The following is a 56,899-nucleotide window of genomic DNA, read 5'->3' on the forward strand; positions in this document are numbered from 1 at the left end:
GCCGCGGTTTGCTGCAAATACGGACACCATCAGGCCGATTGCGCCGGCAACCAGAGATGGGAATTCTTCATTGACCATCGCCAATGCAACATAAGGAAGGGTACAGGAGAATACGGCGATACCGATAAAGCCCAAGTTTTTGCGGATTTCAGCCCAAGGTACGATGAAGCTCAAGCCGATAACAGGGATGATGAAACCAGCAAAGAAGTGCATTACGCCGGTTTGCATACCGATTTCCATAATGCTCTTTTGATCCAGGCCCAAAGGTGCGAAGCCGAACCAAGTCGGGGTACCTACTGCACCGAAGGAAACAGGCACGGAGTTCATCACCAAAGCGAAGATGGCTACTTTTAATGGGTTGAAGCCCAAGCTCATCAGGATTGGCGCGGCAATGGCGGCAGGCGTACCGAAACCGGATGCGCCTTCAATCATAAAGGCGAAAGACCAGCCGATAATCATCAACTGGGCAATCGGATTCGGGCTGATGGTGGCCAGCCATTTGCGGATGACGTCGATACAGCCGGTGGTTTCCATCATGCGGTTGAACATAATGGCACCGAAAATCACGGTAATCGGGGTCAGGGTAGAGACGAGGCCGGATGCGGCTGTTGCATTGAGCAACATGGCGTTGTCGCCGAAATAAAACAGTTTGATGACGTAAATCAGCGCGGCGGTAATCGGCAGCGCAATGTAAGACGGCATACTGTTTTTCTTAACCATCAGCCAAATCAGCAGGATGATTGGGAAAATGCTGAGAAAGAGAGCCATAGGAATATCCTCGGGGCAACGGGCACCATAACCGTCAATCAATGGCGGTTTGATGCGATGTGTTGAGTAATAGATGTTTTTCGAATAAGGATTGCCACTTTTTAGATGCAACCAGTTATCAGGTAAATTGGTTTTACCAATTTATGAAAACTGTTGCACACTTTACGTAATCTTATGTAATCGGTCAAGAGGTTTGTAACAAAAAAGGCCGTCTGAAATAGGGTTTCAGACGGCCTGAGCGCTTTGCCAGTAGTGCATTTGGTCGAATATCGAATGGTATTTACATTCAATATTTTGTAAAGGTTTTGTTTTTAATTGATTTCAAACGAATTATTCTATTCCTGCCCATTTATGCGTTTGTACGCTCAGTTGCCAATGGACGGGGGCATCGGATCGGCTGTTTAATACGCCGATTTGGCGGATGGTGTCGTAGATATTCATCACACCGTCTTGTTCGCAAGGCGAGAGGTAGTAATGTTGGGCGCGGATTTTGCGTTCCATCTCTTGGCAAAACGTAATGACATCGCCGTCGGCAACAATACGCACTTCGTCTGCTTTCTCGATGCAGCTTTTTTCGTATTTGGCGGCGTAGCAGGCTTTAGGGCTGGTGGCAACGTAGTCGATTTGCGGCGGCGCGGGGTTGAGGCCGTTGGTTTCGATACACAGAAAATAGCCTTCGGCTTTGAGTGCATTGAGCAGGGTATCCAAATGCGGTTGGATGGTGGGCTCGCCACCGGTAATGATGATGTTGCGCGCCGTATAGGTTTTCAGACGGCCTAAAATATCGGACAGGCTCATCATGCCGAATTTGAGGTAGTCGGTATCGCACCAGCTGCACGCGAGATTACATTTGCCCAAACGGATGAAAACGGCGGGCATGCCTGTATTCCAGCCTTCGCCTTGCAGGCTTTCAAAGATTTCGACAATGCGGTATTGGGGATTGTTCGGAGTGATTTGAATGGTCATGAATATTGGGTGTGCGGGATTTAATTATTGTGGTGAAGTATTTTGAGAAATCGGTTGAGGCAGCCATTCTTTCTGTTAGTTCGAGGGGAAAGAATGGCTGGTGTGTGCTTAAGCGGCAATGACGGCTGCGGCGGCCAAAAATGCCGGCAAGCCTTGTTTGAACAAAATGCCTTTGTTGCCGGATGAAAATGCGCCCCATGCGGCGGCGATGAGGACGAAGCCGAGGAACAGGATAGTCGCGCCGTAAACCGCGTTGTCGGGTGCGGCAAAGCGCGCCCATACTAAGCCGATGGCGAGGAAGCCGTTGTACAGGCCTTGGTTGGAAAACAGGGTTTGTACGCGTTTTTGTTCCATAAATTCGTAAGGCATGTTGAACAGCTCTGACGCTTTTTCGCTTGGGATTTGCGTCATTTCGAGCCAGGCGATGTAGAAGTGTTCGACAGCGACGAAGAGGACGAGGAGGGTGGAGATGATTTTCATGAAGATTCCTTTTGATGTTTAGCGGATGGGTGTGTTTGGGGAACAGGCCGTCTGAAAAATACAAAATGCCGGTTTATTCCCCTTCATATTCCGCACACGAAGTCGGCGTTTCCCATAGTTTCACGCTGCACACTTTGACACCGGCGTTTTTCAGACGGCCATACATTTCTACACTCATGTTTTCGGCGGTGGTGCGGCAGGGCAGACGCAGGGTTTTCATGTTCCAGCCTTCCAAAAGCGCGGCGATTTGGCTTTCGCGTTCGTTGTTGCCGTGATAGATGAAGGCATGGTCGAATGGGTCGGTAATGTGTTGTTTGACGATGGCTTTCAGGTCGGTAAAGTCCATCACCATGCCGTCTTTTGCGCCGCCTTGGATAACGGGTGCGGAGACGGTGATTTCGAGTTTGTAGGTGTGGCCGTGCAGGTTTTGGCATTTGCCGTCATGCCCGTCGAGCATGTGCGAGGAATCGAAGGTAAAGATTTTGGTGATTTTCATGAGATGAGGGAAGCCGATCAGGCCGTCTGAACGGTGTAAAACCTGTTTCAGACGGCCTTAAGATTATTGTTCGGAAGGGAGTTTGAGGAAATGCTCGCGATAATGGCGCATTTCTTCGATACTTTCGAGGATGTCGTCCAATGCCTTGTGCGAACCGCGTTTGACCACGCTTTTGGCGACGGCCGGATTCCAGCGTTTGGCCAATTCTTTCAGCGTGGATACGTCTAAGTTGCGGTAGTGGAAATAGGCTTCCAAGCGCGGCATGTATTTGACCATGAAGCGGCGGTCTTGATGGATGGAGTTGCCGCACATGGGCGTGGATTTCTCGGGTATCCATGCGGACATGAAGTCCAACAGGTTTTGCTCGACTTCGGCTTCGGTCAGTTTGGACTCGCGCACGCGTTGGGTCAGGCCGGTACGGCCGTGGGTGGCGGTGTTCCACTCGTCCATGCCGTCGAGCAACTCGTCGCTTTGATGGATGACGTAAACGTCTGATTGCGCCAGTACGTTCAAATCGGAGTCGGTAATGATCATGGCGACTTCGATAATGCGGTCGTGTTCCGGATTGAGGCCGGTCATTTCCATATCGAGCCAGCAGAGATTGTTTGCGTTTTGGGTCATTTCAGACGGCCTTGTGTTTTCAGTTGGCAGTATTATAAAGGATAAAGGTTCGGGCCGTCTGAAAGCATTTGTAACAAGTTGTGCAATCTCTTGATATAATCGTCCGTTACACAAAAAATCACCGCCAAAAATCATGAACCCAAGCCCTTTGCTCGATATTATCGATACGCCTCAGGATTTGCGCCGTCTGGAGAAAAAACAGCTGCCGCAAGTCGCCGCCGAATTGCGCGAATTTCTGTTGGATTCCGTCGGTAAGACGGGCGGCCATTTCGCCAGTAACTTGGGCGCGGTTGAGCTGACGGTGGCGCTGCATTATGTGTACGATACGCCCGAAGACCATCTGGTCTGGGATGTCGGCCATCAAAGCTATCCGCACAAAATCCTGACCGGCCGCAAAAATCAAATGCACACCATGCGCCAATACGGCGGTTTGGCGGGTTTTCCGAAACGCAGCGAGTCGGAATACGACGCGTTCGGCGTGGGGCATTCTTCCACATCCATCGGCGCGGCCTTGGGCATGGCCGTTGCGGACAAACAGTTGGGCAACAACCGCCGCAGCGTCGCCATCATCGGCGACGGCGCCATGACGGCGGGTCAGGCATTTGAAGCCCTGAACTGTGCAGGCGATATGGATGTCGATTTGCTGGTTATCCTCAACGACAACGAAATGTCGATTTCCCCCAATGTCGGCGCGCTGCCGAAATACCTTGCCAGCAACGTCGTGCGCGATATGCACGGCCTGTTGAGCACCATCAAAGCCCAATCGAGCAAAGTATTGGATAAATTGCCCGGTGCGATGGAGCTTGCCCAAAAAGTCGAAAACAAAATCAAAACCTTGGCAGGCGAAGCGGAGCACGCCAAACAGTCGCTGTCTTTGTTTGAAAACTTTGGTTTCCGTTACACCGGCCCTGTGGACGGCCACAACGTTGAAAATCTGGTGGACGTATTAAAAGACTTGCGCGGCCGCAAAGGCCCTCAGTTGTTGCACGTCATCACCAAAAAAGGCAACGGCTACAAATTCGCCGAAAACGATCCTGTCAAATACCACGCTGTCGCCAAGCTGCCGAGTGAAGTGCCTGCGCCGGAAGTCAAACCTGCCGCGGCCAAACCGACTTATACGCAAGTGTTCGGCCAATGGCTGTGCGACCAAGCGGCGGCTGACGAGCGTTTGGTTGCCATTACGCCTGCCATGCGCGAGGGCAGCGGCTTGGTTGAGTTTGAACAGCAATTCCCCGACCGCTATTTCGACGTCGGCATCGCCGAGCAACACGCCGTTACCTTTGCAGGCGGTTTGGCATGCGAAGGCATCAAGCCTGTCGTAGCGATTTACTCCACTTTCCTACAACGCGCTTACGACCAGTTGGTACATGACGTTGCCCTGCAAAACCTGCCTGTTTTGTTCGCCATCGACCGTGCAGGTATTGTTGGTGCAGACGGCCCGACCCATGCCGGTTTGTACGACTTGAGCTTTTTGCGTTGCGTGCCGAACATGATTATTGCCGCACCAAGCGACGAAAACGAATGCCGCCTGCTGCTCTCAACCTGCTATCAGGCAAATTTGCCGTCCGCCGTCCGTTATCCGCGCGGTACAGGCACGGGCGCAACCATTTCAGACGGCCTGGAAACCGTTGAAATCGGCAAAGGCATCATCCGTCGAGAAGGCGAGAAAATTGCCGTTATCGCCTTTGGCAGCATGGTTGCCCCATCATTGACCGCGGCTGAGAATCTGAACGCGACCGTTGCCGATATGCGCTTTGTCAAACCGATAGATGAAGAGCTGATCGTCCGTCTCGCCCGAAGCCATGACTACATCGTTACCGCTGAAGAGAATGCCGAACAAGGCGGCGCAGGCAGTGCGGTGTTGGAAGTGTTGGCGAAACACGGCATTTGCAAACCGGTACTGCTGCTGGGTGTAGAAGACAAAGTTACCGAACACGGCGACCAGAAAAAACTCTTAGCCGATTTGGGACTGAATGCCGAAGCCGTCGAAAAACGCATTGCCGGTTGGATAGAGACTGTTTAAGTTTCACAAACAACAGGCCGTCTGAAATATTCAGACGGCCTTTTCAGACTATAAGGGAAAAACCCATGATCAGTATTTTCGATATTTTCAAAATCGGCATCGGCCCGTCCAGCTCGCACACCGTCGGCCCGATGAAGGCCGCGGCCGCTTTTGCCGATTTGCTGCATGCCGAAAACTTAGATACACAAGTGGCACGTATTGTCATTGAAGTGTACGGCTCGCTTGCTTTGACCGGTATCGGACACGGTACATTCGATGCATTATTGCTTGGTTTGGAAGGCAGCCTGCCGCACGATATTCCGCTTGCAGACATCCCCCAACGCTTGGAACGCATCCGCACGCAGCACGTTTTAAAATTCAACGGCCGTGAAATGACCTTCAATCCCGAAAAAGATTTGGATATCCGCGGCGACAAAGTGTTGCCCAAACATCCGAACGGTTTGAACTTTATCGCCTACAATTCAGACGGACAGAAGCTGAAAGAGCAGATTTATTATTCGGTCGGTGGCGGTTTTATCGTAACAGACGAAGGGTTTGCACAAGAAGCGCAGGAAAATTCAGACGTGCCATACCCTTACGAAAACTGCGACGAGTTGTTGGCACAATGCCGTCTGAACCAGTTGAATATTTCCGAAGTCGTGTTGGCCAATGAAGCGGCGTTGGCAGGTTGCGATGAGGAGGAAGTCCGCCGTCGTGTGGCCGCTGTGGCCGATGTGATGGAAAACTGCATCAAGCGCGGCTTGGGTGCGGAAGGGCAATTGCCGGGCGGCTTGAACGTCCGCCGCCGCGCGCCGCAGTTGGCGGCCAAACTCAAAGTCCTGCGCGAGAGCGAAATCGTCAATACCCAACTTTGGCCGATGGTGTACGCCATGGCGGTCAATGAAGAGAATGCCGCCGGCGGCCGTGTCGTAACCGCACCCACCAACGGCGCGGCAGGCATTATTCCTGCTGTCTTGCACTATTTCCGCAAATTTAATCCGCACGCCAACCAATCGCGTGTCGAAGATTTCCTGCTGACTGCCGGCGCCATCGGTATTTTGTACAAAACCAATGCGTCGATTTCTGGCGCGGACGTCGGCTGCCAAGGCGAAGTCGGCGTCGCCTGCTCCATGGCGGCGGGCGCATACGCCGAAGTCATCGGCGGCACGCCCAAACAAGTGGAAAACGCCGCCGAAATGGCGATGGAACACCATTTGGGCCTGACCTGCGACCCCGTCGGCGGTTTGGTGCAAATCCCCTGTATTGAACGCAACGGCATCGCCGCCGAAAAAGCCCTTAAACTCGCCACCCTCGCGCTTTTGGAAGACGGCACAGACAAAAAAGTCTCCCTTGATGAAGTGATTCAAACCATGTTGCAAACCGGCCGCGATATGAAGGCAACCTACAAAGAAACCTCACTCGCAGGCCTGGCCATTACCTTGCAGAAAAAAGCCATACCTGTATCCGTGCGCGTGGTGGAATGTTAGCAATAGGGTAGGGGATCTGCCCGATAAAAAAGGCCGTCTGAAAAACTTTCAGACGGCCTTTTTTTGTATGGATCGAATAACTAACCGTTTTTTTGATAAGGGTTTTCCAGCCCGGCCATTAAGTCGCGGAAGTATTCGCGCAACTGTTTTTCGGAGCAACCCATCAGCAGCGCGTCTTCAAATGCGTCCTGCGCTATTTGGTACAGTTCGTTCAAGTTTTCGGTCATGACTTTGACTTTTTCAGTGCAGGAAACGATCTGACCGTCGTCGTCATACCATTTGGGCATTTGCGGCATTGCCATAGCTCACCTCAGTTTAAGAAACGGGAAGGATCGTTTTTCTTCACGCGGCGGCCAAAGGCATATTTTGCGCTCCAATATTTGTGGCCGAGGCTGGTAATTTCGATACGTTTGCCCGTTCTCGGCGCGTGAATGAAATTGTTGTTGCCGATGTAAAGGCCGACGTGGGAAATACGGCCGCGACCCATGGTGCGGAAAAAGACCATGTCGCCCGGCTGCAATTCCGAACGGTTCACGGCAACGCCCATTTGCGCTTGTTCGGCAGAGGTGCGCGGCAGGTTTACGCCCATGGCGCGTTTAAAGATGTGTTGCATGAAGCCGCTGCAGTCAAAGCCGGTAGAGGCTGATGTGCCGCCGTAGCGGTAGGCCACGCCGAGCAGGCCCATGGCGCTGCCGATTAACTCATCTGCATTGCCCGAAGGTGCGCGCGTATTGTTGCTTGCGGCAGGATAGGTATTGGTGGGATGGACAGGGGTTGCCTGACGCGTATTGCCGTAAACGTTGGCGTTGTCGTTGAATTGGTTTAAAACACGCTGACGGGTGGTAATCAGGTTTTCCAAATCATCGGCGTAAGAAAAATTGACGCTCGCGAGCATGGCGACCGAAGTCCAAACTGCTGCGAGCCGGAGTAAAAAATTCATTATAAAAACTTCCGTTTCAGAAGGCATTCCCTGCCGATTGCAGGCACATTGCCGGTTTCTGAGATGTTATCCCGTATCATTCTCTTGTTATCTGCTTGATTGTATTCAAAAACTGTCTTTTTGGCAAAAAAACTGCTGTTATTTTGCGTTAAACCCTTGTTTCCAAAAGAACTAGAAAAACATCAGGCGCGGTTTCGCTTGATTTATCCGCCGCTGCAACCATATAAGCGGCATTCATTGATTTATTTTCAGAGACTGACATGACACAAAATCACAGCGATATCCGTACACGCTTTATCTTTGACGATATGCCTATCCGCGGTATGCACATCCGCCTCGAAAAGGTTTGGCACCACATCGTCAACCAAAAACATTATCCTGTCGCCATCCGCCGCGCTTTGGGCGAGTTGCTGGCCGCCGGCTCTTTATTGTCTGCCAACCTTAAAAACGAAGGCACGCTGATTGTTCAGGTTCAAGGTCAGGGCCGTCTGAAAATGTTGGTGGTGGAAGCTACTTCTGAAAATACTGTCCGTGCTACCGCGCGTTGGGACGAAACCGCTGAAATCCGTGATGACGAAAGCCTGACTGCGCTGTTGGGCGAAAACAGCGTGTTTGTGTTGACCCATCAGCCTAAAGATGCCGACCCATGGCAAGGCGTTGTCCCGCTGGAAGGCGACAGCATTGCGCAAATGCTGGTCAACTATATGAAACGTTCCGAGCAGCTCGATACCTATATTACGCTTGCCGCTGACGACCAAGCCGCAGGTGCATTATTGCTGCAACGTCTGCCGGAAGAAGAATTGGATGATGCCGCTTGGGAGCATGTGACCACGCTTGCGCAAACGCTTACTCCGCAAGAATTGACCGGTTTGGATGCGCATCACGCCCTTTACCGCCTTTACCATGAAACCCCGCCCCGCGTTTTTGAACCGGAAGCCATCGAGTTTGCCTGCACCTGTTCCCGTGGCAAAGTCAGCGATATGCTGTTGATGCTTGGTGGTCAGGAAGTCGGCGGCGTGGTGGCGGAACAAGGCAGCATTCAAATCGATTGCGATTTCTGCCATAGCAAATATGTGTTTGATGAAACCGATGTCAACGCTTTGTTTGGCGCGGACGTGGTGAATGCCGTCCGTCAAGAGAATGAGCGTTTGCAGTAATCCGAAATAAGCAAGTTTCTTAAAGCAGTTTGACTCTTGAGAAAAAAGGACGAGCGTAAGTTCTGTCCTTTCTTTTTGCACAGTTTCATTGCTGTGATGCATCCATATAAAAGGCCGTCTGAAAACAACTTGGTTTTCAGACGGCATGATTGTTTTAAACGATGCGTTTAATGTTTCAAGATTATTTCCAAACCAACAAAGCATGGTTGCGTTTGCCGCGGCGGACGATGGTGTATTTGCCGAAACGTTTGTGTTCGTCGGTCAGCATGTAGGCATCGTCAGGTTTTTCAGCGGCATGGTTCGGATTGTTGGCTTCAGCAGGTTTGCCGTTGAGCAAAACCGCTTTGCTGTTTACAAAACCGCGCGCTTCTTTGTTGGAAGATGCCAAACCGGTTTTTACCAAAGTCTCAACCACGTTGAGGCTCTCGGAAACTTCAAAAGTCGGCAGGCCGTCGAGAGCGAGCTGTTCAAAGTCGCTTTCGGTCAGGCTGCTTTGGTCTTCAGCAAACAGGCTTTCAGAAATGCGTTGGGCGGCGGCAAGGGCCTCTTCGCCGTGAATCAGACGGGTCATTTCCTCGGCGAGAATGCGTTGCGCTTCAGGTTTGGTGCCGCTGGCTTTGTCTTTCGCTTCGATGGCATCGATTTCTTCGATGGACAGGAAGGTAAAGTATTTCAGGAATTTATACACATCGGCATCGGCCACTTTCAGCCAGAATTGGTAGAACTGATACGGAGAAGTTTTCTTCGCGTTCAACCATACCGCGCCGCCTTCGGTTTTGCCGAATTTGGTGCCGTCTGATTTGGTTACCAAAGGTAGGGTCAGGCCGAATACTTGTTTTTGGTGCAGACGGCGGGTCAAGTCGATACCGGCAGTGATGTTGCCCCATTGGTCGGAACCGCCGATTTCCAAAACCGCGCCGTGGCGTTTGTTCAATTCGGCAAAGTCGTAGCCTTGCAGCAGGGAGTAGGCGAACTCGGTGAAGGAAATGCCCACATCGTCGCGCTCGATACGCTGTTTGACGGATTCTTTGTTCAGCATGGCATTGACGGAGAAATGCTTGCCGATGTCGCGCAGGAAGTCGAGGCAGTTCATGCTGCCGAACCAGTCGGCATTGTTGGCCATAATGGCCGCGTTGTCGCCGTCAAAGCTTAAGAAAGGGGTCAGTTGGTTGCGGATGCTTTCAACCCAACCGGCAACGGTTTCGGCAGAATTCAAGCTGCGTTCGGCGGCTTTAAAGCTTGGGTCGCCGATCATGCCGGTCGCACCGCCCACCAAAGCAATCGGCGTATGGCCGGCTTGTTGGAAACGGCGCAATGCCAATACAGGCAGCAAGTGGCCGATGTGCAGGCTGTCGGCTGTCGGGTCAAAACCGCAATAGAGGGAAATTTTTTGTTCGTTTAGCAAAGCGTCTAAGGCTTCGATGTCGGTAGTTTGCGCGATTAAGCCACGCGATTGTAGGTCTTTGATGACGCTCATTGATATCTTCCAAAAAAATTAGCAGTTTTACAAACTGCCAATTGTAACAAATTTCATCGGATGAATGGCTATGGCTTACTGAAGAAGCGTGTGTTTTTCAGAAAAACGCTTGGCCAGTTCTCTGCCGCCGTAAGGGTTGATGTGGTCTCTATCGGAATAAACCGGCAATCCGTTGATTTTGAAGTTCTCCGGAATATAGGCAGCGGCATCGATAATGTGCACATTGGCATATTTTTCCGCCAATTCTTTGATGCGTTCATTTCCTTTTGAAGTGACTGTTTCATCAATGGCAAGATTTTGACTAAATCCCGGTATGCGGTAAGACAGAATATAGGCACGTAAGCCGTTGTATGACAGATTAGGGTTGTCTATCATCAGGTAAACCGCTTGTTTTTCCGAAGAAAGTTTTTGCAACATGAGGTCGAATTTTTTGAAAAAATCGGCATCGTAAGCAAGGGAGTGGCTGTTTTCAGGCATTTGGCTGCCCCAGCGCATGGACAAAAGCACTTTTGAGTATTGGGGCAGATGCTCTTTGGCGTATTCATAAACGGCACGGCAGGAGGCGTTTTGCTTGAATACGGGTGCAGCATAATCTTCTACATAGGCACAACTGTCCGCAGAAACCATCGCTGCCGACCATTTTTCTTTTTTGCCGACGGTATCAAAAAACGTTTTATATTGGTCGGCATGGGAATCGCCTAGAATCAGTAATTCCGGCTGTTTGTCGGTATCGCCCCAAATACATTGTTTGTCGGTGTTGTTGTGACAAGAAGTGTAGGAACGCGCCAATCCCATACGGTCGTATTGCTCCATAAACGGAAGCTTTATGGCAAGAAAAGGCGTAATGGCCAAAACAAGCATGGGGGCGGTATAAACCCATGTAACAGATTGGGCAAAAGAGCCTTTCCAGTTTTTAAACGGCTTCTCGACAAAATAATAAGAAAGCAGGGAGAGTACGAACATTAGGGCAATTGCGGCCGCAGTCGAATAAGAAGGCAGATTATTTAAACCGATGTATCTCATAAAAGCCAATACAGGCCAATGCCACAGATACAGTGAATAGGAAATCAAGCCTATGCCGACAGTAATCTTCCATTGGAAAAATTTTTTCAGCCGGTGTTCAAATTGATTGAAATAAATGAATGCGGTGGCGGCCAAACAAGGAATGATGGCGGCAGGCCCCGGAAAATAGGCAGTTTTTTCCGTATAGGTAAACAGGCAGGTAAACAGTACGCATACGGAAAGTAATGCGCCTGCCGCTGCATATTGTTTGCCGGTATCCAGCCCTTGTTGTTGCCGATATTGCATCCACACTGCCGTCAACGAGCCGATCAGCATTTCGCAGGCGCGCAGATGGGGTAGGTAATATTTATCCAGTGCAGTCGGTATAAAAGAAGCTAAAATGCTGAATACGCATAGCGTGATGAGGAAGGCAAACTGAGTGCGCCAGCTTTTGCGGACTACCAGTAACAGCAATATCGGGAAGACGAAATAATATTGTTCTTCGACCGATAAAGACCAAATGTGAAGCAAAGGTTTTTCTTCTTGTATGGGGTCGAAATAACCCTGACCCTTTGCAAAAAAGATATTGGAGATGAACCCCAAGGTGGACAGGGCTGTTCTCCATAAAAGGGAAAAATCATCTTTGGTGAATAAAAGAAAGCCGCATATCAGCGTTACCGTCAATACGGTAAAAAATGCGGGCAATATCCGCTTGATACGGCGGATGTAAAACTTTTTGAACGAAAAAATCCCACTGCTCATTTCACGATGGATAATCATCGTGATCAGAAAGCCGGAAATGACAAAAAAGATATCAACACCAAGAAAGCCGCCAGGCAGCCAGTTTTTTTCAATATGGAAAACGACAACGGATAGAACAGCAACGGCACGCAATGTATCAATATCTGGGCGGTAAGATAAAACTTTGCTCATAATATTTTGATTTTAATTAGTTTATTTTAATGGCGTCGTCTGAAAAGTGATTCCTGCCGAGAATGGCAGCATTTCGGAGATCAGCCATCGTTTGTCAGTACTGGGCAGTTTGTTTGCCTTCTTAGAATGATTGCTGATGATATGCGTTTGAATAGTAATAGATTAGAGTAGGGATACAGTTGATAGTTTCAACATAATATTTAATATGTTGTTTTTATAATGAATCAATACGATGTGGTATTGTTTAATTTTTTATTGTCATATCAATGATATTGTTATTGATGATGTAACCTTGCGCTATTTTTAGGTAAGGCATCGGTAAGAAACGAGAGATTTTAAGAGAGAAAAATTACGGGCCATGCCCGCATTTATTATGGAGATAATGTCTTGTTTTGTTGATATTTCAAGACATGAGGCCGTCTGAAAATAAATTCAGACGGCCTTAATCTTAGAAAAGGCCGTCTGAAAAAAAGCGGTACGCTGGGTTTATACGTTAAACAGGAAGTGCATTACATCGCCGTCTTGTACGACGTATTCTTTGCCTTCTACACGCATTTTGCCAGCTTCTTTGGCTTTTGCTTCGCCGCCTAAAGCGATGAAGTCTTCGTAGGAGATAACTTGGGCACGGATGAAGCCGCGTTCAAAGTCGGTGTGAATCACGCCGGCGGCTTGTGGCGCGGTGTCGCCTTTGTGTATGGTCCAAGCGCGTACTTCTTTGACACCGGCGGTGAAGTAGGTTTGCAGGCCCAAGAGGTCGTAGCCGGCACGAATCAGGCGGTTCAGGCCCGGTTCTTCCAAGCCCATTTCAGCGAGGAATTCGGCTTTTTCGTCGTCTTCCAATTCGGCGATTTCGCTTTCCATTGCGGCGCAAACGGCCACAACCGGCGCGTTTTCTTTTGCAGCCAATTCTTTCAGGCGGTCGAGGTGCGGGTTGTTTTCAAAACCGTCTTCGGAAACGTTGCCGACGTACATGGCGGGTTTGGCAGTCAGCAGGAACAGCGGTTTGAGCATGGCGAGTTCTTCTGCGTCCAAACCGAAGGAGCGTACAGGCTTGCCTTCGTCCAGATGAGGCAGCAGTTTTTTGCACAGATCGACCAGTTTTTGCGCGTCTTTGTCACCTGAGCGTGCGCGTTTTTCTTCGCGGACGATGGCTTTTTCGACGCTGGCCAAGTCAGCCAGTGCCAACTCGGTGCCGATGGTTTCGATGTCGGCAATCGGATCGACTTTGCCTGCAACGTGGACGATGTTGTCGTCGTCAAAGCAACGTACGACGTTAACAATTGCGTCAGTTTCGCGGATGTTGGCGAGGAACTGGTTGCCCAAACCTTCACCTTTGCTCGCGCCTGCAACCAAACCGGCGATATCGACAAATTCGACGATGGCAGGCTGCATTTTTTGCGGATTGACGATTTTTGCCAATTCAGCCATACGCGGATCGGGGACTTCAACGATGCCGACGTTGGGTTCGATGGTACAGAAAGGATAGTTTGCCGCTTCGATACCCGATTGGGTCAGCGCGTTAAAGAGGGTGGATTTGCCGACGTTGGGCAAACCGACGATGCCGCATTTCAAGCTCATGGTTTTTCCTGAAAAGATAAAAGTTTAACGGCGGATTATAGCATATTGTGGGGGTACTCAAAACAGCCGCAATGCTGGTGTGTTCTTATGATAAAAGGCCGTCTGAAAAAAGAGGGGTAGGCATTCAGCTTATTGTTCTTCCGAAGAATGAGTAAATGAATAAAGCCGTTAAATAAAACAATTTTTCAGACAGGAGGCTTAAGATCAAACCCAAAAGAATGCCCAGTACCCAATAAATCATCTGCCGGTGTTTCGGGTTGGATGCGGTACGTAACATTTTGAAATACAAAACCAGACAGCCGAACATGCAGATTGTTTGAAACAGAATGAGGGGGAGGCTGTCAATGGCTCCGGAAATCGAATCATGAAGGATGATTATCCCTATGCGTATGCATAAATAAATTAAAGCCGAGCCTGCCGCCGAATGCCCAAAAGGGACGGGCGTGTCGGATGAATCGGGTGTTTTGTGGGGCTGAAGCCTGCCGAATAACAAGATAAATACAATGTCAAACATAATGATAGTTGCCTTGGTGTGAGATGTTTTTGTTTTTCAGACGGCCTCAGGGTTGTCTGAAAGCGTATTGTGCGGCGATATGCGATGGTGCCGCAGTAAGGTATGTCAGTAGGTCGACCATCCACCATGCTGAAGCAGTTGCCATACTTAAGTGAACATATTGATTTAGCAGAGGGTTATCTGCTATTTCTCCAAATAGTCTGAAATACAGGGTAAGTTAAATGAATAGGGTCAGAGTGGCAAGCAGGTTGAGAAACAGTATGGAGTTTGTGGGTAAATACTTTGCCGCGGTTCGCAGTTAGTTTAAAGGCCGTCTGAAAAACTGTTTCAGACGGCCTTTTTTCCGTACTGACTTAACCGGTATTACGCAAACCTTGCGCCACGCCGTTGATGGTCAGGTGAACCATCAGCAGTGCGTGCGGATTATCGGGCTCTTTGCGCAGGCGTTTGAGCATGGCGACTTGCAGGCCATTGAGGGCGTTCAGGTATGGAATCCTCAAGGCAAGCGAACGGGCGAGACTGCGGTTGTCGCGCAGGAGCTCTTCGGTTTGCAGCAAGTCGAGCAGTGCTTTGCGGCTGCGTTGGTATTCTTCCTTGATCATGCCGAAGATGACCTTTGCTTTATCGGGCGATTCGCTCAAGCCGGCATAGTTTTCCGCCAAAGTGATGTCGGTTTTCGCCATCACTTGCTCCATATTGGAGAGCATGGCTTGGAAGAATGGGTTGCTTTGGGCGTGTTCGCGCAGGGCGGCCAGTGTGTCGGGTTTGCCTTCGCACAAGGTTTCCACTGCGCTGCCGAAACCGTACCAAGCCGGCAGCATGAGGCGGTTTTGCATCCATGAGAATACCCACGGAATTGCACGTAAGTCTTGAATCCGCGCCAGGGTTTTGCGGCTGGCGGGACGGCTGCCGAGGTTGAGGGTGGCGATTTCCTGAATCGGGCTGGTTTGCAGGAAGTAGTCGATGAAGTCGGGGTGGGTAATCAGTTCACGGTAGTATTTGAACGATACGTCCGACAAATCCTGCATCAGTTTGGCATCAGGGTCTTTTTTATCCGGCAGGATGCTGGCTTCCAAAGTCGCGGCAACCAAGGTTTCCAAGTTGCGTTGGGCGTTGCCAGGGTCGGCGTATTTTGCGGTAATGACTTCGCCTTGCTCGGTAATGCGGATTTGTCCGGCAACGCTGCCTGCAGGTTGTGCCAAGATGGCTTGGTAAGAAGGGCCGCCGCCGCGACCTACGCTGCCGCCGCGGCCGTGGAACAAGCGCATACGGACATCGTATTTTTTGAAAAGTTCGACCAAGCCCAACTCTGCCTGATACAGACACCATGAGCTGGTAACGTAGCCGCCGTCTTTGTTGGAGTCGGAGTAGCCGAGCATGATTTCTTGGATGTTGCCGCGGCTTTCGAGCAGGGCATCATACCAGTCGAGGCGGAACATGGTTTCCATGACCGGACAGGCGTTTTCGAGCGCTTCGATGGTTTCAAACAGAGGCACGATGTTGATGCGGCTGTGCGGTTTGCCGTTTTCCACCACCAACAGGCCGCTTTCTTTCAGCAGCAATGCCAAGGCGAGCAGGTCGCTGGGTTGTTCGCAGTTGGAAATAATGCTTTGTGTAACGGCATCTTCACCGAATTCGTCTTTGATTTTGCGCGCTTCGTTGAAAATTGCCAGTTCGTGACGGGTATGGTCGCTGTATGTGATGAACGGGCTGTACAGCGGACGTTGATGGCTCAACTCGCGCAACAGGGCGGCTTGTTTTTGCTCTTCGTTCAGGCTGTTGTAGTCTTCCAAGCCTGCGTGTTGGAAAAGCTCGGCAACCACATCGGCGTGTTTGCCTGCGTGTTGGCGCAGGTCGAGCGGCATCATGTGGAAGCCGAACACGGACACGCTGCGGATAATGTCGGACAGACGGCCTTCTGCCAGCAGTTGGCTGCCGTTTTCGTGGAGCGAGCGTTGCAGTTTTTTCAGGTCGTTGAGGAATTCTTCAACCGTGGCATAAGGCTCGAGGAAGCCGAATTTGCAGCCCATGCCCAAACCTAGTGAGCGTGCCTTGCCCATGGCGCGTGCCATGATGTAGGCGATGGCGCGGCGGTAGGGTTCTTCGGTGCGGGCGATTTCTTCGTCAGGTGAGAGGGCGGCCAGTGCCATCACGTCGTCGTTGACTTTGACGCGGCGGATGGAGAGCGGCAATTCGCGGTAGAGTTTGTCGAGTTCGCCACGATAGAAACGGAACACTGCGTCGGCATGCCGTCTGAACGCAAAACGCAAGGTTTCGGCAGAAACAAACGGGTTGCCGTCGCGGTCGCCGCCGATCCAGCCGCCGATTTTAAGGATATTCGGAACGCGGACGCCGGGATAGGCCGTCTGAAAATCGCGTTCCATCGTGCGGTAGAGTTTGGGCAGGGCTTCAAAGAAGCTCATTGGGAAGATGGATACACCGTTGTTGATCTCGTCGTTGACGCTGAGTTTGTGGCGGCGCGTTTCGCTGGTCTGCCACAAGCCCAAAAGGACTGTGTCGATTTCGCGGCGTAACTGAGCCAGCGCATCAGGATTGGTGCAGCGTTCGCGTTGCGGCAGCAGCGCGCGGATGCGGCGGTTGAAGCTCAAGACGGTTTGGCGTTGCACTTCGGTCGGGTGCGCGGTCAAAACGGCGGTAACGACTGTGTTGTCCAGTTGTTGTTGCAACGCTTTGCCGTTGACTTTTCCGGCCTTGAGTTTACGCACGGTTTCCGTCAGGCTGCCTTCGGCACTGTTGTGTCCGGCCTCTTCGTGGATTTGGCGGCGGCGTTCGTGGTGCACGTCTTCGGCGATGTTCAAAATCTGTGCGAACAGGCCGCAGGCCAAGGTTAAATCGTGGGTTTGTTGTTCGTCCAATTGCGGCAACACCTTTTCAATCAAGGCAGCGCTGTCGTCTGAAGTCGATAATAACTTAACGGTTTCGACCACCAAAGGCGACGCTTCCTCATGCAGCAGATTGAAAAGAGACTGTTTTAAAAATTCCGCATCCGCTGCCAAAGCGGCATCTTTGGGATTGTTTAAGATATGCAGTTGCATGATTTTTCTCTTATTTAAATGTTAATTTGGGTTTGTCCTGAATCCATTGTATAGCAAATTTTTGTAAACTGCCAATGCTGCCGTCCGATACATTTCAAACCAGAAAACGGCCGTCTGTATCCGCCGCGTGGTCGCTGTCTGTAAAATGCCGTAAAATATTGCTCATCAAAACAGAGGCGAGAAACCCATGATTGAATTTCCCAACCAGCCCGATTTTCCTGAGCAACATACCGCCGTCGCCGTCGGCACCATCAACATGAGCCAGCAGGCGATACGGGTGTTGATAGAGAATGCCACCGAAAAGGCAAGTATCCTGACCATCGCCCGCGTTGCCGCCATTCAGAGCATCAAACAGACCGCCAACCTGATTCCGCTGCACCTGCCCGGACGCATCATCGGCGTGCAGGTTGATTTCGATATTAACGTTGAGCTGGCCTGCTTGAAGGCCACGCTGACTGTCCAAGCGAACAGCAACGGCAGCATTGCCACCGAAGCCCTGACTGGCCTCAATTTGGCTCTCTTGAGCGTTTACGACATGATGAAAGACGTTGACCGCAATATGATGCTCAGCGGCATCCGCCTCGAATCCGAGACCAGCAGCGAAGGCCGTCCTTTCCTGTTTGACAACGCCTACGAAAATATTAATTTCTAAATCACTCAGGCCGTCTGAACATTGGGTTTCAGACGGCCTTATTGTTATGATGAACGATCAACAACTTTTGCGGTTCAGCCGCCATATCCTGCTTGATGAAATCGGTATCGAAGGCCAAGAAAAACTTTTGGCCGCCCATGTGTTTGTTGTCGGTTGCGGCGGGCTGGGTGCGGCGGCCTTGCCGTATCTTGCCGCCGCCGGTATCGGCCGCCTGACGATTGCCGATGCCGATACCATCGACGAGACCAACCTTCAACGCCAAATCACGTTTACCGAAGCCGACATCGGCAAAAACAAAGCTTTGGTCATGCAAGGCCGTCTGAAACAGATCAACAGCCAAACACACATTACAGCCATTGCCGAATTTCTCGATGAGGCTAAGCTTGTCGAATTGGCAAACGCCGCCGACATCATCCTCGATTGTTCCGACAATTATCCCACGCGCCAAGCGGTCAACCGCGCCGCCGTTGCTACGCGCACGCCTTTAGTTTCCGCCGCGGCCGTCGGCTTTGACGGACAAATTGCCGTGTACCGTCCCGATCTTCCCGATACGCCCTGCTATGCCTGCCTGTTTGACGGCGAACAAGCCAGCGATGGTGCTTGTGCATTGTTCGGCGTTTTTTCGCCATTGGTCGGCGTTATCGGAACGACCCAAGCCGCCGAAGCGCTTAAAGTGCTGATCGGTATCGGTGTGCCGTCGCACGGCAAACTTTCCACCTATAACGCGTTGAGCGGAAAATGGCAGCAATACGGGGTGAGACGTAATCCCGAATGCCCGGTTTGCAGCGGCCGTTAAAGACAAAAAGCAGGGTAGGGGTTTCGACATTGCCTAAGTCAATCCGCTAGAGTAATCATACTTATCTTTCATTAAACTTGTAGGAAGGCGTTTCTTCCCTTTTCAGACGGCCTGTGGCACGATATGATTCAATGATTAATAAATTTTTTGAGGCCGTCTGAAAAAGGATAAGGAGAAACCGGCTTAATGAATATTATTCGTGCCTTATTGGTGGTATTGGGTTGCCTGGCTTTGGGCGAGGCAACCGTTTGGATTTTGGGGTTGAAGCTGCCGGGCAGTATTGTCGGCATGGGTTTGCTGTTTGCTGCGCTTCAGGCCGGCTGGGTCAAATTGTCTTGGGTGGGGGAACTGGCAGACATTTTGATGGCAAACCTGACTTTGTTTTTGGTGCCGCCTTGCGTGGCCGTCATCAGCTATTTGGATGTGATTGCAAACGACTGGTTTTCGATTTTGACGGCCACAATCGGCAGTACGATCTGCGTATTGTTGGTAACCGGCAAAGTGCATGAGTGGGTCAGGAGGTGGATGTGATGAATATAGACGGGCTGTTGCGCATGCCCTCGGTCATGCTGTTCCTGACTTTGGCCGTATATGCTTTGGCAGTGCAGATTCGGGCGCGCACGGGGAATGTGCTGTGTAATCCGGTATTGATCAGTACGCTGGTGTTGATGGGGTATTTGAAGGTATTTGCCATCGATTACAAGCTGTATCACGATGCGGCGCAGTTTATCGATTTTTGGTTGAAACCGGCGGTCGTATTGCTGGCCGTGCCGCTTTATCGAAATTGGGACCGTATCCGCAGCCAGTGGTTGCCGGTGGTGTTGTCGCAATTGGCGGGCAGCGTGACGGGCATTGTTACGGGCGTGTATTTCGCCAAATGGCTGGGCGCGTCGCGCGATGTGGTTTTGTCGTTGGCTTCCAAATCGGTGACCAACCCGATTGCGATTGAAATCACGGCATCGGTCGGCGGTATTCCGGCGATTACGGCGGCAACGGTGATTATTGCCGGACTTTTTGGCCAGATGGCCGGATATAAAGTGTTGAAAGGGGCGTTGTATATGCCTTCTTCAGTGGGAATGTCTTTGGGTACGGCCTCACATGCGATGGGTATTGCGGCGTCATTGGAATACGGCCGCCGTATGGCTGCATATGCTGGCTTGGGCTTGACGCTCAACGGCGTATTGACGGCGGTATTGGTGCCTATCTTGATTCCCTTATTGGGCGTATAGCGTTTAGGCCGTCTGAAAATAGTGTAAACAGGAGAGAATGATATGGCTGTAAATTTGACTGAAAAACGTGCAGACGAATTGTTGGAAATCGACGGCATCCGTCTGTTTACAGGTCGCGCCGGCATCAAGCAACAAGACCGCGACGATTTGACGCTGATGGTGTTGGGCGGCGGACATACAGTGGGCGCGGTGTTTACGCAAAACCGTTTCTGCGCCGCGCCGGTGCATATCGCCAAGTCGCATCTGTTTGACCAAGACGGCGTGTGTGCCTTAGTCATCAATACGGGTAATGCCAATGCGGGTACCGGCGCACAAGGCCGTCTGGACGCGATTAAAGTGTGCGCGGCGGTGGCAGAGCAGGTCGGCTGCCAATCCAATCAAATCATGCCGTTTTCGACCGGCGTGATTTTAGAACCCTTGCCTGTGGATAAAATCGTGGCCGCTTTGCCGCAAGTGCGCCCTGCATTCTGGTCGGATGCGGCGCGTGCCATCATGACGACGGATACTGTACCGAAAGCCGTTTCACGCACGGGCTTGGTCGGCGAGAAACACGCAGTCCGTGCTACCGGTATCGCCAAAGGCTCGGGCATGATTCATCCGAACATGGCGACCATGTTGTCGTTTATCGCTACCGATGCCAAAGTGTCCCAACCGATTTTGCAGCTGATGACGCAAGAAATCGCAGACGAAAGTTTCAATACGATTACCGTGGACGGCGATACCAGTACCAACGACAGCTTCGTGATTATGGCGACAGGCCGTTGCGGTCAGAGCGAAATCGACAATACCGCCGATCCGCGCTACGCGCAGCTCAAAGCCTTGCTCGGTTCGCTGGCTTTGGAATTGGCGCAGGCGATTGTCCGTGATGGCGAGGGTGCGACCAAGTTCATCACGGTTGAAGTGCAAAACGCGAAAACCCGCGAAGAGGCGCGCAAAGTGGCTTATACCGTCGCCCATTCGCCTTTGGTGAAAACCGCTTTCTTTGCCTCCGACCCGAACTTGGGCCGTCTGTTGGCAGCCGTCGGCTATGCCGGTATTGAAGACTTGGACGTCGATGCTTTGAAAATGTGGCTGGATGACGTGTTGGTTGCTGAAAACGGCGGCCGCGCGGAAAGCTATACCGAAGAAGCCGGACAAGCGGTGATGAACCGTCCGGAAATCACCGTCCGCATCGATTTGCAACGCGGCGATACGACGGCGGCTGTTTATACCTGCGATTTGTCGCACGAATATGTGTCGATTAACGCGGATTACCGTTCTTAAAAACCTTTATCCTTGTTTTCAGACGGCCTTTGAGAAAAGTATCAAGGCCGTCTGAACACATTGACTGCGTGTTTATGATGAAATTTCCACAGACTTGGGCGGCGCGCCTCGCCCACAAAATCCGCCAAACCAAACGCCTGTCGAAAAAGAGCATTGCCCTTCTGTTTTTGCTGGCAGGCTCGGCGCTGGTTGCCCTGACGGCTTTGATGTTTGCGTACTTGGCGGATTTGGCTTTGGAATGGAACGCTTTGTTGGTGGGAAAATATCCGTGGTTTGCGTGGGTGGCTTTGCCGCTGGGTTTGCCGCTTTTGGCATGGTTTACGCGCAAATTTGCGCCGTACACTTCCGGCAGCGGTATTCCGCAGGTTATCGCTTCTTTGTCTTTGCCTTATGGTGCACAGAAAACCCGTCTGATTCGTCTGGGCGAAACCTTTTTCAAAATTCCGCTGACGTTTTGCGCCATGCTGTTGGGTGCGTCTGTCGGCAGGGAAGGGCCGTCTGTACAAGTGGGCGCAGCGGTGATGAACGCTTGGGGCGCGTGGTGTAAAAAGCACGGGCTGGCGTTTAGGGGCATGCAGGAAAACGATTTGATTGCCGCAGGTGCGGCGGGCGGTTTGGCGGCGGCGTTTAACGCGCCTTTGGCCGGTGTGGTCTTTGCCATCGAAGAATTGGGGCGTGGCGTGATTTTGCGTTGGGAACGCCAAATCCTGATGGGTGTGTTGGCAGCCGGTTTCATTCAAGTGGCAATACAGGGCAACAACCCGTATTTTTCAGGGTTTCAAGGGCATGAGCTGCCAAACATGCTGATGTGGGCTGCGGTGTCGGGCATCGTCTGCGGCGTGGCAGGCGGATTGTTCGGCAGCTTTTTGTATCGCGGCGCGGCGGCATTCGCACCGGTACGCTGGCGCAGTTTCATCCGCCGCCATTTGTTGGTGGTCGCCTTTGTGATGGGTATTTTGCTGGCGCTGCTCGGCACGTTTTATCAAGGCAAAACCTATGGCACGGGCTATCACGAAGCCGCAGCCGCACTCAAAGGCGCGTATGAAGCGCCGTTCGGTTTGGCCGCCGCAAAATGGGCGGCAACCGTGTTCAGCTATTGGGCAGGCATTCCCGGTGGCATCTTCACGCCGTCGTTAACCATCGGAGCGATGATAGGTGAACACATGGCTTCTTTCGCGCAACTGGGTGACGCGTCCAATGTCGCGGTTTTGCTCTGCATGGCCGCATTCCTTGCCGCTGCGACCCAATCGCCGTTGACCGCCGCCGTGGTGGTAATGGAAATGACGGGCGGACAGAATTTATTGTTTTGGATGCTGCTGACTTGCATCTTCGCTTCGCAAGTCTCGCGCCAATTCTCGCCGCATCCGTTTTACCATGCCGCAGGTTTGCGCTTCAGACGGCATATCGAAGCCGAAAGCGGATATGTTCAGCACGAGAAAAAAGAATAGATTGGCATATAAAAGGCCGTCTGAAAACTAAATTTCAGACGGCCTTTGTTATGTCGTTTAAAGCTGTATTACGGTTTACTTAAACAGCAAAATCAGCAACAAAACAACCGCAATGACACCCAGCCACAGGCTTTGGCGTTGCTGTACTTTGACCAGATGCACATAGGCATCGCGCATTTCCTGTTGGCGGTTTTCATCAACCAGCGCACTGATTTTACGCGGCAGGGAAGGGATGATTTGCGCCCAGTCGGGGGCTTCGTTTTTGAGGTTGCGCCAAAGGGCTTTGGGGCCAACCTGTTCGTTCATCCAGCGCACCAAAAACGGTTTGGCGGTTTTCCACAAGTCCAAATCGGGATCGAGTTGGCGGCCCAAGCCTTCGATGTTGAGCAGCGTTTTTTGCAGCAATACCAGCTGCGGTTGGATTTCGACATTGAAGCGGCGGCTGACTTCAAACAGGCGCATCAGCACCAAGCCGAAGGAAATCTGCGAAATCGGTTTGTTGAACACAGGCTCGCACACGGCTCGGACAGCGGCTTCCAATTCTTCCGCACGCGTGTCGGCAGGTACCCAGCCCGATTCGATATGGGCGGTGGCGACGCGGTGGTAATCGCGGTTGAAGAAGGCGAGGAAGTTGATGGCGAGATAGCGTTTGTCGTAATCGGTCAGCGTACCGACGATGCCGAAATCGAGGGCGATGTAACGGTTGTCGGCGGCGACCAGAATATTGCCGGGGTGCATATCCGCATGGAAAAAGCCGTCGCGGAAAACTTGCGTGAAGAAGATTTCCACGCCGTAATCGGCAAGTTTGTGCAAATCAATGCCGTCTGCTTTGAGTTTGGCGATATCGGATACCGGCGTGCCGTCCATCCATTCGATGGTCAGCACGTCGCTGGTGCAGTAGTCGTAAAACACCTTCGGCACAATCAGCATATCGCTGTTTTGGAAATTGCGTCCGAGCTGGCTGGCATTGGCGGCTTCGCGCATCAAGTCCAATTCGTCGTGCAGGTATTTATCAAATTCGGCCACCACTTCGCGCGGCTTCAAACGCTTGCCGTCTGAAAACAAACGTTCCACCCAGCCTGCACCAAAGCGCATCAGCGACAAATCCTGTTCGATAACGGGCAAAAGGTTCGGGCGCAAGACTTTCACGGCGACCTGTTCGCCCGAATGCAGGCGGGCTTTGTGTACCTGGGCGATGGATGCGCTTGCGACAGGCTCGGTTTCAAATTCCGCGTATAAAGTGTCGATGGATTGGCCTAAAGATTTTTCGATTTGCGAGCGCGAAAGCTGCGCGTCAAACGGCGGCACTTTGTCTTGCAGCCTTGCCAGTTCGACCGCGTGATCATGCGGAATCAAATCGGGGCGCGTGGACAATACCTGTCCGAATTTGATGAAAATCGGCCCCAGGCTTTCCAAAGCCAAACGCAGGCGCACGGCAGGCGTCTCGTGTTTGAACTTGGACGACTGCGGCAGCATATTGAGGAAAGTCCGCGCCCAACCTGGACGGACCAGCGAGGCAATCAGCTCGGCAAGGCGGTAGCGGTAGAGCGTGCAGAGGATGGTTTTAATGCGTTTGAGGCGGTTCATGATGGACGCAGATAAATCGAAAAAACAGAATTATATAGGAAAAACGGGTAAGGGCTTCAGACGGCCTGAGACTTTTGCAAAAACATTTGCCGCATAGCTAACAATTTTATAAAGGCTCAGGTTTTGCCGCCCCAATAAAAAGACGGATATTCACATCATAAATATTCGTCGGCTACTTGCCCAAACTGCCGATTCAAGACATAATCGGGAAATGTGCAGGAGAGTGTTACACCCAACTACAATGTAACCACCGAAGGCGCAGACACCCTTAAATCGCTCAGGTATCAGGGACTGCACATTGAAACAAACAATCTGGAGAGCGGCGTTAGAATAACGTCCACCGAAGGGGAGAAGGCCGTCTGAACCACCATTCAGACAACCGCGCAAAGCAGTGAGCAGACTGGTTTGCCATCATGCGGATATGGCCGAAAATCTCAGGTTCAAGGACAGATAGGGTCATCCGCGCACAGGTGCGCGGGCGGCATCTGAACAAAAAATCCGGAGAAACTTGAGAATGACTGCTCTGAAAACCACCCCATTTCATCAAGCCCATCAAGATGCAGGCGCAAAGCTGGTAGATTTTGCCGGCTGGGAGCTGCCCATCCATTATGGTTCACAAATCGCCGAACACGAAGCCGTGCGTACCGACGCCGGTATGTTTGACGTATCCCATATGCTCGTTACCGACGTAGCAGGCGCAAATGCCAAAGCCTTTTTCCGCAAACTGATTGCCAACGATGTCGCCAAACTCGCTTTTGTCGGCAAAGCCCTTTATTCCGCTTTGCTCAACGACAACGGCGGTGTGATTGACGACTTGATCGTTTACCGCACCAACGAGGCCGAAACCCAATACCGCATCGTGTCCAACGGCGCGACCCGCGAAAAAGACACGGCGCAATTCCACAAAGTCGGACAAGAGTTCGGCGTTGCCTTCAATCCGCGCTACGACCTCGGCATGCTTGCCGTACAAGGCCCGAAAGCCATCGAAAAACTCCTGACCGTCAAACCTGAATGGACAGACGTGATTCACGGCCTCAAACCGTTCCAAGGTGCAGACTTGGGCAACGACTGGTTTGTCGCCCGCACCGGCTATACCGGCGAAGACGGCGTCGAAGTGATTCTGCCGGGCACTGAAGCCGTCGCATTCTTCAAAGCCCTGCAAGCAGCAGGCGTACAGCCTTGCGGCCTCGGCGCACGCGACACCCTGCGCATGGAAGCCGGTATGAACCTCTACGGCAACGATATGGATGACAATACCAGCCCGCTCGAAGCAGGCATGGGTTGGACCGTTGATTTGAAAGACGAAAGCCGCGATTTCGTCGGCAAAGCCGCCTTGCTGGCATTGAAAGAAAAAGGCGTTGCCGTGAAACAGGTCGGCCTGTTGCTCGAAAAAGGCGGCATCCTGCGCGCGCATATGGAAGTGTTGACCGACAAAGGTCAAGGCGAAACCACCAGCGGCGTATTCTCTCCAAGCCTGAAACAATCCATCGCCATCGCGCGCGTACCGAAAGACTTTGACGGCGATACCGCCAAAGTCCTGATTCGCGGCAAAGAAGTGGACGTACGCGTACTGAAGCTGCCGTTTGTCCGCAACGGTCAAAAACAGTTTGATTAATATCGGTTCAGACGGCCTTTATTTGTTAAGGGCCGTCTGAAAGCAGGTTTTAATTGTCGTCCGATACGGACGTTTGTAGAAAGTATTGAACAAGGCATCTGTGGATATTGATTCATGAAGATGCCGTCTGAAAATAACCCCCTATCAATGGAGTATCAAACCATGAGCAACATCCCAGCAGAACTGAAATACGTTGCCAGCCACGAATGGCTGCGCCTTGAAGAAGACGGTACCATTACCGTCGGCATTACCCATCACGCGCAAGAGCTGTTGGGCGACATCGTGTTTGTCGAGCTGCCAGAAGTCGGCGCAAACCTGGCTGCCGAAGAGCAAGCTGGTGTGGTTGAGTCTGTAAAAGCCGCATCTGACGTGTACGCGCCGATTGCAGGCGAAGTCGTTGCCGTCAACGAAGATTTGCCAAGCGCGCCGGAAACTGCCAACAGCGACCCTTACGGCGCAGGCTGGTTCTTCAAAATCAAACCTGCCAACCCTGCCGATTACGACGGTCTGCTGACTGCCGAACAATACGCAGGCGAAGTAGCTTGATTTTTGCAAACATCCAAACAGGTTTTTTATCTGTTTGATATTGCAGGTCTTAGGTCGTCTGAAAAATGCTTTCAGACGGCCTTTGTTTCAATTTTCCCTCAGCAAACATGAATTACTGCGAATTTGTCGCCACGCTTCCTGACGATACGGACAACCCCAACAAACATTATCACGACACGCAATACGGTTTTCCGATTGAGGACGACAATGAATTGTTTGAGCGGCTGGTGTTGGAAATCAATCAGGCAGGATTGAGCTGGACGCTGATGCTGAAGAAGCAACAGGCATTTCAGACGGCATTTAAAGGTTTTGACATCGATGCGGTTGCCGCATTTGATGAAGCCGATATTGAGCGACTGCTTGCTGATGCAGGCATCGTCCGCAACCGCCTGAAAATCAACGCAGCCATTTATAACGCGCAACAAATCAAACAAATACGGCAAGAATACGGTTCATTCAAAAACTGGCTGGATACACACCATCCGCTCGACAAGGCTGAATGGGTGAAGCTGTTTAAAAAACATTTCAAATTTGTCGGCGGCGAAATTGTCGGCGAATTTCTGATGAGTACCGGCTACCTGCCCGGCGCGCATGTGGCAACCTGTCCGGTTTATAGGGAAATATTGGCATGTCGTCCAAAGTGGGCAGAGGCCGTCTGAAACAACATCTGCAAGAAAAAACAGTGTTGATATCGATAACACCGAAGGAGTAGAAATGAAACTATCTGAATTGTTCAACCCGAACGAATTTGCCGCGCGCCATTTGAGCTTTGGCGACGAGGCTGCGCTTTTGGAAGCGCTCGGAGAGAAGAGCATGGATGATTTTGTCGGCAATACCGTGCCGCAAAGCATCCGTATGCCGTCCGAACTCGACCTGCCCGAAGCCCTGACCGAGGCGGACGCGTTGGCGAAATTGAAAGGTATTGCATCGAAAAACGTGATCAACAAATCCTATATCGGTTTGGGTTATTACCCGACTCGTGTGCCGAACGTGATTTTGCGCAACGTATTGGAAAATCCGGGTTGGTATACCGCCTACACCCCGTATCAGGCGGAAATCGCGCAGGGTCGTTTGGAAGCCTTGTTAAACTTCCAACAAGTGTGCATCGATTTGACCGGCTTCCCTGTGGCGGGCGCGTCTTTGTTGGACGAAGCGACCGCCGCCGCTGAAGCGATGGCGATGGCGCACCGCGTGGGCAAAGTAAAATCCGAACGCTTCTTCGTGGACGAGCGCGTCTATCCGCAGACTTTGGACGTGATGAAAACCCGCGCCAAATATTTCGGCTTCGAGCTGGTGGTCGGCGATTTTGCCAAAGCGGATGAAGGCGAATACTTCGGCGCGCTGTTCCAATACGTCGGCAAGGACGGCGACGTGCAAGACTTGCAAAGCGTCATAGGTCGTCTGAAAACCAAAGGCACGATTGTTGCTGTTGCCGCCGACATCATGAGCTTGGTCTTGCTGAAATCCCCTGCCGAGTTAGGCGCGGACATTGCGCTGGGCAACACCCAACGCTTCGGCGTACCGATGGGCTTCGGCGGGCCGCACGCTGCTTATTTCGCGTTTAAAGACGAGTTCAAACGCTCCGCTCCGGGCCGCATCATCGGCGTATCCAAAGACGCATCGGGCAAACCCGCTCTGCGCATGGCGTTGTCCACCCGCGAACAACACATCCGCCGCGAAAAAGCCACATCCAATATTTGTACCGCGCAGGCATTGCTGGCGAACTTGGCGGGCATGTACGCCGTCTATCACGGCCCCGAAGGCGTGAAACGCATCGCCAACCGCATTCACGCGCTGGCTTCCGTCTTTGCCGACGCGTTGGTTTCAGACGGCCTCAAAGTGGTTCACGAAACCTTCTTCGATACCGTTACCGTTGATTTCGGCAGCAAAGACAAAGCGGACAAAACGTTCCAAACCGCTTTGGAACTGGGCTACAACCTGCGCCGCGTCAGCGACACCCAAATCGCCGCCGCCTTCCACGAAACATCCGCGCGCGAAGACCTTGCCGTGTTGTACTACGCCTTCACCGGCAACAACACCTTCACGCTTTCAGACGACGTCAAAGGTCGTCTGAAAACCGAATTCCTGCGCCAAGACAATATCTTGCAACATCCCGTGTTCAACCGTTACCACACCGAACACGAAATGCTGCGCTACCTGAAGAAACTCGAAGACCGCGATTTGGCGATGAACCGCAGCATGATTTCGCTGGGCAGCTGCACCATGAAGCTCAACGCCACCGCCGAAATGCTGCCGATTACTTGGGCGGAGTTCTCCGACATCCACCCCTACGCCCCCGAAACCCAAACCGCAGGCTACCGCGAACTCTTGACCGACATGGAAAACAGCCTGAAAGCCATCACCGGCTTTGACGCGATTTCCTTCCAGCCCAACTCCGGCGCGCAGGGCGAATACAGCGGTATGCTCGCCATCCGCCGCTATCAGGAAGCCCAAGGTGAAGCGCAGCGCAACATCTGCCTGATTCCCAAATCCGCCCACGGCACCAACCCTGCCACCGCCGCCATGCTCGGTTTGAAAGTCGTCGTCGTCGATACCGACGAACACGGTAACGTCAACATCGACGATTTGAAAGCCAAAGCCGAGCAATACCGCGACGCCTTGTCCGCCATCATGATTACCTACCCGTCCACCCACGGCGTGTACGAAGAAGGCATCCGCGACATCTGCCGCATTATCCATGAAAACGGCGGACAAGTTTACATGGACGGCGCCAACCTCAACGCCCAAATCGGCATCATGCAGCCCGCCGAAGTCGGCGCGGACGTGTTGCACATGAACCTGCACAAAACCTTCTGTATCCCCCACGGCGGCGGCGGACCGGGCATGGGTCCCATCGGACTGAAAGCCCACCTCGCTCCGTTTGCACCGGGACACGCCTTGACCGACACCCACAGCGCCAGTACCGACCAAACCGCCGTTGCCGCCGCAGCGTTCGGTTCCGCGTCCATCCTGCCGATTACTTGGATGTACCTGACCATGATGGGCAAACAAGGCATGGAGCATGCAACGCGCTGGGCATTGCTCAACGCCAACTACGTCGCCAAACGCCTGAGCGAAGACTATCCCGTTCTCTACACAGGCAAAAACGGCCGCGTCGCGCACGAATGTATCGTCGATTTGCGTCCGCTTAAAGCTGAAAGCGGCATCACCGAAACCGACATCGCCAAACGCCTGATGGACTATGGCTTCCACGCACCGACGGTTTCCTTCCCTGTTGCCGGTACGCTGATGATTGAGCCGACCGAGAGCGAAAGCAAAGCCGAACTCGACCGCTTCATTGCCGCCCTGAAACAAATCAAACAGGAAGTGCTGAAAGTCGAGCGTGGCGAATGGCCGAAAGAGGACAATCCGCTGGTCAATGCTCCGCATACCGCATCCGACGTAACCGGCGAATGGGCGCATCCGTACTCCCGCGAAGAAGCTGTCTTCCCATTGCCGTTCGTCCGCGAACACAAATTCTGGCCGAGCGTCAAACGGGTAGATGAAGTGTATGGTGACCGCAATCTGGTTTGCTCCTGCTTGCCGATTGACGCATACGAAGATTAAGCCTGAATAGGTTTAAAATTGAACAGGCCGTCTGAAAATGAAAATAGTTTTCAGACGGCCTTTTGTTTGTTAAGATATTTCGCCCGAGAACATACATTTGTTTTTGGTAAAACAACAGATAAGGCATTCGGAAAGATAGACGGCGAATGCCTTTGCTTGTGGATAAAACAAACGGCTTACCATAACGATAAGCAAAAAGCCGTCTGAAAAACAGGAGGATACGATGGACGAACTTTTTATTCAAACGCTGACGATTGCCGGCTCCGATTCCGGCGGCGGCGCGGGCATACAGGCGGATCTGAAGACATTTCAAATGCGCGGCGTGTTCGGTACCAGCGTGCTGACTGCGGTTACCGCACAAAATACTTTGGGCGTATCGGCAGTGCATCCGATACCGACCGACATGATTGCCGCGCAAATTGCCGCAATTCAGGAGGATTTCCAAATCCGTGCCTATAAAATCGGCATGCTGGGTACGGCGGAAATCATCGAATGCGTGGCAGAACAAACCGCCGAATGCGATTTCGGCAAACGCGTGTTGGATCCGGTCATGATTGCCAAAGGCGGTGCGCCGTTGTTGGAAAACTCAGCCGTTGAAGCCATGAAACGCCTGCTGCTGCCGCATACGGACGTATTGACTCCCAATCTGCCCGAAGCGCAGGCTTTGACGGGTATTAATATTGAAAACCGCCAAGATGCGGAACGCGCCGCCAAAATTCTTCAGGATTGGGGCGTGAAAAATGTGGTGATTAAGGGCGGCCATCTTGCCGACAGCCAAAGCGAATATTGCACCGACTGGCTGTTTACGCCATACGAAACCATCGAGCTGAACAGCAAACGTTTCCCAACGCCGCATACGCATGGCACGGGCTGCACGTTTTCTGCCTGCATCACTGCCGAGTTGGCAAAAGGGTTTAGCGTGCACGAGGCGGTACAAACGGCAAAAAACTATATTGCCGCCGCTATTTCCCATCCTTTGGGCATCGGGGCAGGGCACGGGCCGGTCAACCATTGGGCGTATCGGGACGAGTAATGCGTTTAGGCCAATTGTAATTGATTGTATTTTTCAGACGGCCTGACTAGGTTTATCACTTGAAATTGTTTACAATATCGGATTAATGCTTTTACGGATAAAAAAGACACCATGCAAGTTACCTCAAAATGGATAGACGGAATGTGCTTCGTCGGTACAACGGCAAACGGACACAGCGTTGTGATGGAAGGCGCGGCGGCTGAAGGCGAAGTCAAACGCGGCCCCAGCCCGATGGAAATGCTGTTGTTGGGTGTAGCAGGCTGTTCCAGCATCGATGTCGTGATGATTGCCGAGAAACAACGCCAAAAAATCACCGACTGCCGTGCCGAAGTGACTGCCAAACGCGCCGACACCGCGCCGCGCGTGTTTACCGAAATCCATATCCACTTCAAAGTGTATGGTCGGGATTTGCAAGAAAGCGCGATCGAACGCGCCGTACAGATGTCTGCCGAAAAATATTGCTCCGCATCAATTATGTTGGGCAAAGCGGCAAAAATGAGCCACAGCTTCGAGATCGTCGAAACAGAATAGGGCGGTTTCAGGGTGGGAGTATCGGAGCGTGAACCGGCTACCCACAAAAAAAGCAGATATATTCACGCATTAACATGAATATATCTGCTTGCTTTTTATTCCTTTTTCTCTCTCTCTATCAGCCTTTATAACTTGGCTTGTTGATCTCATTGTGCAAGTTTCGTTTAACATTGTCAACAATTTTTAATTATATTTTAAACAACCCCGAAAGCTGCAGGTTTGTAAACGCTTGTGCCTTAATACGGATACTGGGGAAACATTATGGATTACGAAAATAATACCAACGTTGCGCCTGCAACTTCATCGCTTATTTTGGAAGAGCGTCACGATTCGGAACTCTTCCGCGTGTACGCATTGATTTTGGACGGCATTACCGACCATCTGCTGCTGCCGGGCAAAAAACTGACCGAGTCCGAGCTTTGCCGGCAAATGGTTTGCTCGCGCAATACCGTGCGTGGCGCATTGTCACTTTTGGCGCACGATAAAATCGTCGATCTGCAGCCTAACCGCGGTGCATTTGTCCATGTGCCGGACTTGAAAGAAATGAAAGACGTGTTCAACACGCGTATCGAAATGGAAAGCATGATTTTGAGCGTCCTCATCGATATGCCTGATTTGGAAACGCGTCTGCAACCGCTTTACGCCATGATTGAGCAAGAGGGCGCAGCCTCCGAAAGCGGCGACCGCGTGGGTTGGAACCGCCTGTCCAATGCCTTCCATGTCGAATTGGCGCGGCTGTTGGACAACGATGTCCTGTTTGAAATCATGAATACCTTGTGCGCGCGCTCTTCATTGATTGTGGCCGTTTCCGATCCGCTTCGCAAAGAAAAGCGCAACATCGATTCCAATTCACACCATGAACACCGAGAAATCCTCGATTTGTTGCTGGCAGGCAAGCGCAACCGTGTGACCAAAGTCATGCGCCGCCACTTGGGCGCGTGCATGGAACGCTTGGAACAGAAACTCGAGATGTAATCGGTTTGACAATAAAAAGGCCGTCTGAAATATTCAGACGGCCATTGGTTTATCCCTACAAAGCGAAACGCCATGAAACCCAAAATCCAAAGACACGAACATATCCTCACCCTTGTCCGCGAACATAACTTCATGACGGTGGAAGAGTTGGCGGCGAATTTGGATGTTACGCCGCAAACCATACGCCGCGATGTGCAGGAGTTAAGCGAGACCGGACAGCTCAAACGCTATCACGGCGGCGCATCTTTGGGCGACGTTTCAGTCGTAACGGCAGGGCAGGAGCGGCGCAACCATCAGCAGCAGGAAAAAAACGCCATTGCCCGATTGATTGCTTCTACCATTCCCGACAATGCCTCGCTGTTTATCAGCATTGGCACCACCATGGAAGCCGTCGCCGCCGAGTTGGTCAGACAGCGTAAAAATCTGCGGATTATCACCAACAATATCTACGCCGCCTCCATCACTGCGGCGCGTACCGATTACACAGTCATCATCGCTTCCGGCGTGGTCCGCCCCTTGGACGGCGGTATTACCGGCGTGGCAACCGTCGATTTCATCAACCAATTCAAAGTCGACTATGCCATCATGAGTACCCACGGCATAGAAAACGACGGCTCGCTTTTGGATGACGATTACAAGGAAGTCAGCGTCATGCAGGCGATGGTGAACAATGCCCGCGTGCGCTATCTCGGCGTCGACCACAGCAAATTCAACAGCAATGCCTTGGTCAGACTGGGCGATATCGGCGCATTCGATAAGCTGTTTACCGACCGCCCACCATCCGCCGCCATGCAGAAAACCCTAAACGAGCGCGGCGTGGCGTGGCAGGTTGCCGACCCTGTATCAAAGTAGCCAAGTCGGGTACAATTGAGCCATCATTCCATTCCTTTCAGACGGCCTGATTGAATGTTCAGGCCGTCTGAAAACAGAAAATCATTTTCCCATCAAAGAAATATTATGTTGAATAAAGACCAATTCGCGGACAACCATTTCATCCGCACCATCATCGAAGAAGACCTCAAAAGCGGTAAACATACAGCCATCCAAACCCGTTTCCCGCCCGAGCCGAACGGTTACTTGCACATCGGCCACGCCAAATCCATCTGCTTGAACTTCGGTTTGGCTTATATTTACGACGGCTTGTGCAACCTGCGTTTCGACGATACCAACCCTGAAAAAGAAAACGACGAATACGTCAACGCCATCAAAGAAGACGTCGAATGGTTGGGCTTCCATTGGGCGGGCGAACCACGCTTCGCTTCCAACTATTTCGACCAGCTTTACGACTACGCCGTCGGTTTAATCAAAGACGGCAAAGCGTATGTCGATGATTTGACGCCCGAAGAAATGCGCGAATACCGCGGTACGCTGACCGAAGCGGGTAAAAACAGCCCTTACCGCGACCGCAGTATCGAAGAAAACCTCGACCTGTTCACACGCATGAAAAACGGCGAGTTCCCCGACGGCAGCAAAACCCTGCGCCTGAAAATCGACATGGCATCAGGCAACATCAATATGCGCGACCCCGTCATCTACCGCATCCGCCGCTCCCATCACCACAACACCGGCGACAAATGGTGCATCTATCCGATGTACGACTACACGCACTGCATTTCCGATGCCATCGAAGGCATCACGCATTCCTTGTGTACGCTCGAATTTGAAGCACACCGTCCGTTGTACGACTGGGTGTTGGACAACATTCCTGCGCCGCACGCCGCACGTCCACGCCAATACGAGTTTTCCCGTTTGGAGCTTCTGTATTCCATAACGTCCAAACGCAAGCTGAACCAACTGGTTTCAGACGGCCACGTTGCCGGCTGGGATGATCCGCGTATGCCGACCATTTCCGGTATGCGCCGCCGCGGTTACACGCCCGAAGGCCTGCGCCTGTTTGCCAAACGCGCAGGTATTTCCAAATCTGAAAACATCGTCGACATGAGCGTGTTGGAAGGCGCAATTCGTGAAGAGTTGGAAAATTCCGCCCCGCGTTTGATGGCGGTTTTGAACCCGCTCAAAGTAACCCTGACCAACTTTGAAGCCGGCAAAACCCAAAGCCGCCGCGCAGCGTTCCATCCGAACCACGAAGAAATGGGCGATCGCGAAGTACCTATTTCACAAACCATCTACATCGAAGCCGATGACTTTACCGAAAATCCGCCTAAAGGCTTCAAACGCCTGGTTCCAGGCGGTGAAGTGCGTTTGCGCCACGGTTATGTCATCAAGTGCGACGAAGTAGTAAAAGACGAAGCAGGCAATGTGGTTGAACTCAAATGCAGCATCGACCACGATACCTTGGGCAAAAATCCCGAAGGCAGAAAAGTCAAAGGCGTGATTCATTGGGTGTCTGCCGAACATGCCGCCGAAATCAAAGTCCGCCTGTACGACCGCCTCTTTACCGTCGAGCGTCCCGATGCCGTGCGCGGCGAAGACGGCAACTATCTGCCGTTTACCGATTTCCTCAATCCAGAATCCATCAAGGAAATTACTGCCTACGCCGAGCCTGTCGCAAAAGATCTGCCGGCGGAGAGCCGTTGGCAGTTTGAACGCATCGGCTATTTCGTCACCGACCGCAAAGACCACAGCAAAGACACACCGGTGTTTAACCGCACTGTGACACTGAAAGATTCTTGGCAAGCTAAGTAATCTGTTTGCAGTCGCTATATTGAAGGCCGTCTGAAAACGTGAAATCCGGTTTTCAGACGGCCTTTATCGATAAAGGGATGGGATGGAACGTTATTCTGTACATTTGAAACTGCTGGGAATGGCAGTGTTGTGGGGCGCATCCTGGCCGATGGGGCGGATGTTGGGGCAGTCGCTGCCGCCGTTGACGGGCGGGGCGGTTCGGTTTGTACTGGCTTCGGTTTTGTTGTTGGGCTGGTTGTTTGCGCGCAGCAGGTTTGCAACTTTGGCAGCTTTGTCGGCGCGGCAATGGCTGGGCTTGACTGCAGCCGCTTCTGTTGGCGTGTGCGGTTATGCGGTGTTTTTTATGCTGGGTTTGCAGACTATGCCGGCAGGCAAGGCGGCGGTGGTCGTGGCGGTGAATCCCGTGTTGACGCTGCTGTTGGCAACTTGGTTTTTCGGCGAGCGTTTAAACGCGAAGATTTTGGCTGGTATGCTGCTGGCGGTCGGAGGTGCCATTATGGTGGTAACGCAAGGGCAGCCGTTGACAGTGTTATCGGGCGGCATCAAGGCGGGGGAGTGGCTGATTTTCGGCTGCGTGGTCTGTTGGGCGGCTTATACCTTAATCGGTCGCGCGGTTTTGCGCGGGATAGATGCGCTGACGGTAACAACGGCAACGTCGTTCATTGGTGCTCTGATGTTGTCGGTGGTGGCGTTGTGGATGGACGGAATGCCGTTTGAGGCGATAGCGGCAATGGATGGGCGAGGTTGGACAGCCTTGGCGTGGCTGGTCATCGGTGCGACTGTATTGGCCTATGCGTGGTATTTTGAAGGCGTGAAGACTTTGGGTGCAGGCAGCGCGGCAGCGTATATTACGCTTGTGCCGATTTTCGGTGTGCTGTCTTCGGCGTGGTTTTTGGGCGAACCGCTGCATATTTCGCTGGTTGCGGGTTGCGCGGCGGCGGTCGGCGGCATGACGCTGATGCGGTACGGACAGAGGGCTGTCTGAAGTTGGGTAAATACTCGGATTTTTGGCGATAGGGTTGCGATTGCCAAGCTGTTGCCGGCCATAATCTTATTGCAGGGTAAGATTATGGTCTCGGCTCAGTGTTCAATTTAAAAATTTGACACCCTGCCTCCAACTGCCTAAAATTCAACTTTCTCAAAAATCTACCGTATCCTGCGGCACGATTTCATACTTTCAGACGGCCTTTGTGCCATCTCTCTGATACCATTCAAAATATATCAATACTATGCACGTTTCAGAACTCCAAACCCTCCACATTTCCAAACTCTTGGAAATGGCAGAAGAACATGGCATTGAAAATGCCAACCGTTTCCGCAAACAAGACCTCGTTTTTGCCATCGTCCGCCAGATGATGAAGCAGAATGTCAGCTTTACCTGTTCCGGTACGCTCGAAATCCTGCCCGACGGCTTCGGTTTCTTGCGCAGCGCAGATACTTCTTACCTTGCCGGCCCTGACGATATTTATGTTTCGCCCACGCAAATCCGCCGCTTCAATCTGCACACCGGTGACACCATCGAAGGCAGCGTGCGCGTACCTAAAGACAACGAGCGCTATTTCGCACTTGTCCGCCTCGATACCATCAACGGCGATCAGCCTGAAGTCTGCAAACACAAAATCCTCTTTGAAAACCTCACGCCTTTATTCCCAACCGAACAATTCAAGCTCGAGCGCGACATCAAAGCCGAAGAGAATCTGACCGGCCGTGCCATCGACTTGGTTTCCCCAATCGGTAAAGGCCAACGTGCATTGTTGGTTGCGCCTCCTAAAACCGGTAAAACCGTGATGTTGCAAAACATTGCTCATGCCATTACCGCCAATTATCCCGATGTCGAGCTGATTGTCCTGTTGATTGACGAGCGTCCGGAAGAAGTGACCGAAATGAGCCGTTCTGTACGCGGCGAAGTGGTTTCCTCTACGTTTGACGAACCTGCGCAACGCCATGTACAAGTGGCCGAGATGGTGATTGAAAAAGCCAAACGCATGGTCGAGCATAAAAAAGACGTGGTCATCCTGCTGGATTCGATTACCCGTTTGGCGCGCGCCTACAATACCGTTGTACCGACTTCGGGTAAAATTCTGACCGGTGGTGTCGATGCCAACGCCTTGCACCGTCCGAAACGTTTCTTCGGCGCAGCGCGTAATGTGGAAGAGGGCGGTTCGCTTACCATTATTGCGACAGCGCTTGTTGAAACCGGCAGCCGCATGGACGACGTGATTTACGAAGAGTTCAAAGGCACGGGCAATATGGAATTGCACCTTGACCGCCGCATGGCAGAAAAACGCCTGTTCCCGGCCATCAGCATCAATAAATCCGGTACGCGCCGCGAAGAATTGCTGGTGCCGAACGATCAGTTGCAACGTATGTGGCTCTTGCGCAAATTCCTGCATCCTATGGACGAAATCGAAGCGACCGAGTTTTTGGTGGGCAAACTTAAAGACTCTAAAAACAATGACGATTTCTTTGAATTGATGCGCGGTAAATAAGCATAAGGCCGTCTGAATATGTTTCAGACGGCCTTTACTTTGCTTGAGGAACCTTTATGACCATCCGAATGAATTGGCAAAACTTATTGTCCACCCAACGCTTCCGTACCAAAAACGGCGAAATCGTGCCGACCGTTACCCCTTCGACTCAGGAAGGTGCCGATGCTTTGCGTACGGATTTTCACATCGACTACGACCGGGTTGTTTTTTCTGGAGCCTTCCGCCTCCTTGGCCGTAAAACGCAGGTACATCCGTTGGCGCAACATGACTTGACACACAACCGTCTGACGCACAGCGTTGAAGTTGCCAGCGTGGGCAGGAGCTTGGGCAACCGCGTGGGCGTGATGTTGCACAACGGCGGTTTTTTGCCGCAGGGCAATACGCCCAGCGATATTGGTGCCGTGGTGCAGGTTGCCTGTTTGGCGCATGATTTGGGTAATCCGCCGTTTGGCCATACCGGCGAAGATGCTTTGCGCGATTGGTTCAGACGGCCTGAACATCAAATTTATCTGAACACATTAAACGAAGCGGAGCGCAACGACATTCAAACCTATGAAGGCAATGCGCATAGCCTGCGTATCGTCGCCAGTCTTGAAATGTATCCGGAGGCGGGCGGAATGCGCCTGACTGCGGCAGCCATCGGCGCATTGTTGAAGTATCCGTGGACAACGCAACATCCAAACGGCAGAAAGAAATTCAATATTTATCAAACCGAGTTGCCATTTATCCGTCAAGTTGCCGACGAATTGGGGCTGATTTCTGCAGGAGAAGACAGCTGGGCGCGCCATCCTTTGTCTTATTTGATGGAGGCAGCTGACGATATTTGCTATGCCTTGCTGGACTTGGAAGATGCCGTCGAATTGGATTTGCTCACGGATACGGAAGTGGAGAGCATCTTGTCCGAGTTGACTTTTGCCGAAAGCGCATGGCACGCCAGCTCCAGCCGTCAGCGTTGCGCCATGTTGCGCGGCATTGCGATTGGCAAGGCGATTGATGATGTCGCGCAAACCTTTATGCTGCATCAGTCCGATTTACTGGATGGGACATTCAAAGGCAAAGACTTGCTTGCTCTGTGTAGCCCGCAAGTGCAAAACACTTTGGCAAAAGCAAAAGATTTGGCGCAAACACGGATTTTCCGCCATCACACCAAGCTCTTGACCGAGATCGCCACGTTCCCATGTTTAGGCTCCATCTTGGATTTGCTGGTCCCTGCCGCTTATGCCCTGATTGCTGAAAAACAGTTGGCAACGCGTCAGTCTTTGGCGTTGGAATTATTGAAAAAGCACAATCCGATTCTTCCTGAAGACAGTCTGTATCAGGCCTATATGAAGATCTTGGATTTTGTCGGCGGCATGACCGATAACTCCGCTGCTAAAATGGCACAGGATTTGTCAGGAGTAGGGATTTTACGTTAATTTTATATTGTTTAACTTCAATTGGTTAAATAAAAATATAAAAAATATCTGTGAAAAGAGTAGACAGGTTTCAGCAAAGCCTATATTATTCGGTCTTCTTGATTCACAACGCACTTGCGAAGTGATGAGGATGCACCCGTAGCTCAGTTGGATAGAGTATCTGGCTACGAACCAGAGGGTCGGGCGTTCGAATCGCTCCGGGTGCGCCACAAGATTTATCCGCGCCCATCGTCTAGCGGTTAGGACATCGCCCTTTCACGGCGGTAACCGGGGTTCGATTCCCCGTGGGCGTGCCAGTTTTCAAAAAAGCGCAATCTATTTCAGATTGCGCTTTTTTATTGCATTTACTGTTTGTGTTCTAAAGCCGTCTGAAACGCTTAGCAACTCAAGAGACAGAAGTGTGTAAAATCAATTGCCCAGACTTTTTGTCGTCTATTTGCGCTTTTCAATCTCATTTTACCATTGCCAACCCACGATTTATTGACAATAGTATTCATCTTAAGAGTTCCTAAACCTGAATTTACATGATTTCATATTTATAATTTCTTGATTTTATAAAATAAAAATATTTATTTGAACTTTTCTTAAAAAATGCCGTCTGAGATAAAGACAAGACGGAATATCTCTGTTAATGTGTAAATGTCAGCCGGCGTTTGCCGGTTTTTTATTGAGACCATTTGGGAGTCAATTATGAATATGAATGTTAAATTAATCGTTCCTGCCGTTTTGGCGGCTGTTGCCCTGACTGCATGTAGCAGCGGTTCTAAAGCTAAACCTGAAGCTAAAGCTGCGCCTACTGCGCAACAACAAACTCAAGCTCAGGCTCAACAAGCTCAAGCTCCAGTACCTAATACTTTGAAAGTAGACTCTATCGACGGTACTAAAGAAGTTCACTACAAATGCGGTAAAGATGGCAAAGAGCCTCTGAGCGTAATGTACGGCTTCAAAGGCAACGAAGTTGTTGCTGCACAAGTAAAATACAAAGGCCAAGTAACTGAAAACCTGTTCCGTATCACTGACAGCAGCAAAGACGTAAACGCATTCTGGGGCGGTAATGTCGCTTGGGTTGCTGAAGCAGCCACTGCAGCCAACGTAGACAAAGTTGACGGCAATATGCTGACTATCCGCGGTACTACTGAAGTAAACGGCAAACAAGAAGTGGTTGATCAAATCGTTACCCGCTTCTGCGCATTGGACAAAGGCGCGAAAGCTGCCGCTAAACCAGCTGCTAAAAAAGTGAAAAAATAATCTTTTACCGACAGCTTTAAACGCTGGGTAAAATAAAACAGGCCGTCTGAAAACTTTTTAGACGGCCTGTTCTTTTGAGTGATTTAACCCAAGAACCAGAATTTCAATGCCCACAACACGGCGACAATCCATACCATAGGCGGTACGTCTTGGGTGCGGTTGCATAAGAGTTTGATGAGTGCGTAGCTGATAAAGCCAAACGCAATACCGTCGGCAATCGAGTAGGTAAACGGCATGAAGACGATGGTTAGGAATGCCGGTGCGGCTTCGGTCATGTCGTCCCAATCGATTTCGCTCGCACTGCGCAACATTTGCGCGCCAACATAGAGCAGGGCGGGAGCGGTAGCGAATGCTGGAATGCTTTGAACCAGCGGGGAGAAAATCAGGCAGGCCAGCATCAGTACGCCGACGGTAACGGCAGTCAGGCCGGTACGGCCGCCGGCAGAAACGCCTGCCGCGCTTTCAACGTAAGGGGTTGTAGAAGAAGTACCCAAGGCGGCGCCTGCAACGATGGCGGTTGAGTCGGCAAGCAGGGCGCGTTTCAAACGCGGCAGTTTGCCGTCTTGCAACAAGCCTGCGCGGTGGGAAACGCCGACCAATGTGCCGGTAGAGTCAAACAGGTCAACCAGGAAGAATACAAAAATCACGCTGACCATGCTGACGGTAAACAAGCCTTTGAAGTCCATCTGCATGAAAGTCGGCGCAATGCTTGGGACTTCGCCGACCACGCCTTTGAACTCGCTCAAGCCCAAGACGGTGGAGATGGCGGTCAGCGTCAGAATGGTAATGATGATGGAGCCTTTAACGCGGAAATGGCCAAGTGTAACTACCATCACAAAGCCTGCCATCGCCAGCAGGGCAGTAGGCTGGTGGATGTCGCCCAAGCCGACCAATGTGGCAGGATTGGCCACAATCACGCCTGCGCCTTTGAGCGCAATCAATGCCAAGAAGAGGCCGATACCTGCGGCAATCGACATTTTCAAGCCCATAGGCAGGGCGTTGACCAGCATTTCGCGCACTTTAAAGAAGCTGAACAGGATAAAAATAATGCCTGAAATGAAAACAGCACCCAAAGCCACACGCCAGTCTACGCCCATGCCTTTGACGACGGCAAAGGTAAAGTAGGCGTTCAAACCCATACCCGGAGCGAGGGCGATCGGGTAGTTGCCGACAAAGCCCATCACGAAACAGCCGATGGCGGAGGCGATACAGGTAGCCACAAATACTGCGCCCATATCCATGCCGGTTTCGCCCAAAATCAGGGGATTGACGATGATGATGTAGCACATGGCGAGGAAGGTTGTCACACCGGCCATAATTTCCGTGCGGACGTTGGTCTGATTGGCGTTGAGGTTGAATAATCTTTCCAAAACGCTTTGATTTGAAGAACTCATTCGAGATATTCCTTTGGGAAAGCCGTTAAAGGACGGCATCAGCGGGTTTAACTGCCGGAAGCTCGGATTTTGGCCTTAACTTCTAAACAGATAAGGGAATTTTCGGGCGGTATTATACTGAAAAGCCTTTTGTTCGGGTAATAAAAATACATGAATCAGATAATGCCGGGCCAAGCCAAGATAAAGGCCGTCTGAACAGTTTCAGACGGCCTTTGTTTGTGTGTGCTTATACCGGTTTGCCTTTCAGGGAGAAGGTGTAGGCTTCGGTGATTTCCAAATCGATCATTTGGTTGATCATGTCGGGTGTGCCGGTAAAGTTGACCACGCGGTTGTTGGCGGTACGGGCTTGGAGCTGGTCGGGATCTTTTTTGGAGATACCTTCAACCAAACAGCGTTGAACCGTGCCGATCATGGTTTGGTTGATGCGCGCGGTTTCGGCTTCGATGACTTCGTTCAAAGCTTCGAGGCGGCGCACTTTTTCTTCGTGCGGCGTGTCGTCGTGCAGGTTGGCGGCAGGCGTGCCAGGGCGAGGACTGTAAATAAAGACGAAGCTCAAGTCGAAGGCAATGTCTTTCACCAGTTTCAAAGTTTGCTCGAACTCGCGCTCGGTCTCGCCCGGGAAGCCGACGATAAAGTCGGAGCTGAGGCACAAATCAGGACGGATGGCACGCAGTTTGCGGATGATGGATTTGTATTCCAAAGCGGTGTAGCCGCGTTTCATCGCGCTCAATACGCGGTCGGAACCGCTTTGAATCGGCAGGTGCAGGTGGGAAACCAGCTTCGGCAGGTCTCGGTAGCACTCGATAATCGCGTCGGTAAATTCGCGCGGATGGCTGGTGGTAAAGCGCAGGCGTTCTATGCCGGGGATTTCGTGGACGATGCGCAACAAGGTGGCAAAGTCGCAGATTTCGCCGTTTTCCATTTCACCGCGATAGGCATTGACGTTTTGGCCTAAGAGGTTGATTTCTTTAACGCCTTGTTGCGCCAAACCGGCAATTTCAGTCAATACGTCGTTAAGTGGGCGGGAGAATTCTTCACCGCGGGTGTAGGGGACGACGCAGTAAGAGCAGTATTTGGAACAGCCTTCCATGATGGAAATGAATGCCGAACCGCCTTCTACGCGCGCAGGCGGCAGGTGGTCGAATTTCTCGATTTCGGGGAAGGAAATGTCGATTTGAGACAGGCCGGTGGTTTCTTTATCGACGATGAGTTTGGGCAGGCGGTGCAGCGTTTGCGGGCCGAAAACCACGTCCACATACGGAGCGCGTTTGACGATGTTTTCGCCTTCTTGCGAGGCAACGCAGCCGGCAACGCCGATGATGAGGTCGGGATTTTTTTCTTTGAGCGGACGTACGCGGCCTAAGTCGGAGAAGACTTTCTCTTGCGCTTTTTCACGCACGGAGCAGGTGTTGAACAAGATGATGTCGGCGTCGTCAGGTTGGGTAACCTGTTCGATGCCGCCGTGTTCTTCGGCGAGGACGGACAGCATTTTTTCGCTGTCGTACTCGTTCATTTGGCACCCGAAGGTGCGGATAAATACTTTTTTCATGGTTTGTTTTGATTGACTTGCTTGTTGTAAAAGGGTTCAGACGGCCTGTGAAATACTCGGGCCGTCTGAAAAATTATTCTTCCGCCTTTTTCTGCTTTTTGGCGTGTTCGATGAACCTGTTGGCCTCGGCGTCGGTCAAAATCCAGATTTCGCGGACAAGGCGGCTTTCTTCGTTGTATTTGAACGCAACGGCTTTGCCGGTTTGATTCAGCAGGCGACCCATGGGGATGAAACGGTCGTTTTCATCGTGGATTTTGGTAAAGCGGGTGATTTGCAGTTTGGCCGCATTGCCGTCCACAATGCCCAAGGTCAGCAGGCGCGTCCAAGAAAAACCGCCTTTGCTGACTTTCAGATACGGCAAATCGACAGTTTTTAAAACGGCCACGTCCATATCGTCAGGCAGGCTGCGTTGTGCATGGACGAGGGAGGACGCCAAAAGGGCGAGGCTGAGTATGAATCCGCGTAACATGATGCTTTTCTTTTATTGTTTCAATAGGTCGCGGATTATAGCACAAGCAGGAAAAATGTGAATAGAGTGTTTGTTTTTAAAGAATAATTTTGATTTTGCGCCCGATTCTTATTTTGAAGCTTGGGCCGTCTGAAAAGGATTTGGTGTTAAAATGGCATCGATTTGATTTTCAGACGACCTCTTACGAAAGAATTGACCATGAACCGTAATGAAAGCTTGTTCAACCGCGCCAAAGCCATTATTCCTGGCGGCGTGAACTCTCCTGTGCGCGCATTCGGCAGCGTCGGCGGCGTACCGCGCTTCATCAAAAAGGCAGAAGGCGCGTATGTTTGGGACGAAAACGGCACGCGTTATACCGACTATGTCGGCTCTTGGGGCCCTGCTATTGTCGGCCATGCCCATCCCGAAGTCATTGAAGCCGTGCGCGAAGCGGCATTGGGCGGTTTATCGTTTGGTGCACCGACTGAAGGCGAAATTGTCATTGCCGAAGAAATCGCCAAAATCATGCCGTCCGTCGAGCAGCTGCGCCTTGTCAGCTCCGGTACGGAAGCAACGATGACCGCCATTCGTTTGGCACGCGGTTTTACCGGCCGCGACAAAATCATCAAGTTTGAAGGCTGCTATCACGGACATTCCGACAGCCTGTTGGTGAAAGCAGGCAGCGGTCTGCTGACGTTTGGTAATCCTTCTTCCGCCGGTGTGCCTGCCGATTTTACCAAACACACTTTGGTACTCGAGTACAACAATATCGCCCAACTGGAAGAAGCCTTTGCCCAAAGCGGCAATGACATTGCCTGCGTGATTTTGGAGCCTTTTGTCGGCAATATGAATCTGGTTAGGCCGTCTGAAGCCTTTGTCAAAGCTTTGCGCGAATTGACTGAAAAACACGGTGCCGTGTTGATTTACGACGAAGTGATGACCGGCTTCCGCGTGGCGTTGGGCGGCGCGCAATCTTTGCACGGCATCAAGCCTGATTTGACCACCATGGGCAAAGTGATCGGCGGCGGTATGCCTTTGGCGGCGTTCGGCGGCCGTAAAGACATTATGGAATGTATTTCCCCGTTGGGCGGCGTGTATCAGGCAGGTACATTGTCCGGCAACCCGATTGCGGTTGCAGCCGGTTTGAAAACGCTGGAAATCATTCAGCGCGAAGGCTTCTATGAAAACCTGACTGCCTTGACCCAACGCCTTGCCAACGGTATTGCCGACGCGGCTAAAGCACATGGCGTTGAATTTACGGCGGACAGCGTGGGCGGCATGTTTGGTTTGTATTTTGCCAGCCATACGCCGCAAAACTATGCCGACATGGCGCGTTCCAATATCGACGGTTTCAAACATTTCTTCCACGGTATGCTCGACCGCAATGTCGCATTCGGCCCGTCAGCTTACGAAGCCGGGTTTGTTTCCGCCGCGCATACGCCTGAGCTAATTGACGAAACCATTGCTGTGGCACACGAAGTGTTCAAAGGAATGGCGAAATAAAAGCTGAAGCTGTCATGTGAAAAAAGGCCGTCTGAAAAATATTCAGACGGCCTTTCGCTATTTTAAATCAATGCTTGATTATGCTTCTTCGGCTTTACTGCGGATAATCAGCAGAGGCAGGTGGCTTTGGCGCATTACGGTTTCGGCGAAGCTGCCCATCAGCAGGTGCATCAGGCCGGTGCGGCCGTGTGTGCCGAGTACCAACAGGTCTGCGCCGTTGTTGTCGGCGTAGTCAACCAAGTCTTGCGCCATTTCGCGCGCGCCTTTGTTGGCAACCAACAGGTGTTTCACGATGTTTTCAACGCCGCTTTCACGCGCTGTTTTTTCTGCGAAATCCAAAACTTCGTTACCTTGAGCCACTGCGGCGGCTTCGTAGCTTTCGTGTTGCAGGAATTCAGGAGCCAAAGCCATGTATTCGGCAGGGTTGGCAACGTGAACCAAAGTCAGTTGGGCTTTGTTGAGGCTTGCCAGTTCGGCGGCGTGTTTCAATGCATTGAGGGAAGTCTCGCTACCGTCAACGGCTACAACCAGATGTTTGTACATATTTATTCTCCTTTTGCGCCGAGTAGCGGCACTTTCGTTTAATATGAAATCAGAACTTGTCTGAATGTGAAACGATTATAAACTCTTTCGGGCGGGTACAACAGCCCATCTGCTTTCAAGTATAATGTTAGTCCGATTCGCCTGTGGCGTTTTTCATTAATTTATTGATATATCACAAGGTTACTTATGCAGGATGCCGCTTTTCTTTCTTCGCGCCGCTTTGGCGGCATTGCCAGACTTTACGGAGACGAAGCACTGGTGCGTTTTTCGCGTGCGCATGTGTGCGTGGTCGGCGTCGGCGGCGTCGGCTCGTGGGCGGTGGAGGCGTTGGCGAGGAGCGGTATCGGTCGTTTAACGCTGATTGATTTGGACAACGTTGCCGAGTCCAATGTCAACCGCCAGTTGCACGCTTTGACCGATGATTTCGGTAAGGCAAAAGTTACCGCTTTGCGCGAACGCATTGCCCAAATCAATCCGCAATGCGAAGTGACGGAAATCGAAGATTTTGTGACCGAAGACAATCTGAACGAACTTTTCAGACGGCCTTTTGACTTTGTTATCGACGCCATCGACCAAATCCGTGTCAAAGCGGCGATGGCGGCGTATTTCGTGCAACATAAACAACCGTTTATTATCAGCGGCGGCGCGGGCGGACAGAAAAATCCGGCTTTGATTCAAACCGCCGATTTGAGCCGCGTTACCCACGATCCGCTGCTTTCCAATTTGCGCTACACCTTGCGCAAACGCTACGGCTTCAGCCGCGATACCAAAGAAAAAATGCGCGTGCCTTGCGTTTATTCAACCGAGAATATTACGCCGCCGCAATCCGGCGAAGCGTGTTCGACCGATGCAGCGCCGCAAGGTTTGTCCTGCGCGGGCTACGGCGCGAGTATGCTGGTGACGGCTTCGTTTGGATTGTATTGTGCGCAGGCGGCGGTGGAGCATATCGCGGGGCGGAAGTGAGGGGTAGGAAATGGGTAAGAACCGATTTTTTAAAGCCTACTTTATCGCCAGCCTGATTTATGCGGTATGGTTCGGCGTATTGATGTATGCCGTCGATCCGATGTTTCTCGATGTGATGGAATGCAATACGCTGCCGGGAGATTATTTGTGTGTGCAAAGCGGTTATAACCGCCCATTCACCACTTTTCTTTATCCGTGTCTGTCCGTCGTGATATTCAGCCTTTTGCACGCCGGTATCATGAAATGGCGCAAACGCCGTTCAGTTAAAATGATTTGGTTTTTGGTCGGCTGCGAAAGTTTGCTGCTGTTGGCTTTGATGGTGGCGATGCTTGCGAGGGATGGTTTTGTGTTGTCCCGAGATATCGGTTCGGTACTGACGGGTTCAGTTTTTGCCAGCCTGCCGCTGTTGGGTATGGCCTTGGCCCAGACCTTTGCCGTCGCCATTGTTTCTTTGCAAATCAATCGTAAAAACCGCTGATTTTTATATTAAAAACGGGTTGTCCTTGTTTCAGACGGCCTTTTATTGATGAAACTTCTTACTAAACTTAAAAAGAAAAAGACCCTTTAACCATGCCTTCAGAACACCTTATTTCTTCCACTGCCGCAACGCCGTCTGAACATACCGTTGCGTGGGTGTTCGGTCAGCCTGTTACCGATGTGCCGCAGGATTTGTTTATTCCGCCTGATGCGTTGAAGGTGGTATTGAGCAGCTTCCAAGGGCCGTTGGATTTGTTGCTGTACCTCATCCGCAAGCAAAATATCGATGTCCTCGATATTCCTATGGTGAAGATTACCGAGCAGTATCTGCACTATATTGCTCAAATGGAAGCGTATCATTTTGATTTGGCGGCGGAATACCTGCTGATGGCAGCGATGTTGATTGAAATTAAATCGCGCCTGCTTCTGCCGCGTCCTGAAGAAGTTGAGGATGAAGAGGCGGATCCGCGTGCCGAATTGGTGCGCCGTCTGTTGGCTTACGAACAGATGAAACTGGCGGCTCAGGGCTTGGACGCATTGCCGCGTGCCGGACGTGATTTCGCTTGGGCGTATTTGCCGTTGGAAATTGCGGTTGAAGCGAAGTTGCCGGAAGTGTACGTTGCCGATTTGACGCAGGCTTGGTTGGGTATTTTGTCGCGTGCCAAGCATACGCGCAGTCATGAAGTGGTGCGGGAAACCATATCCGTGCGCGCTCAGATGACGGCGATTTTGCGCCGTTTGAACGAAAGCGGCATCAGCAAGTTCAGCGATTTGTTTAAGCCGGAGCAGGGCGCGACATATGTGGTGGTCAATTTTATTGCATTGCTGGAATTAGCTAAAGAAGGCTTGGTGCGTATCGTACAGCCTGAAAATTATGGTGAAATCGAAATCAGCCTGAAAGACGGTTTGGAAACAAACGAAGCCGAAATGCTTTCAGACGGCCTTGAAGTCGATGAAACCGATAACGGGTATTTGGAAAAAGAGAATTTAAGATGAATTCGACGATAAGTCGCAGTAAGGCCTCTTTATGGGCGGTGGGCTTGATGCTGTTTGCGCTGTTTTTTGGCGCGGGAAACCTAATTTTTCCTGCTTTTTTGGGACAGCAGGCCGGTGAAAACTGGCTTTCGGCCATGTTCGGCTTTCTGCTGACCGGGGCGGGTTTGCCATTATTGGGCGTGATTGCCGTCGGCTATTCCGGTTCGCGCGATGTGGAGGCACTGGCTTCCCGTGTTGCGCCTTGGTACGGCGTGACTTTTGCCACGGCGCTTTATCTGGCAATCGGCCCTCTGTTTGCCATGCCGCGTACGGCGACAGTGTCTTTTGAAACCGCGATTTCCCCTTTCATTGATGAATCTTGGAAAAATATCGCATTGGCCGTATTCAGCCTGGTGTTTTTCGGCATGACTTATTGGCTGTCGATTTCCCCGGGGAAGCTGGTTGACCGTATCGGTAAAATCCTCACGCCTGTTTTGTTGCTGTCAATTGCGATATTGGTCGGCTATGCCGCCATTAACCCAATGGGCGTGTCGCAGGCGGCGCAAGGCGATTTTGCTACTCATCCGTTGGTTAAAGGCATTTTGGAAGGCTATGGCACCATGGACGCGCTGGCTTCGCTGGTGTTTGCCATTATCGTCATTGATGCTGTTCGCGCCATGGGCGTGGACAACCGCGCGGACTTGCTGAAGACCACGACGATTTCCGGTGTGTTGGCGGCTTCTTGTTTGGCAGTGGTTTACCTGTTTATCGGCTATATGGGCGCGACAGGTGTGGCAGGTATCGGCTTGCAGGAAAACGGAGCGTCGGTTTTATCTAAAACCGCACAGCACTATTTCGGTACGGCCGGTATTGTGTTGCTTGGCGTCATGGTGTTGCTTGCCTGTCTGAGTACGGCGGTTGGCTTGATTACTTCATGCGCCGAATATTTCAACCGTCTTTGCCCGGGTATTTCTTATAAAATCTTTGTGATACTGAATACGGTGGTGTCTATCCTGTTGGCCAACAAAGGTCTGTCAGCGATTTTGCAGTTTTCTATCCCTATGTTGATGCTGTTGTATCCGCTGACCATCGTTATTATTCTGCTGGCTTTGACAGATAAATTGTTTGGCGGCGGCCGTATTGTCTATTTCTGTACCATGATGGCGGCTCTTATGGTTGGCTTGCTCGATGCCTATAAGGCCGCGTTTGGATTTGATGCCGAAACCGCGGCTGCCATCGAGCGCGCATTGCCGTTTTACAATATCGGTTTAGGGTGGGTTGTTCCCTCTTTAGCCTGCTTTATACTCGGCTGCATTTTGAATGCGGCATTGAAGAAAAAAGCATGACGATAAACAGGCCGTCTGAAATGTTCAGACGGCCTGTTTATTTCGCCGACCACGCAAACGACAGATGATTTTTTTAAAGAAATCCGTTATAATTGAAAAGTTAAGGCTTTGCGAAATACCGTTTCGCAGATGCAACATATTGAGAAGATTTATTTCCACAAATCCCGTTTTTTCAGCAAACGACTTGAACTGAAGGCGGATTTCGTGGTATAAATCGCGTTTTACTATTTTAGAAGTTTGGAGACTAACCATGGCACGAGTTTGCAAAGTGACCGGTAAGCGCCCGATGTCTGGCAATAACGTATCACACGCCAACAACAAAACCAAACGTCGTTTTTTGCCTAACTTGCAATCACGTCGTTTCTGGGTAGAAAGTGAAAACCGCTGGGTTCGCCTGCGCGTTTCTAACGCTGCATTGCGCACCATCGATAAAGTAGGCATTGATGTCGTATTGGCTGATTTGCGTGCTCGCGGCGAAGCTTAATTTAAACACCATTAATTAAGGATTACTGCAATGCGCGATAAAATCAAACTGGAGTCCAGTGCTGGTACTGGTCACTTCTACACAACTACTAAAAACAAACGTACTATGCCTGGCAAACTGGAAATCAAAAAATTTGACCCAGTAGCCCGTAAACACGTTATTTACAAAGAAACTAAATTGAAATAATCCGGTTTCTTCCAAGAAAAAGCTCCTGTTTTGCAGGAGCTTTTCTTTTTGTTTTCTGATTGTTTTTTTGGGGGCTTGTTTCAAATGTGTATGCAAGATATTTTTGGATTGCTTTGGAAGGGGCAAAATAAAAGAGCGTGTATCTATTTGGGTCACGCTCTTTTATTTTTCAGACGGCCTGATGGGGGATAAGCGGTCTTAAATTACCAATAAACATTCAACAACGACTTAATGATCGATCTTGATGCCTTGATTGTCGGAATGTTGTTTTTTATCCAGCTCTTTTTGCAAGGTATCGCATGGCGTGTCGCAATCGCACATTTTCTTCATGCCGAGCGAGGAAATGCCGCCGCAGCTGCCTTTGATGGTGCGTTTGGAGAAAATATAGCCGACTGCCATGCCGAGGATGACAATGATAAAGATGCCGAAAGTCAGAAGGAGGGTTTTCATGTGTGTATTCCTGAAGGTTAGTTTAGTAATTTCTTGAATGCGCTGGACATTTTAGTATGGTAGCCGCCTTGCGGGGTTCGGATGATAAGGAAAACGGCAAGATTTTCTTGCTCGGCAAGTTTAAGCGCTTCGGTTTCTCCGAGGACGAATAATCCGGTTGAGAGGCCGTCTGCAAGTGTGGCGTTTTCAGCTACTACGCTGATGGAAGCAAGGTTGTGGCTGATGGGTTGTTTGGTTTTAGGGTTGATAATATGGGAAAGGCGGCGGCCTGACTTATCGACATGGAAAATGCGGTAGTCGCCGGACGTAGCCAGTGATTTATTGTCCAATGGAATGGTAATTTGAGTGGCGCCACCTTGAACGATATTGGGTTGCTCGATGCCGATACGCCAAGGGTTGCCTTGCGCATTATGGCCTTTGCCATGCAACTCGCCTCCGATTTCTACCAAATAATTGCCGATATTGAGTTTTTCAAGTTCGGCAGCGGTTTTATCCACGCCAAAGCCTTTGGCGATGGAGGATAGGTCTAAATAGACTTCGGGATGGGTTTTGGCAAGCGTAGGCTGCTGGCCGTCTTGGGAAAGTTTGAGTTTGTCTGTGCCGACCATTTCTGAAGTATGTTGGATTTCTTGTGCAGTCGGTTCGTGTGTGATTTCTTTTTGCGGACCGAATCCCCAAAGGTTGACCAAGGGACCGACGGTTACGTCCAGTGCGCCGTGCGTCAGTTTGTTTAAACGCAAGGCTTCGCCGGTCACATAGGCAAAGTCTTGGGAAATAGGCATGGCCTGATTGACGGTGCGCAGCTGGTTGAATTGGCTGATTTCGGAATCGGTCTGGTAGGTAGACATTTGCCGATTGACTTCTTTAAGCGCGTCATCAATGCGTTTTTGTATTTCGGCAGGGGAGGGGAGTTTGTTTTGGCCGTCTGAAAGATATTTGACGGTATAGGTTGTGCCCATGGTCTCGCCTTGCAGGGTGATGGTTTGTTGTTTTTCAGGTTGGCAGGCAGAGAGTGTGAGTGCGGAAAGGATGGCAATGGAGCAACCGATTATCGGACGGTAAAACGAATTGGGAAGAAACGGCATAGGGGATTTGCGGATTATTTTTTGAAGCCTTTATTGTATCGTAAAAGAAAGGTTCAGGCCGTCTGAAAGTATGGTTTTCAGACGGCTTGGCAATAAAAAAGGAAGAAACCGAAGTTTCTTCCTTTTTGTCTGTTAGCCGCCGAAATCGTCCAAGAGGATGTTTTCGTCTTCCACGCCCAAGTCTTTGAGCATTTTGATCACGGACTGGTTCATGATCGGAGGGCCGCACATGTAGAATTCGCAGTCTTCAGGTGCTTCATGGTTTTTCAGATGGTTTTCATAAACCACGTTGTGAATGAAGCCTGTGTAACCGTCCCAGTTGTCTTCAGGCAATGGGTCGGACAGGGCGACGTGCCATGTGAAGTTCGGGAATTCTGCTGCGAGTTGGTCGAAGTCTTCGACATAGAACATCTCGCGTTTAGAACGGGCACCATACCAGAAAGTAATCTTACGCTTGGAGTTCAAACGTTTCAGCTGGTCGAAAATGTGGGAGCGCATCGGCGCCATACCCGCACCACCGCCGATAAATACCATTTCGGCATCGGTGTCTTTGGCGAAGAATTCACCGAACGGACCGGAAATCGTTACTTTATCACCGGGTTTAAGTGACCAGATGTAAGACGACATTTGTCCCGGAGGCGCATCAGGTACGCGTGGAGGAGGCGTAGCGATACGCACGTTCAGCATGATGATGCCTTTTTCTTCAGGGTATGAAGCCATAGAGTAGGCACGCAAAATCGGCTCATCCACTTTGGAAACGTATTGCCACAGATTGTATTTGTCCCAGTCTTCGTGGTATTCCTTAGGAATGTCGAAGTCTTTGTAGGCAATGGTGTGAGGAGGAGCTTCAATTTGGATGTAGCCGCCGGCGCGGAAAGGAACTTCTTCGCCTTCTGGAATGGCAAGCTTAAGTTCTTTAATGAACGTGGCTTTGTTGTCATTGGAGATGACGGTGCATTCCCATTTTTTCACGCCGAATACTTCTTCCGGTACTTCGATGTCCATATCAGTTTTAACGTTGACCTGACAAGACAGACGGCAGCCTTCGCGCGCTTCGCGTTTGCTGATGTGGGATAGCTCGGTCGGCAGAATGTCGCCGCCGCCGCTTTTCACGACAACGCGGCACTGACCGCATGAGCCGCCGCCACCGCAGGCGGAAGGAACGAAGATGCCTTGGCTGGCAAGCGCACCCAGCAGTTTGCCGCCGGCAGGCATCGTCAGCTCTTTTTCGTTATTGACTTTGATGGTGATGTCGCCTTCGCTCACCAACTTGGATTTGGCAAACAGAATCATCAGTGCCAAAACCAAGACGATGACGGTGAACATCACGATACCTAAAATAATCTCCATGCCGATTCCTTTCTTATAACTGGATGCCGGAGAACGACATAAACGCCATTGCCATCAGGCCAGCGGCGATAAAGGTAATGCCCAAGCCTTTGAGGCCTTTAGGGACGTCCGAATATTTCATTTTTTCGGTAATGCCCGCCAAAGCGACAATAGCCAAAAGCCAACCCAGACCTGCACCGAAACCGTATACAACGGACTCGCCGAAGTTGTATTCGCGTTGCGCCATAAACGATACGGCACCGAAAATCGCGCAGTTTACGGTAATCAGGGGCAGGTAGATACCCAATGCGTTGTAGAGGGCAGGAACGAATTTGTCCAAGAACATTTCCAAAATCTGCACCAAAGCGGCAATCACGCCGATGAAGGTGATGAATTTCAGGAAGGTCAGGTCCACGCCTTCAACCAATGCACCGTCTTTCAGCAGCGAGTAAACGAGTTGGTTGGCAGGGACGGACAGGCCGAGTACGAAAGTCACGGCAACGCCCAAACCGAATGCAGTGGATACTTTTTTAGATACCGCCAAAAACGTACACATCCCCAAGAAGAAGGACAGTGCCATGTTTTCCAGAAAGACGGATTTTACAAAGAGGCTTAAGTAATGTTCCATGTGTTATTTCTCCGCCTGTTCAGGTTTCCAAGTGCGCAGACCCCATACCAAGAAGCCGATGATGAAGAACGCGCTGGGAGCGAGCAGGAACAAGCCGTTGGTTTGATACCAGCCGCCATCTTGTACGGTTTGGAAAATGGTGTAGCCAAAGAGCTTGCCAGAGCCGATCAGTTCGCGGATGGTGGCGATGATGATCAACATCATGCCGTAACCTGCGCCGTTGCCGATACCGTCAACCAAGCTCTCCAAAGGAGGCTCTTTCATGGCGAATGCTTCGGCACGGCCCATTACGATACAGTTGGTAATAATTAGGCCGACGAATACGGACAGCTGTTTGGACAGCTCATAAGCAAAGGCTTGGAGCAGTTGGTCAACCAGCGTTACCAAGGAAGCAACAATCGCCATTTGCACGATAATACGGATGCTGTTGGGGATGTAGTTGCGCACCAATGAAATGAAAAAGCTGGAAAAACCGGTTACCAAAGCTACGGAAATACCCATTACGATGGCCGTCTGAAGCTTGGTGGTAACCGCCAAAGCCGAACAAATTCCCAAAACCTGCAAGGCAATCGGGTTATTGTCGATAAAGGGTGAAAACATCAAATATTTCAAGCGTTTCATGTCAGCCATTATTGTGCTCCTGCTGATTTTAATTTGTTCAGGTAGGGGATATAGCCGTTTTCGCCGAACCAGTAGGCGAACGAACCTTGCACGCCTTTAGATGTCAGCGATGCGCCGGAGAGGGCATCTACGCCGTGTTCTTTGTCCGAACTTGCGCCTTTGCCGACGTGCAGGGCGAGTTTGCCTTGTTCGTCAAACAGTTTTTTGCCGACAAATTTTTGTTGCCACAACGGATTGCCGATTTCGCCGCCCAAGCCCGGGGTTTCGCCTTGGTCGTAGTAGGTGATGCCGTTGATGGTGTTGCCGTCGGGTTGGATGGCGACAAAGCCGTACATAACAGACCACAAACCGTTACCGTGCATAGGCAGGATGATTTGGCTGACTTTGCCGTCATCGCCTTTTACCAGATAAACCTCGGTGTATTTGGCACGGCTTTTGATGCCTGCCAAATCGTCTTCAGGTTTGATTTGGATGCTTTGGGCAGGGTCTTTGCTGGCAACGCGTGCGCTGAAGTCTTTAGGCGCATCGGCGACGTATTCGCCGGTTGCCAAGTCCACGACACGTTGCTCGATACGCTCGGCAAAGGTTTTGCTGATGTCGGTATTTTTATCCATCAAACCGGCTACGCTCAAGATATAGCCTTGTTTGTCTTGGAGTTTTTGTTTCTCTTGGATGGGTTTCAAGCCGACGACCGCACCAGCAACGATGATGGAACAAATCAGGCTGACAACCAATACCACAATCAGCGTGCCGCTGAAGCTGTCTTTATCGAATTTCTTAGCCATTGCTGCGCGCCTTTCTGCGTTTGATGTTCGCTTGTGCGACGAAATAGTCGAAAATCGGGGCAAACAGGTTGGCAAACAGAATCGCCAACATCATGCCTTCGGGGTAAGCAGGGTTGACCACGCGGATCAACACGCACATCACGCCGATAAGCGCGCCGTACCACCATTTGCCGACATTGGTAAAGGAAGCGGAAACCGGGTCGGTCGCCATAAACAGCATACCGATGGCGAAGCCGCCGACCACCAAGTGCCAGTACCAAGGCATGGAGAACATGGCGTTGGTGTCCGAACCGATGAAGTTAAACAGCGAAGACATGGCAATCATACCGATCATCACGCCGGCAATAATGCGCCATGAGGCAATGCGGGTGAATACGATAAATGCGCCACCGATTAAGAGCGCTAAAGTGGATACTTCACCGATTGAGCCGGGCACATTACCGATAAATGCGTCCATCCAAGAAATGTTTTGACCGGTTACAGCATTTTTCAGGCCGTCTGCACCGTGTGCCGCCCATTGCGCCAAAGCAGTGGCACCTGAATAGCCGTCAACCGCAGTCCAAATGGTATCGCCGGTAATGTTGGCAGGGTAGGCGAAGAACAGGAACGCACGACCTGCAAGAGCAGGGTTCATGAAGTTTTTACCTGTACCGCCGAATACTTCTTTCGCAACCACAACGCCGAAAGAAATACCCAAAGCCGCTTGCCACAAAGGCAGGGTAGGGGGAACGATCAAAGCAAACAGAATCGAAGTCACGAAGAAACCTTCGTTGATTTCGTGTTTGCGTACGGATGCGAACAAAACTTCCCAGAAGCCGCCCACAACAAATACAGTCGCGTAAATCGGCAGGAAGAAAATCGCGCCGAACAGCATTTTGCCCAACACACCCGCTTCAGACGACATATTGATGCCCAAAGCGTTGGCAAGGGCGTAGTGCCAGTTGTTGGCGATATTTTGTTGCAGCAAATCAGGCGGTAACGCACCGAATGCCTGTGCGCCGACGTTGTACATACCGTAGAACATGGCAGGGAACAAAGCCAGCCACACCAAAATCATCATGCGCTTGGAGTCGAGTGCATCGCGGACGTGCGCCGCTTTGCGCGTTACCGCGCCGGATGTATAGAAAATCGTCGCTGCAGCTTCGTAGAGGGCATACCATTTTTCATGTTTGCCGCCCGGCAGGAAGTGCGGTTCGATTTTTTCAAGAAAATGTTTCAAGCCCATAATCAGCCTTCCTTCTCAATGGTTTCCAGCACCTTGCGCAACAGCGGGCCGTATTCGTATTTGCCCGGGCAGACGAAGCTGCACAAAGCGAGGTCTTCTTCGTCCAATTCCAAGCAACCCAGTGCCTGAGCGCTGTCAGTATCGCCGACGATTAAATCGCGCAGGAGCAGGGTAGGCAGGATATCCAAGGGCATTACGCGCTCGTAAGTGCCGATCGGTACCATGGCGCGGTCGCCGCCGTTGACGGCTGTGTTGAACTTGAAGAGTTTGTTTTTCAGGAAATGGCCGAGGGTTGTGCGCGTGATGGAGTATTTGTCCGGTTGTGGCGCAACCCAGCCGAACAGCTCTTTGCTGCGGCCTTCTTCGATAACGGAAATCTGATTGTGGTAGC

54 protein-coding genes, 2 tRNA genes and 1 riboswitch (2 of these 57 cut by a window edge) are annotated in these 56,899 nt (G+C 51.3%); of the genes, 31 read left to right on the forward strand and 25 right to left on the reverse strand.

The genetic code is table 11. The annotated features are described in order from the left end of the window. The 5 genes from ACTHTY_RS08000 to orn form a co-directional block, all read right to left on the reverse strand. Positions 1-768 carry the 5' portion of an L-lactate permease gene (locus ACTHTY_RS08000; protein ID WP_049332627.1) on the reverse strand. The gene continues 819 nt to the left of window position 1, outside the view, so the window shows 768 of its 1,587 coding nt (coding positions 1-768); the start codon lies at positions 766-768; the stop codon falls past the left edge of the window. A gap of 330 nt (positions 769-1,098) precedes the next feature. Then, positions 1,099-1,734: a 7-carboxy-7-deazaguanine synthase QueE gene (locus tag ACTHTY_RS08005; RefSeq protein WP_308881710.1), complete on the reverse strand. Its 636-nt coding sequence runs from the start codon at positions 1,732-1,734 to the stop codon at positions 1,099-1,101. A 108-nt stretch (positions 1,735-1,842) separates the two neighbouring features. Continuing rightward, positions 1,843-2,214 (reverse strand): DUF1304 domain-containing protein, encoded by a 372-nt coding sequence (locus tag ACTHTY_RS08010; RefSeq protein WP_036492894.1) that lies wholly within the window; start codon positions 2,212-2,214, stop codon positions 1,843-1,845. Positions 2,215-2,287: 73 nt separating this feature from the next. Then, positions 2,288-2,710, reverse strand: a complete 423-nt coding sequence (queD, locus tag ACTHTY_RS08015) for a 6-carboxytetrahydropterin synthase QueD (protein ID WP_003748900.1) — start codon at positions 2,708-2,710, stop codon at positions 2,288-2,290. 63 nt (positions 2,711-2,773) lie between these two features. Continuing rightward, positions 2,774-3,331, reverse strand: a complete 558-nt coding sequence (orn, locus tag ACTHTY_RS08020) for an oligoribonuclease (protein ID WP_039862353.1) — start codon at positions 3,329-3,331, stop codon at positions 2,774-2,776. A gap of 133 nt (positions 3,332-3,464) precedes the next feature. On the opposite strand from orn, the gene dxs reads away from it, so the two are divergent. Both dxs and ACTHTY_RS08030 read left to right on the forward strand, forming a co-directional pair. Continuing rightward, the gene (gene dxs, locus ACTHTY_RS08025) at positions 3,465-5,354 is read left to right on the forward strand and encodes a 1-deoxy-D-xylulose-5-phosphate synthase (RefSeq protein ID WP_440367162.1); all 1,890 of its coding nucleotides are present in this window, start codon (positions 3,465-3,467) and stop codon (positions 5,352-5,354) included. Positions 5,355-5,419: 65 nt separating this feature from the next. Next, positions 5,420-6,820 carry an L-serine ammonia-lyase gene (locus ACTHTY_RS08030; protein ID WP_440367163.1) on the forward strand — a complete coding sequence of 467 codons (1,401 nt, stop codon included), beginning with the start codon at positions 5,420-5,422 and terminating at the stop codon, positions 6,818-6,820. Between the two features lie 80 nt (positions 6,821-6,900). On the opposite strand, the gene ACTHTY_RS08035 is transcribed toward ACTHTY_RS08030, so the two are convergent. Beyond that, on the reverse strand, positions 6,901-7,122 hold the full coding sequence (locus ACTHTY_RS08035) for a hypothetical protein (protein ID WP_004519529.1): 222 nt from the start codon (positions 7,120-7,122) through the stop codon (positions 6,901-6,903). A gap of 8 nt (positions 7,123-7,130) precedes the next feature. Further along, positions 7,131-7,760 carry a C40 family peptidase gene (locus ACTHTY_RS08040; protein WP_114926356.1) on the reverse strand — a complete coding sequence of 210 codons (630 nt, stop codon included), beginning with the start codon at positions 7,758-7,760 and terminating at the stop codon, positions 7,131-7,133. Positions 7,761-8,020: 260 nt separating this feature from the next. Here ACTHTY_RS08040 and hslO point away from each other — a divergent pair, with 260 nt between their 5' ends. Beyond that, a complete protein-coding gene (gene hslO, locus ACTHTY_RS08045) occupies positions 8,021-8,917 on the forward strand; it encodes an Hsp33 family molecular chaperone HslO (protein ID WP_101755818.1) in 897 nt (298 codons plus the stop codon). A gap of 181 nt (positions 8,918-9,098) precedes the next feature. On the opposite strand, the gene tyrS is transcribed toward hslO, so the two are convergent. From tyrS to ppc, 5 genes are all read right to left on the reverse strand, one after another. After that, positions 9,099-10,394 (reverse strand): tyrosine--tRNA ligase, encoded by a 1,296-nt coding sequence (tyrS, locus tag ACTHTY_RS08050; RefSeq protein WP_314575964.1) that lies wholly within the window; start codon positions 10,392-10,394, stop codon positions 9,099-9,101. Between the two features lie 75 nt (positions 10,395-10,469). Then, complete coding sequence (locus tag ACTHTY_RS08055) at positions 10,470-12,329, reverse strand: acyltransferase family protein (RefSeq protein ID WP_440367165.1); 1,860 nt, start codon at positions 12,327-12,329, stop codon at positions 10,470-10,472. A 486-nt stretch (positions 12,330-12,815) separates the two neighbouring features. Next, positions 12,816-13,907, reverse strand: coding sequence for a redox-regulated ATPase YchF (ychF, locus tag ACTHTY_RS08060; protein WP_049330669.1), 1,092 nt, complete (start codon positions 13,905-13,907; stop codon positions 12,816-12,818). A gap of 124 nt (positions 13,908-14,031) precedes the next feature. Beyond that, a complete protein-coding gene (locus tag ACTHTY_RS08065; RefSeq protein ID WP_377073645.1) occupies positions 14,032-14,421 on the reverse strand; it encodes a hypothetical protein in 390 nt (129 codons plus the stop codon). Positions 14,422-14,774: 353 nt separating this feature from the next. After that, positions 14,775-17,477 carry a phosphoenolpyruvate carboxylase gene (ppc, locus tag ACTHTY_RS08070; protein ID WP_440367166.1) on the reverse strand — a complete coding sequence of 901 codons (2,703 nt, stop codon included), beginning with the start codon at positions 17,475-17,477 and terminating at the stop codon, positions 14,775-14,777. Positions 17,478-17,664: 187 nt separating this feature from the next. Here ppc and ACTHTY_RS08075 point away from each other — a divergent pair, with 187 nt between their 5' ends. The 6 genes from ACTHTY_RS08075 (at position 17,665) to ACTHTY_RS08100 (ending at position 22,865) form a co-directional block, all read left to right on the forward strand. Beyond that, entirely contained in the window at positions 17,665-18,129 is a 465-nt protein-coding gene (locus ACTHTY_RS08075; RefSeq protein WP_107867799.1) for a cyclic pyranopterin monophosphate synthase MoaC, read from the forward strand. 49 nt (positions 18,130-18,178) lie between these two features. Beyond that, complete coding sequence (locus ACTHTY_RS08080; RefSeq protein WP_314511167.1) at positions 18,179-18,925, forward strand: HesA/MoeB/ThiF family protein; 747 nt, start codon at positions 18,179-18,181, stop codon at positions 18,923-18,925. Between the two features lie 186 nt (positions 18,926-19,111). Next, on the forward strand, positions 19,112-19,456 hold the full coding sequence (locus ACTHTY_RS08085) for a CidA/LrgA family protein (protein ID WP_296184930.1): 345 nt from the start codon (positions 19,112-19,114) through the stop codon (positions 19,454-19,456). Continuing rightward, the gene (locus ACTHTY_RS08090; RefSeq protein ID WP_440367168.1) at positions 19,456-20,154 is read left to right on the forward strand and encodes an LrgB family protein; all 699 of its coding nucleotides are present in this window, start codon (positions 19,456-19,458) and stop codon (positions 20,152-20,154) included. The genes ACTHTY_RS08085 and ACTHTY_RS08090 overlap by 1 nt, the downstream gene beginning before the upstream one ends. 42 nt (positions 20,155-20,196) lie before the next feature. Continuing rightward, a complete protein-coding gene (gene argJ / locus ACTHTY_RS08095) occupies positions 20,197-21,417 on the forward strand; it encodes a bifunctional glutamate N-acetyltransferase/amino-acid acetyltransferase ArgJ (protein WP_440367170.1) in 1,221 nt (406 codons plus the stop codon). Positions 21,418-21,494: 77 nt separating this feature from the next. Then, entirely contained in the window at positions 21,495-22,865 is a 1,371-nt protein-coding gene (locus tag ACTHTY_RS08100) for a chloride channel protein (protein WP_440367243.1), read from the forward strand. A gap of 75 nt (positions 22,866-22,940) precedes the next feature. Here the strand turns inward: ACTHTY_RS08100 and ubiB are convergent, their stop codons facing one another. Continuing rightward, positions 22,941-24,452: a ubiquinone biosynthesis regulatory protein kinase UbiB gene (gene ubiB, locus ACTHTY_RS08105; protein ID WP_440367172.1), complete on the reverse strand. Its 1,512-nt coding sequence runs from the start codon at positions 24,450-24,452 to the stop codon at positions 22,941-22,943. 206 nt (positions 24,453-24,658) lie between these two features. Next, a riboswitch (glycine riboswitch) is annotated at positions 24,659-24,756 on the forward strand. A 210-nt stretch (positions 24,757-24,966) separates the two neighbouring features. Here ubiB and gcvT point away from each other — a divergent pair. From gcvT to ACTHTY_RS08180, 15 genes are all read left to right on the forward strand, one after another. Continuing rightward, on the forward strand, positions 24,967-26,067 hold the full coding sequence (gcvT, locus tag ACTHTY_RS08110; RefSeq protein ID WP_440367174.1) for a glycine cleavage system aminomethyltransferase GcvT: 1,101 nt from the start codon (positions 24,967-24,969) through the stop codon (positions 26,065-26,067). Between the two features lie 147 nt (positions 26,068-26,214). Further along, the gene (gene gcvH / locus ACTHTY_RS08115; RefSeq protein WP_036492952.1) at positions 26,215-26,613 is read left to right on the forward strand and encodes a glycine cleavage system protein GcvH; all 399 of its coding nucleotides are present in this window, start codon (positions 26,215-26,217) and stop codon (positions 26,611-26,613) included. A 107-nt stretch (positions 26,614-26,720) separates the two neighbouring features. After that, entirely contained in the window at positions 26,721-27,272 is a 552-nt protein-coding gene (locus ACTHTY_RS08120) for a DNA-3-methyladenine glycosylase I (protein ID WP_440367176.1), read from the forward strand. A 55-nt stretch (positions 27,273-27,327) separates the two neighbouring features. Next, entirely contained in the window at positions 27,328-30,180 is a 2,853-nt protein-coding gene (gene gcvP / locus ACTHTY_RS08125) for an aminomethyl-transferring glycine dehydrogenase (RefSeq protein WP_440367178.1), read from the forward strand. A 223-nt stretch (positions 30,181-30,403) separates the two neighbouring features. Beyond that, positions 30,404-31,213, forward strand: coding sequence for a bifunctional hydroxymethylpyrimidine kinase/phosphomethylpyrimidine kinase (gene thiD / locus ACTHTY_RS08130; RefSeq protein ID WP_440367180.1), 810 nt, complete (start codon positions 30,404-30,406; stop codon positions 31,211-31,213). Between the two features lie 111 nt (positions 31,214-31,324). Then, positions 31,325-31,744, forward strand: coding sequence for an OsmC family protein (locus ACTHTY_RS08135; protein WP_003679886.1), 420 nt, complete (start codon positions 31,325-31,327; stop codon positions 31,742-31,744). A gap of 261 nt (positions 31,745-32,005) precedes the next feature. Further along, a complete protein-coding gene (locus ACTHTY_RS08140) occupies positions 32,006-32,719 on the forward strand; it encodes a GntR family transcriptional regulator (protein WP_004519550.1) in 714 nt (237 codons plus the stop codon). A gap of 72 nt (positions 32,720-32,791) precedes the next feature. Continuing rightward, on the forward strand, positions 32,792-33,571 hold the full coding sequence (locus ACTHTY_RS08145; RefSeq protein WP_063068458.1) for a DeoR/GlpR family DNA-binding transcription regulator: 780 nt from the start codon (positions 32,792-32,794) through the stop codon (positions 33,569-33,571). Between the two features lie 105 nt (positions 33,572-33,676). Then, a complete protein-coding gene (locus ACTHTY_RS08150) occupies positions 33,677-35,365 on the forward strand; it encodes a glutamine--tRNA ligase/YqeY domain fusion protein (RefSeq protein ID WP_440367181.1) in 1,689 nt (562 codons plus the stop codon). Between the two features lie 82 nt (positions 35,366-35,447). Further along, positions 35,448-36,350, forward strand: coding sequence for a DMT family transporter (locus ACTHTY_RS08155; protein WP_440367182.1), 903 nt, complete (start codon positions 35,448-35,450; stop codon positions 36,348-36,350). Between the two features lie 244 nt (positions 36,351-36,594). Beyond that, on the forward strand, positions 36,595-37,854 hold the full coding sequence (gene rho / locus ACTHTY_RS08160) for a transcription termination factor Rho (protein WP_003680905.1): 1,260 nt from the start codon (positions 36,595-36,597) through the stop codon (positions 37,852-37,854). A 56-nt stretch (positions 37,855-37,910) separates the two neighbouring features. After that, complete coding sequence (locus ACTHTY_RS08165) at positions 37,911-39,269, forward strand: deoxyguanosinetriphosphate triphosphohydrolase (protein WP_440367183.1); 1,359 nt, start codon at positions 37,911-37,913, stop codon at positions 39,267-39,269. Positions 39,270-39,401: 132 nt separating this feature from the next. After that, a tRNA-Arg gene (locus ACTHTY_RS08170) sits at positions 39,402-39,478 on the forward strand. Between the two features lie 12 nt (positions 39,479-39,490). After that, positions 39,491-39,565 (forward strand) — tRNA-Glu (locus ACTHTY_RS08175). A 394-nt stretch (positions 39,566-39,959) separates the two neighbouring features. Further along, positions 39,960-40,517, forward strand: coding sequence for a hypothetical protein (locus tag ACTHTY_RS08180; RefSeq protein WP_049333920.1), 558 nt, complete (start codon positions 39,960-39,962; stop codon positions 40,515-40,517). 83 nt (positions 40,518-40,600) lie between these two features. Here the strand turns inward: ACTHTY_RS08180 and ACTHTY_RS08185 are convergent, their stop codons facing one another. The 3 genes from ACTHTY_RS08185 to ACTHTY_RS08195 form a co-directional block, all read right to left on the reverse strand. After that, positions 40,601-41,911, reverse strand: coding sequence for an NCS2 family permease (locus tag ACTHTY_RS08185; RefSeq protein ID WP_440367184.1), 1,311 nt, complete (start codon positions 41,909-41,911; stop codon positions 40,601-40,603). Between the two features lie 226 nt (positions 41,912-42,137). Next, the gene (gene miaB, locus ACTHTY_RS08190) at positions 42,138-43,460 is read right to left on the reverse strand and encodes a tRNA (N6-isopentenyl adenosine(37)-C2)-methylthiotransferase MiaB (RefSeq protein ID WP_003684389.1); all 1,323 of its coding nucleotides are present in this window, start codon (positions 43,458-43,460) and stop codon (positions 42,138-42,140) included. A gap of 73 nt (positions 43,461-43,533) precedes the next feature. After that, entirely contained in the window at positions 43,534-43,929 is a 396-nt protein-coding gene (locus ACTHTY_RS08195; RefSeq protein WP_440367186.1) for a hypothetical protein, read from the reverse strand. Between the two features lie 198 nt (positions 43,930-44,127). Between ACTHTY_RS08195 and hemL the strand changes: the two genes are divergently transcribed. Beyond that, positions 44,128-45,411 carry a glutamate-1-semialdehyde 2,1-aminomutase gene (gene hemL, locus ACTHTY_RS08200; protein WP_107697155.1) on the forward strand — a complete coding sequence of 428 codons (1,284 nt, stop codon included), beginning with the start codon at positions 44,128-44,130 and terminating at the stop codon, positions 45,409-45,411. 78 nt (positions 45,412-45,489) lie between these two features. Here the strand turns inward: hemL and ACTHTY_RS08205 are convergent, their stop codons facing one another. Continuing rightward, positions 45,490-45,954, reverse strand: a complete 465-nt coding sequence (locus ACTHTY_RS08205) for a universal stress protein (protein ID WP_003680896.1) — start codon at positions 45,952-45,954, stop codon at positions 45,490-45,492. A 186-nt stretch (positions 45,955-46,140) separates the two neighbouring features. Here ACTHTY_RS08205 and ACTHTY_RS08210 point away from each other — a divergent pair, with 186 nt between their 5' ends. The 6 genes from ACTHTY_RS08210 (at position 46,141) to rpmG (ending at position 50,385) form a co-directional block, all read left to right on the forward strand. After that, positions 46,141-46,917 carry a tRNA threonylcarbamoyladenosine dehydratase gene (locus ACTHTY_RS08210; protein ID WP_440367188.1) on the forward strand — a complete coding sequence of 259 codons (777 nt, stop codon included), beginning with the start codon at positions 46,141-46,143 and terminating at the stop codon, positions 46,915-46,917. 10 nt (positions 46,918-46,927) lie between these two features. Continuing rightward, positions 46,928-47,395, forward strand: coding sequence for a hypothetical protein (locus ACTHTY_RS08215; protein ID WP_440367190.1), 468 nt, complete (start codon positions 46,928-46,930; stop codon positions 47,393-47,395). 92 nt (positions 47,396-47,487) lie between these two features. Further along, positions 47,488-48,390, forward strand: a complete 903-nt coding sequence (locus ACTHTY_RS08220) for a segregation and condensation protein A (RefSeq protein WP_440367191.1) — start codon at positions 47,488-47,490, stop codon at positions 48,388-48,390. After that, on the forward strand, positions 48,387-49,715 hold the full coding sequence (gene brnQ, locus ACTHTY_RS08225; RefSeq protein WP_440367192.1) for a branched-chain amino acid transport system II carrier protein: 1,329 nt from the start codon (positions 48,387-48,389) through the stop codon (positions 49,713-49,715). The genes ACTHTY_RS08220 and brnQ overlap by 4 nt, the downstream gene beginning before the upstream one ends. 250 nt (positions 49,716-49,965) lie before the next feature. Continuing rightward, positions 49,966-50,199: a 50S ribosomal protein L28 gene (rpmB, locus tag ACTHTY_RS08230; RefSeq protein WP_002216391.1), complete on the forward strand. Its 234-nt coding sequence runs from the start codon at positions 49,966-49,968 to the stop codon at positions 50,197-50,199. Between the two features lie 30 nt (positions 50,200-50,229). Further along, positions 50,230-50,385, forward strand: a complete 156-nt coding sequence (gene rpmG / locus ACTHTY_RS08235) for a 50S ribosomal protein L33 (protein ID WP_003684373.1) — start codon at positions 50,230-50,232, stop codon at positions 50,383-50,385. A 228-nt stretch (positions 50,386-50,613) separates the two neighbouring features. Here rpmG and nqrM read toward each other — a convergent pair whose 3' ends face one another. The 8 genes from nqrM to ACTHTY_RS08275 form a co-directional block, all read right to left on the reverse strand. Next, positions 50,614-50,835 carry a (Na+)-NQR maturation NqrM gene (gene nqrM, locus ACTHTY_RS08240; protein ID WP_070590364.1) on the reverse strand — a complete coding sequence of 74 codons (222 nt, stop codon included), beginning with the start codon at positions 50,833-50,835 and terminating at the stop codon, positions 50,614-50,616. 17 nt (positions 50,836-50,852) lie between these two features. Next, on the reverse strand, positions 50,853-51,920 hold the full coding sequence (locus ACTHTY_RS08245) for an FAD:protein FMN transferase (RefSeq protein ID WP_440367193.1): 1,068 nt from the start codon (positions 51,918-51,920) through the stop codon (positions 50,853-50,855). A gap of 132 nt (positions 51,921-52,052) precedes the next feature. After that, positions 52,053-53,270 carry an NADH:ubiquinone reductase (Na(+)-transporting) subunit F gene (gene nqrF / locus ACTHTY_RS08250; protein WP_440367194.1) on the reverse strand — a complete coding sequence of 406 codons (1,218 nt, stop codon included), beginning with the start codon at positions 53,268-53,270 and terminating at the stop codon, positions 52,053-52,055. 13 nt (positions 53,271-53,283) lie between these two features. Continuing rightward, positions 53,284-53,877, reverse strand: coding sequence for an NADH:ubiquinone reductase (Na(+)-transporting) subunit E (gene nqrE, locus ACTHTY_RS08255; protein WP_003684365.1), 594 nt, complete (start codon positions 53,875-53,877; stop codon positions 53,284-53,286). Between the two features lie 3 nt (positions 53,878-53,880). Beyond that, entirely contained in the window at positions 53,881-54,507 is a 627-nt protein-coding gene (locus ACTHTY_RS08260; protein ID WP_003684313.1) for an NADH:ubiquinone reductase (Na(+)-transporting) subunit D, read from the reverse strand. Beyond that, a complete protein-coding gene (locus ACTHTY_RS08265; RefSeq protein WP_440367195.1) occupies positions 54,507-55,283 on the reverse strand; it encodes a Na(+)-translocating NADH-quinone reductase subunit C in 777 nt (258 codons plus the stop codon). Before ACTHTY_RS08265 ends, ACTHTY_RS08260 begins: the two co-directional genes overlap by 1 nt. Beyond that, on the reverse strand, positions 55,276-56,508 hold the full coding sequence (locus ACTHTY_RS08270) for an NADH:ubiquinone reductase (Na(+)-transporting) subunit B (RefSeq protein WP_440367197.1): 1,233 nt from the start codon (positions 56,506-56,508) through the stop codon (positions 55,276-55,278). The genes ACTHTY_RS08265 and ACTHTY_RS08270 overlap by 8 nt, the downstream gene beginning before the upstream one ends. Positions 56,509-56,510: 2 nt before the next feature. Further along, positions 56,511-56,899, reverse strand: partial view of a Na(+)-translocating NADH-quinone reductase subunit A gene (locus ACTHTY_RS08275; protein ID WP_440367198.1) — the final stretch only. 955 nt of this gene lie beyond the right edge of the window; 389 of the gene's 1,344 nt are visible here — the last part of the coding sequence; its start codon lies off the right edge, out of view; the stop codon is at positions 56,511-56,513.

The organism is Neisseria sp. P0019.S002 (genome assembly GCF_051957155.1).
Taxonomy (GTDB): Bacteria; Pseudomonadota; Gammaproteobacteria; order Burkholderiales; family Neisseriaceae; genus Neisseria; species Neisseria perflava.

Excerpts from the sequence above, each read along its gene's own strand:
- hslO (WP_101755818.1), top strand. The coding sequence starts at position 8,021 with ATGACACAAAATCACAGCGATATCCGTACACGCTTTATCTTTGACGAT.
- ACTHTY_RS08090 (WP_440367168.1), top strand. The coding sequence starts at position 19,456 with ATGAATATAGACGGGCTGTTGCGCATGCCCTCGGTCATGCTGTTCCTG.
- gcvP (WP_440367178.1), top strand. The coding sequence starts at position 27,328 with ATGAAACTATCTGAATTGTTCAACCCGAACGAATTTGCCGCGCGCCAT.
- hemL (WP_107697155.1), top strand. The coding sequence starts at position 44,128 with ATGAACCGTAATGAAAGCTTGTTCAACCGCGCCAAAGCCATTATTCCT.
- ACTHTY_RS08040 (WP_114926356.1), bottom strand. The coding sequence starts at position 7,760 with ATGAATTTTTTACTCCGGCTCGCAGCAGTTTGGACTTCGGTCGCCATG.
- ppc (WP_440367166.1), bottom strand. The coding sequence starts at position 17,477 with ATGCAACTGCATATCTTAAACAATCCCAAAGATGCCGCTTTGGCAGCG.
- ACTHTY_RS08055 (WP_440367165.1), bottom strand. The coding sequence starts at position 12,329 with ATGAGCAAAGTTTTATCTTACCGCCCAGATATTGATACATTGCGTGCC.
- ACTHTY_RS08100 (WP_440367243.1), top strand. The coding sequence starts at position 21,495 with ATGAAATTTCCACAGACTTGGGCGGCGCGCCTCGCCCACAAAATCCGC.
- ACTHTY_RS08005 (WP_308881710.1), bottom strand. The coding sequence starts at position 1,734 with ATGACCATTCAAATCACTCCGAACAATCCCCAATACCGCATTGTCGAA.
- ubiB (WP_440367172.1), bottom strand. The coding sequence starts at position 24,452 with ATGAACCGCCTCAAACGCATTAAAACCATCCTCTGCACGCTCTACCGC.
- ACTHTY_RS08085 (WP_296184930.1), top strand. The coding sequence starts at position 19,112 with ATGAATATTATTCGTGCCTTATTGGTGGTATTGGGTTGCCTGGCTTTG.
- ACTHTY_RS08010 (WP_036492894.1), bottom strand. The coding sequence starts at position 2,214 with ATGAAAATCATCTCCACCCTCCTCGTCCTCTTCGTCGCTGTCGAACAC.
- ychF (WP_049330669.1), bottom strand. The coding sequence starts at position 13,907 with ATGAGCTTGAAATGCGGCATCGTCGGTTTGCCCAACGTCGGCAAATCC.
- ACTHTY_RS08080 (WP_314511167.1), top strand. The coding sequence starts at position 18,179 with ATGAACGATCAACAACTTTTGCGGTTCAGCCGCCATATCCTGCTTGAT.
- orn (WP_039862353.1), bottom strand. The coding sequence starts at position 3,331 with ATGACCCAAAACGCAAACAATCTCTGCTGGCTCGATATGGAAATGACC.
- ACTHTY_RS08140 (WP_004519550.1), top strand. The coding sequence starts at position 32,006 with ATGGATTACGAAAATAATACCAACGTTGCGCCTGCAACTTCATCGCTT.
- ACTHTY_RS08075 (WP_107867799.1), top strand. The coding sequence starts at position 17,665 with ATGATTGAATTTCCCAACCAGCCCGATTTTCCTGAGCAACATACCGCC.
- gcvT (WP_440367174.1), top strand. The coding sequence starts at position 24,967 with ATGACTGCTCTGAAAACCACCCCATTTCATCAAGCCCATCAAGATGCA.
- nqrE (WP_003684365.1), bottom strand. The coding sequence starts at position 53,877 with ATGGAACATTACTTAAGCCTCTTTGTAAAATCCGTCTTTCTGGAAAAC.
- ACTHTY_RS08205 (WP_003680896.1), bottom strand. The coding sequence starts at position 45,954 with ATGTACAAACATCTGGTTGTAGCCGTTGACGGTAGCGAGACTTCCCTC.
- ACTHTY_RS08065 (WP_377073645.1), bottom strand. The coding sequence starts at position 14,421 with ATGTTTGACATTGTATTTATCTTGTTATTCGGCAGGCTTCAGCCCCAC.
- ACTHTY_RS08265 (WP_440367195.1), bottom strand. The coding sequence starts at position 55,283 with ATGGCTAAGAAATTCGATAAAGACAGCTTCAGCGGCACGCTGATTGTG.
- ACTHTY_RS08150 (WP_440367181.1), top strand. The coding sequence starts at position 33,677 with ATGTTGAATAAAGACCAATTCGCGGACAACCATTTCATCCGCACCATC.
- ACTHTY_RS08185 (WP_440367184.1), bottom strand. The coding sequence starts at position 41,911 with ATGAGTTCTTCAAATCAAAGCGTTTTGGAAAGATTATTCAACCTCAAC.
- ACTHTY_RS08215 (WP_440367190.1), top strand. The coding sequence starts at position 46,928 with ATGGGTAAGAACCGATTTTTTAAAGCCTACTTTATCGCCAGCCTGATT.
- ACTHTY_RS08195 (WP_440367186.1), bottom strand. The coding sequence starts at position 43,929 with ATGTTACGCGGATTCATACTCAGCCTCGCCCTTTTGGCGTCCTCCCTC.
- ACTHTY_RS08220 (WP_440367191.1), top strand. The coding sequence starts at position 47,488 with ATGCCTTCAGAACACCTTATTTCTTCCACTGCCGCAACGCCGTCTGAA.
- ACTHTY_RS08270 (WP_440367197.1), bottom strand. The coding sequence starts at position 56,508 with ATGGGCTTGAAACATTTTCTTGAAAAAATCGAACCGCACTTCCTGCCG.
- nqrF (WP_440367194.1), bottom strand. The coding sequence starts at position 53,270 with ATGGAGATTATTTTAGGTATCGTGATGTTCACCGTCATCGTCTTGGTT.
- ACTHTY_RS08120 (WP_440367176.1), top strand. The coding sequence starts at position 26,721 with ATGAATTACTGCGAATTTGTCGCCACGCTTCCTGACGATACGGACAAC.
- argJ (WP_440367170.1), top strand. The coding sequence starts at position 20,197 with ATGGCTGTAAATTTGACTGAAAAACGTGCAGACGAATTGTTGGAAATC.
- dxs (WP_440367162.1), top strand. The coding sequence starts at position 3,465 with ATGAACCCAAGCCCTTTGCTCGATATTATCGATACGCCTCAGGATTTG.
- ACTHTY_RS08135 (WP_003679886.1), top strand. The coding sequence starts at position 31,325 with ATGCAAGTTACCTCAAAATGGATAGACGGAATGTGCTTCGTCGGTACA.
- miaB (WP_003684389.1), bottom strand. The coding sequence starts at position 43,460 with ATGAAAAAAGTATTTATCCGCACCTTCGGGTGCCAAATGAACGAGTAC.
- thiD (WP_440367180.1), top strand. The coding sequence starts at position 30,404 with ATGGACGAACTTTTTATTCAAACGCTGACGATTGCCGGCTCCGATTCC.
- queD (WP_003748900.1), bottom strand. The coding sequence starts at position 2,710 with ATGAAAATCACCAAAATCTTTACCTTCGATTCCTCGCACATGCTCGAC.
- ACTHTY_RS08155 (WP_440367182.1), top strand. The coding sequence starts at position 35,448 with ATGGAACGTTATTCTGTACATTTGAAACTGCTGGGAATGGCAGTGTTG.
- nqrM (WP_070590364.1), bottom strand. The coding sequence starts at position 50,835 with ATGAAAACCCTCCTTCTGACTTTCGGCATCTTTATCATTGTCATCCTC.
- rho (WP_003680905.1), top strand. The coding sequence starts at position 36,595 with ATGCACGTTTCAGAACTCCAAACCCTCCACATTTCCAAACTCTTGGAA.
- ACTHTY_RS08180 (WP_049333920.1), top strand. The coding sequence starts at position 39,960 with ATGAATATGAATGTTAAATTAATCGTTCCTGCCGTTTTGGCGGCTGTT.
- ACTHTY_RS08260 (WP_003684313.1), bottom strand. The coding sequence starts at position 54,507 with ATGGCTGACATGAAACGCTTGAAATATTTGATGTTTTCACCCTTTATC.
- tyrS (WP_314575964.1), bottom strand. The coding sequence starts at position 10,394 with ATGAGCGTCATCAAAGACCTACAATCGCGTGGCTTAATCGCGCAAACT.
- gcvH (WP_036492952.1), top strand. The coding sequence starts at position 26,215 with ATGGAGTATCAAACCATGAGCAACATCCCAGCAGAACTGAAATACGTT.
- ACTHTY_RS08035 (WP_004519529.1), bottom strand. The coding sequence starts at position 7,122 with ATGGCAATGCCGCAAATGCCCAAATGGTATGACGACGACGGTCAGATC.
- ACTHTY_RS08030 (WP_440367163.1), top strand. The coding sequence starts at position 5,420 with ATGATCAGTATTTTCGATATTTTCAAAATCGGCATCGGCCCGTCCAGC.
- ACTHTY_RS08165 (WP_440367183.1), top strand. The coding sequence starts at position 37,911 with ATGACCATCCGAATGAATTGGCAAAACTTATTGTCCACCCAACGCTTC.
- ACTHTY_RS08245 (WP_440367193.1), bottom strand. The coding sequence starts at position 51,920 with ATGCCGTTTCTTCCCAATTCGTTTTACCGTCCGATAATCGGTTGCTCC.
- ACTHTY_RS08210 (WP_440367188.1), top strand. The coding sequence starts at position 46,141 with ATGCAGGATGCCGCTTTTCTTTCTTCGCGCCGCTTTGGCGGCATTGCC.
- rpmB (WP_002216391.1), top strand. The coding sequence starts at position 49,966 with ATGGCACGAGTTTGCAAAGTGACCGGTAAGCGCCCGATGTCTGGCAAT.
- ACTHTY_RS08145 (WP_063068458.1), top strand. The coding sequence starts at position 32,792 with ATGAAACCCAAAATCCAAAGACACGAACATATCCTCACCCTTGTCCGC.
- rpmG (WP_003684373.1), top strand. The coding sequence starts at position 50,230 with ATGCGCGATAAAATCAAACTGGAGTCCAGTGCTGGTACTGGTCACTTC.
- brnQ (WP_440367192.1), top strand. The coding sequence starts at position 48,387 with ATGAATTCGACGATAAGTCGCAGTAAGGCCTCTTTATGGGCGGTGGGC.